The 56,683-nt window shown below is 40.7% G+C and carries 64 protein-coding genes, 2 pseudogenes and 2 other annotated features (3 of these 68 cut by a window edge); of the genes and pseudogenes, 9 read left to right on the forward strand and 57 right to left on the reverse strand.

From position 1 onward, the window contains the following. Positions 1–13, reverse strand: partial view of an ASCH domain-containing protein gene (locus KUA57_RS01120; protein WP_061864116.1) — the beginning only. Its footprint begins 428 nt before the window's first position; the window shows 13 of its 441 coding nt (coding positions 1–13); its start codon is at positions 11–13; its stop codon lies beyond the left edge, outside the window. After that, on the reverse strand, positions 1–857 hold the 5' portion of the coding sequence (locus KUA57_RS01125; protein WP_061864138.1) for a putative PEP-binding protein. 46 nt of this gene lie to the left of the window's left edge; 857 of the gene's 903 nt are visible here — the first part of the coding sequence; the start codon lies at positions 855–857; its stop codon lies beyond the left edge, outside the window. Before KUA57_RS01125 ends, KUA57_RS01120 begins: the two co-directional genes overlap by 59 nt. After that, positions 835–963 (reverse strand): annotated as a pseudogene (locus tag KUA57_RS09550) (NUDIX hydrolase); the annotation flags it as partial. The pseudogene KUA57_RS09550 and the gene KUA57_RS01125, both read right to left, overlap by 23 nt. Positions 964–982: 19 nt before the next feature. After that, on the reverse strand, positions 983–1,681 hold the full coding sequence (locus KUA57_RS01130) for a 3-oxoacyl-ACP reductase (protein WP_049551544.1): 699 nt from the start codon (positions 1,679–1,681) through the stop codon (positions 983–985). Continuing rightward, positions 1,674–1,910 carry a DUF2829 domain-containing protein gene (locus KUA57_RS01135; RefSeq protein WP_000141913.1) on the reverse strand — a complete coding sequence of 79 codons (237 nt, stop codon included), beginning with the start codon at positions 1,908–1,910 and terminating at the stop codon, positions 1,674–1,676. The genes KUA57_RS01130 and KUA57_RS01135 overlap by 8 nt, the downstream gene beginning before the upstream one ends. A gap of 159 nt (positions 1,911–2,069) precedes the next feature. Then, the gene (locus KUA57_RS01140; protein ID WP_218493508.1) at positions 2,070–3,971 is read right to left on the reverse strand and encodes a glucosaminidase domain-containing protein; all 1,902 of its coding nucleotides are present in this window, start codon (positions 3,969–3,971) and stop codon (positions 2,070–2,072) included. Positions 3,972–4,098: 127 nt separating this feature from the next. After that, a complete protein-coding gene (locus tag KUA57_RS01145) occupies positions 4,099–5,085 on the reverse strand; it encodes a dihydroorotate dehydrogenase (protein WP_275574811.1) in 987 nt (328 codons plus the stop codon). Further along, a complete protein-coding gene (locus KUA57_RS01150) occupies positions 5,048–5,848 on the reverse strand; it encodes a dihydroorotate dehydrogenase electron transfer subunit (RefSeq protein WP_004254684.1) in 801 nt (266 codons plus the stop codon). Before KUA57_RS01150 ends, KUA57_RS01145 begins: the two co-directional genes overlap by 38 nt. Before the next feature lie 248 nt (positions 5,849–6,096). Continuing rightward, positions 6,097–6,477 carry a lactoylglutathione lyase gene (gene gloA / locus KUA57_RS01155; protein ID WP_000157153.1) on the reverse strand — a complete coding sequence of 127 codons (381 nt, stop codon included), beginning with the start codon at positions 6,475–6,477 and terminating at the stop codon, positions 6,097–6,099. A gap of 58 nt (positions 6,478–6,535) precedes the next feature. Then, positions 6,536–6,895: a 50S ribosomal protein L20 gene (gene rplT, locus KUA57_RS01160; RefSeq protein ID WP_000124834.1), complete on the reverse strand. Its 360-nt coding sequence runs from the start codon at positions 6,893–6,895 to the stop codon at positions 6,536–6,538. A 51-nt stretch (positions 6,896–6,946) separates the two neighbouring features. Further along, entirely contained in the window at positions 6,947–7,147 is a 201-nt protein-coding gene (gene rpmI / locus KUA57_RS01165) for a 50S ribosomal protein L35 (RefSeq protein WP_001125943.1), read from the reverse strand. Positions 7,148–7,179: 32 nt separating this feature from the next. Further along, entirely contained in the window at positions 7,180–7,710 is a 531-nt protein-coding gene (gene infC / locus KUA57_RS01170; protein WP_000848180.1) for a translation initiation factor IF-3, read from the reverse strand. 15 nt (positions 7,711–7,725) lie between these two features. Beyond that, positions 7,726–7,857: a sequence feature (ribosomal protein L20 leader region), on the reverse strand. A 72-nt stretch (positions 7,858–7,929) separates the two neighbouring features. Beyond that, a complete protein-coding gene (locus KUA57_RS01175; protein ID WP_218493509.1) occupies positions 7,930–10,170 on the reverse strand; it encodes a DNA internalization-related competence protein ComEC/Rec2 in 2,241 nt (746 codons plus the stop codon). Continuing rightward, the gene (locus KUA57_RS01180; protein WP_218493510.1) at positions 10,154–10,804 is read right to left on the reverse strand and encodes a helix-hairpin-helix domain-containing protein; all 651 of its coding nucleotides are present in this window, start codon (positions 10,802–10,804) and stop codon (positions 10,154–10,156) included. The genes KUA57_RS01175 and KUA57_RS01180 overlap by 17 nt, the downstream gene beginning before the upstream one ends. Positions 10,805–10,870: 66 nt before the next feature. Then, positions 10,871–10,957 (reverse strand): annotated as a pseudogene (locus KUA57_RS01185) (GNAT family N-acetyltransferase); the annotation flags it as partial. A 132-nt stretch (positions 10,958–11,089) separates the two neighbouring features. Between KUA57_RS01185 and ald the strand changes: the two are divergent. Continuing rightward, the gene (gene ald / locus KUA57_RS01190; protein ID WP_061864111.1) at positions 11,090–12,202 is read left to right on the forward strand and encodes an alanine dehydrogenase; all 1,113 of its coding nucleotides are present in this window, start codon (positions 11,090–11,092) and stop codon (positions 12,200–12,202) included. A gap of 55 nt (positions 12,203–12,257) precedes the next feature. Here the strand turns inward: ald and KUA57_RS01195 are convergent, their stop codons facing one another. From KUA57_RS01195 to KUA57_RS01290, 20 genes are all read right to left on the reverse strand, one after another. Further along, positions 12,258–13,253 (reverse strand): PhoH family protein, encoded by a 996-nt coding sequence (locus tag KUA57_RS01195; RefSeq protein ID WP_000658173.1) that lies wholly within the window; start codon positions 13,251–13,253, stop codon positions 12,258–12,260. 85 nt (positions 13,254–13,338) lie between these two features. Further along, positions 13,339–13,554 carry a YozE family protein gene (locus KUA57_RS01200; protein WP_218493511.1) on the reverse strand — a complete coding sequence of 72 codons (216 nt, stop codon included), beginning with the start codon at positions 13,552–13,554 and terminating at the stop codon, positions 13,339–13,341. 8 nt (positions 13,555–13,562) lie between these two features. Beyond that, the gene (cvfB, locus tag KUA57_RS01205) at positions 13,563–14,417 is read right to left on the reverse strand and encodes an RNA-binding virulence regulatory protein CvfB (protein WP_125429909.1); all 855 of its coding nucleotides are present in this window, start codon (positions 14,415–14,417) and stop codon (positions 13,563–13,565) included. A 59-nt stretch (positions 14,418–14,476) separates the two neighbouring features. Then, positions 14,477–15,034 carry a ribosome recycling factor gene (gene frr / locus KUA57_RS01210; protein ID WP_001262225.1) on the reverse strand — a complete coding sequence of 186 codons (558 nt, stop codon included), beginning with the start codon at positions 15,032–15,034 and terminating at the stop codon, positions 14,477–14,479. Between the two features lie 8 nt (positions 15,035–15,042). After that, on the reverse strand, positions 15,043–15,780 hold the full coding sequence (gene pyrH / locus KUA57_RS01215; protein WP_000002996.1) for a UMP kinase: 738 nt from the start codon (positions 15,778–15,780) through the stop codon (positions 15,043–15,045). 83 nt (positions 15,781–15,863) lie between these two features. Then, positions 15,864–17,198 carry a methylenetetrahydrofolate--tRNA-(uracil(54)-C(5))-methyltransferase (FADH(2)-oxidizing) TrmFO gene (trmFO, locus tag KUA57_RS01220; protein ID WP_218493512.1) on the reverse strand — a complete coding sequence of 445 codons (1,335 nt, stop codon included), beginning with the start codon at positions 17,196–17,198 and terminating at the stop codon, positions 15,864–15,866. 430 nt (positions 17,199–17,628) lie between these two features. Beyond that, positions 17,629–18,507, reverse strand: coding sequence for a 16S rRNA (cytidine(1402)-2'-O)-methyltransferase (rsmI, locus tag KUA57_RS01225; protein WP_218493513.1), 879 nt, complete (start codon positions 18,505–18,507; stop codon positions 17,629–17,631). Between the two features lie 2 nt (positions 18,508–18,509). Further along, positions 18,510–18,827, reverse strand: coding sequence for a DNA replication initiation control protein YabA (yabA, locus tag KUA57_RS01230; protein WP_000358228.1), 318 nt, complete (start codon positions 18,825–18,827; stop codon positions 18,510–18,512). 39 nt (positions 18,828–18,866) lie between these two features. Then, positions 18,867–19,757: a DNA polymerase III subunit delta' gene (locus KUA57_RS01235; protein ID WP_218493514.1), complete on the reverse strand. Its 891-nt coding sequence runs from the start codon at positions 19,755–19,757 to the stop codon at positions 18,867–18,869. Beyond that, on the reverse strand, positions 19,754–20,392 hold the full coding sequence (gene tmk, locus KUA57_RS01240; RefSeq protein ID WP_218493515.1) for a dTMP kinase: 639 nt from the start codon (positions 20,390–20,392) through the stop codon (positions 19,754–19,756). Before tmk ends, KUA57_RS01235 begins: the two co-directional genes overlap by 4 nt. Before the next feature lie 112 nt (positions 20,393–20,504). Then, a complete protein-coding gene (gene proC / locus KUA57_RS01245) occupies positions 20,505–21,302 on the reverse strand; it encodes a pyrroline-5-carboxylate reductase (protein ID WP_218493516.1) in 798 nt (265 codons plus the stop codon). A gap of 3 nt (positions 21,303–21,305) precedes the next feature. After that, positions 21,306–22,568, reverse strand: a complete 1,263-nt coding sequence (locus tag KUA57_RS01250) for a glutamate-5-semialdehyde dehydrogenase (protein WP_218493517.1) — start codon at positions 22,566–22,568, stop codon at positions 21,306–21,308. A 9-nt stretch (positions 22,569–22,577) separates the two neighbouring features. After that, on the reverse strand, positions 22,578–23,687 hold the full coding sequence (gene proB / locus KUA57_RS01255) for a glutamate 5-kinase (protein WP_218493518.1): 1,110 nt from the start codon (positions 23,685–23,687) through the stop codon (positions 22,578–22,580). A 109-nt stretch (positions 23,688–23,796) separates the two neighbouring features. After that, positions 23,797–24,687, reverse strand: a complete 891-nt coding sequence (locus tag KUA57_RS01260) for an RluA family pseudouridine synthase (protein ID WP_049510250.1) — start codon at positions 24,685–24,687, stop codon at positions 23,797–23,799. Beyond that, positions 24,677–25,138: a signal peptidase II gene (gene lspA / locus KUA57_RS01265; RefSeq protein WP_020901753.1), complete on the reverse strand. Its 462-nt coding sequence runs from the start codon at positions 25,136–25,138 to the stop codon at positions 24,677–24,679. Before lspA ends, KUA57_RS01260 begins: the two co-directional genes overlap by 11 nt. Further along, on the reverse strand, positions 25,135–26,043 hold the full coding sequence (locus KUA57_RS01270; RefSeq protein ID WP_049488647.1) for a LysR family transcriptional regulator: 909 nt from the start codon (positions 26,041–26,043) through the stop codon (positions 25,135–25,137). The genes lspA and KUA57_RS01270 overlap by 4 nt, the downstream gene beginning before the upstream one ends. A 229-nt stretch (positions 26,044–26,272) precedes the next feature. Further along, positions 26,273–26,566 (reverse strand): 50S ribosomal protein L27, encoded by a 294-nt coding sequence (gene rpmA / locus KUA57_RS01275; RefSeq protein ID WP_000916509.1) that lies wholly within the window; start codon positions 26,564–26,566, stop codon positions 26,273–26,275. Positions 26,567–26,582: 16 nt separating this feature from the next. Continuing rightward, entirely contained in the window at positions 26,583–26,927 is a 345-nt protein-coding gene (locus KUA57_RS01280) for a ribosomal-processing cysteine protease Prp (RefSeq protein ID WP_000613694.1), read from the reverse strand. Positions 26,928–26,942: 15 nt separating this feature from the next. Then, a complete protein-coding gene (gene rplU / locus KUA57_RS01285) occupies positions 26,943–27,257 on the reverse strand; it encodes a 50S ribosomal protein L21 (RefSeq protein WP_000109141.1) in 315 nt (104 codons plus the stop codon). A 35-nt stretch (positions 27,258–27,292) separates the two neighbouring features. Further along, positions 27,293–27,380 (reverse strand) — a sequence feature (ribosomal protein L21 leader region). 58 nt (positions 27,381–27,438) lie between these two features. Then, entirely contained in the window at positions 27,439–28,143 is a 705-nt protein-coding gene (locus KUA57_RS01290; RefSeq protein WP_218493519.1) for a YoaK family protein, read from the reverse strand. Between the two features lie 141 nt (positions 28,144–28,284). Between KUA57_RS01290 and KUA57_RS01295 the strand changes: the two genes are divergently transcribed. Both KUA57_RS01295 and KUA57_RS01300 read left to right on the forward strand, forming a co-directional pair. Then, positions 28,285–29,262, forward strand: coding sequence for a Gfo/Idh/MocA family protein (locus KUA57_RS01295; RefSeq protein WP_218493520.1), 978 nt, complete (start codon positions 28,285–28,287; stop codon positions 29,260–29,262). After that, the gene (locus tag KUA57_RS01300; RefSeq protein ID WP_218493521.1) at positions 29,259–30,341 is read left to right on the forward strand and encodes a DEAD/DEAH box helicase; all 1,083 of its coding nucleotides are present in this window, start codon (positions 29,259–29,261) and stop codon (positions 30,339–30,341) included. Before KUA57_RS01295 ends, KUA57_RS01300 begins: the two co-directional genes overlap by 4 nt. Positions 30,342–30,514: 173 nt before the next feature. On the opposite strand, the gene KUA57_RS01305 is transcribed toward KUA57_RS01300, so the two are convergent. The 7 genes from KUA57_RS01305 to glmU form a co-directional block, all read right to left on the reverse strand. After that, positions 30,515–32,278, reverse strand: coding sequence for a glycerophosphoryl diester phosphodiesterase membrane domain-containing protein (locus KUA57_RS01305; RefSeq protein ID WP_070478827.1), 1,764 nt, complete (start codon positions 32,276–32,278; stop codon positions 30,515–30,517). Between the two features lie 8 nt (positions 32,279–32,286). Then, positions 32,287–32,877 (reverse strand): 3'-5' exonuclease, encoded by a 591-nt coding sequence (locus tag KUA57_RS01310; protein ID WP_064275899.1) that lies wholly within the window; start codon positions 32,875–32,877, stop codon positions 32,287–32,289. Positions 32,878–32,980: 103 nt separating this feature from the next. Continuing rightward, positions 32,981–33,472: a chromosome segregation protein RocS gene (gene rocS / locus KUA57_RS01315; protein ID WP_000021242.1), complete on the reverse strand. Its 492-nt coding sequence runs from the start codon at positions 33,470–33,472 to the stop codon at positions 32,981–32,983. Between the two features lie 76 nt (positions 33,473–33,548). Further along, complete coding sequence (locus tag KUA57_RS01320; protein ID WP_125447070.1) at positions 33,549–34,241, reverse strand: 5'-methylthioadenosine/adenosylhomocysteine nucleosidase; 693 nt, start codon at positions 34,239–34,241, stop codon at positions 33,549–33,551. A gap of 16 nt (positions 34,242–34,257) precedes the next feature. Further along, positions 34,258–34,569, reverse strand: coding sequence for a cell wall synthase accessory phosphoprotein MacP (gene macP / locus KUA57_RS01325; RefSeq protein ID WP_000517861.1), 312 nt, complete (start codon positions 34,567–34,569; stop codon positions 34,258–34,260). Positions 34,570–34,580: 11 nt separating this feature from the next. After that, the gene (locus KUA57_RS01330; RefSeq protein WP_125447068.1) at positions 34,581–35,126 is read right to left on the reverse strand and encodes an NUDIX hydrolase; all 546 of its coding nucleotides are present in this window, start codon (positions 35,124–35,126) and stop codon (positions 34,581–34,583) included. A gap of 9 nt (positions 35,127–35,135) precedes the next feature. After that, a complete protein-coding gene (gene glmU, locus KUA57_RS01335) occupies positions 35,136–36,515 on the reverse strand; it encodes a bifunctional UDP-N-acetylglucosamine diphosphorylase/glucosamine-1-phosphate N-acetyltransferase GlmU (protein WP_125447066.1) in 1,380 nt (459 codons plus the stop codon). 154 nt (positions 36,516–36,669) lie between these two features. Here glmU and KUA57_RS01340 point away from each other — a divergent pair, with 154 nt between their 5' ends. From KUA57_RS01340 to lysS, 5 genes are all read left to right on the forward strand, one after another. After that, positions 36,670–37,470, forward strand: a complete 801-nt coding sequence (locus KUA57_RS01340) for a glycoside hydrolase family 25 protein (RefSeq protein ID WP_120770081.1) — start codon at positions 36,670–36,672, stop codon at positions 37,468–37,470. 94 nt (positions 37,471–37,564) lie between these two features. Then, the gene (locus tag KUA57_RS01345) at positions 37,565–38,407 is read left to right on the forward strand and encodes a DUF368 domain-containing protein (RefSeq protein WP_061864093.1); all 843 of its coding nucleotides are present in this window, start codon (positions 37,565–37,567) and stop codon (positions 38,405–38,407) included. After that, positions 38,407–38,889: an aminoacyl-tRNA deacylase gene (locus KUA57_RS01350; RefSeq protein ID WP_120770080.1), complete on the forward strand. Its 483-nt coding sequence runs from the start codon at positions 38,407–38,409 to the stop codon at positions 38,887–38,889. The genes KUA57_RS01345 and KUA57_RS01350 overlap by 1 nt, the downstream gene beginning before the upstream one ends. Further along, positions 38,889–39,506, forward strand: a complete 618-nt coding sequence (locus KUA57_RS01355) for a histidine phosphatase family protein (RefSeq protein ID WP_218493522.1) — start codon at positions 38,889–38,891, stop codon at positions 39,504–39,506. Before KUA57_RS01350 ends, KUA57_RS01355 begins: the two co-directional genes overlap by 1 nt. Positions 39,507–39,643: 137 nt before the next feature. Then, positions 39,644–41,134 carry a lysine--tRNA ligase gene (gene lysS, locus KUA57_RS01360; RefSeq protein WP_042751371.1) on the forward strand — a complete coding sequence of 497 codons (1,491 nt, stop codon included), beginning with the start codon at positions 39,644–39,646 and terminating at the stop codon, positions 41,132–41,134. A gap of 61 nt (positions 41,135–41,195) precedes the next feature. Here the strand turns inward: lysS and KUA57_RS01365 are convergent, their stop codons facing one another. The 6 genes from KUA57_RS01365 to KUA57_RS01390 all read right to left on the reverse strand — a co-directional run bounded on the left by KUA57_RS01365 (position 41,196) and on the right by KUA57_RS01390 (position 46,581). Further along, the gene (locus tag KUA57_RS01365; protein WP_042751372.1) at positions 41,196–42,035 is read right to left on the reverse strand and encodes an amino acid ABC transporter substrate-binding protein; all 840 of its coding nucleotides are present in this window, start codon (positions 42,033–42,035) and stop codon (positions 41,196–41,198) included. Positions 42,036–42,044: 9 nt separating this feature from the next. Next, positions 42,045–42,674, reverse strand: coding sequence for an amino acid ABC transporter ATP-binding protein (locus KUA57_RS01370; RefSeq protein ID WP_004261430.1), 630 nt, complete (start codon positions 42,672–42,674; stop codon positions 42,045–42,047). A gap of 9 nt (positions 42,675–42,683) precedes the next feature. Beyond that, complete coding sequence (locus KUA57_RS01375) at positions 42,684–43,325, reverse strand: amino acid ABC transporter permease (protein ID WP_218493523.1); 642 nt, start codon at positions 43,323–43,325, stop codon at positions 42,684–42,686. A 156-nt stretch (positions 43,326–43,481) separates the two neighbouring features. Further along, positions 43,482–43,712 carry a hypothetical protein gene (locus tag KUA57_RS01380; RefSeq protein ID WP_061864086.1) on the reverse strand — a complete coding sequence of 77 codons (231 nt, stop codon included), beginning with the start codon at positions 43,710–43,712 and terminating at the stop codon, positions 43,482–43,484. A 1,646-nt stretch (positions 43,713–45,358) separates the two neighbouring features. After that, a complete protein-coding gene (locus KUA57_RS01385) occupies positions 45,359–45,634 on the reverse strand; it encodes an HU family DNA-binding protein (RefSeq protein ID WP_001284640.1) in 276 nt (91 codons plus the stop codon). A 107-nt stretch (positions 45,635–45,741) separates the two neighbouring features. Further along, positions 45,742–46,581, reverse strand: a complete 840-nt coding sequence (locus tag KUA57_RS01390; RefSeq protein WP_070478809.1) for a DegV family protein — start codon at positions 46,579–46,581, stop codon at positions 45,742–45,744. Positions 46,582–46,721: 140 nt separating this feature from the next. On the opposite strand from KUA57_RS01390, the gene KUA57_RS01395 reads away from it, so the two are divergent. Next, positions 46,722–47,570, forward strand: a complete 849-nt coding sequence (locus KUA57_RS01395) for a YitT family protein (RefSeq protein WP_084951222.1) — start codon at positions 46,722–46,724, stop codon at positions 47,568–47,570. Between the two features lie 30 nt (positions 47,571–47,600). Here KUA57_RS01395 and KUA57_RS01400 read toward each other — a convergent pair whose 3' ends face one another. The 9 genes from KUA57_RS01400 to KUA57_RS01440 all read right to left on the reverse strand — a co-directional run. Further along, positions 47,601–48,992, reverse strand: coding sequence for an APC family permease (locus tag KUA57_RS01400; RefSeq protein ID WP_049487108.1), 1,392 nt, complete (start codon positions 48,990–48,992; stop codon positions 47,601–47,603). A gap of 123 nt (positions 48,993–49,115) precedes the next feature. Further along, complete coding sequence (gene sufB / locus KUA57_RS01405; RefSeq protein WP_000797054.1) at positions 49,116–50,528, reverse strand: Fe-S cluster assembly protein SufB; 1,413 nt, start codon at positions 50,526–50,528, stop codon at positions 49,116–49,118. Between the two features lie 57 nt (positions 50,529–50,585). Next, positions 50,586–51,026, reverse strand: a complete 441-nt coding sequence (gene sufU / locus KUA57_RS01410) for a Fe-S cluster assembly sulfur transfer protein SufU (RefSeq protein WP_049487107.1) — start codon at positions 51,024–51,026, stop codon at positions 50,586–50,588. After that, the gene (locus KUA57_RS01415) at positions 51,013–52,239 is read right to left on the reverse strand and encodes a cysteine desulfurase (RefSeq protein ID WP_218493524.1); all 1,227 of its coding nucleotides are present in this window, start codon (positions 52,237–52,239) and stop codon (positions 51,013–51,015) included. The genes sufU and KUA57_RS01415 overlap by 14 nt, the downstream gene beginning before the upstream one ends. A 10-nt stretch (positions 52,240–52,249) precedes the next feature. Next, positions 52,250–53,512, reverse strand: a complete 1,263-nt coding sequence (sufD, locus tag KUA57_RS01420) for a Fe-S cluster assembly protein SufD (RefSeq protein ID WP_061864080.1) — start codon at positions 53,510–53,512, stop codon at positions 52,250–52,252. Positions 53,513–53,539: 27 nt separating this feature from the next. Continuing rightward, positions 53,540–54,310 carry a Fe-S cluster assembly ATPase SufC gene (sufC, locus tag KUA57_RS01425; RefSeq protein WP_000114489.1) on the reverse strand — a complete coding sequence of 257 codons (771 nt, stop codon included), beginning with the start codon at positions 54,308–54,310 and terminating at the stop codon, positions 53,540–53,542. A gap of 150 nt (positions 54,311–54,460) precedes the next feature. After that, positions 54,461–54,655: a DUF3272 domain-containing protein gene (locus KUA57_RS01430; RefSeq protein WP_001081602.1), complete on the reverse strand. Its 195-nt coding sequence runs from the start codon at positions 54,653–54,655 to the stop codon at positions 54,461–54,463. 27 nt (positions 54,656–54,682) lie between these two features. Then, a complete protein-coding gene (gene dnaX / locus KUA57_RS01435; protein ID WP_125447062.1) occupies positions 54,683–56,338 on the reverse strand; it encodes a DNA polymerase III subunit gamma/tau in 1,656 nt (551 codons plus the stop codon). Next, on the reverse strand, positions 56,338–56,683 hold the 3' portion of the coding sequence (locus KUA57_RS01440; RefSeq protein ID WP_125447060.1) for a GAF domain-containing protein. The gene runs 152 nt beyond the window's last position; 346 of the gene's 498 nt are visible here — the last part of the coding sequence; the start codon falls outside the window, past its right edge; the stop codon is at positions 56,338–56,340. Before KUA57_RS01440 ends, dnaX begins: the two co-directional genes overlap by 1 nt.

Here is a 56,683-nt window from a genome sequence, read left to right on the forward strand (position 1 = left end):
CCTGCGGTGTCATGGGTGCTCCTTTGTAATTTCTTACTTTCTTCTTTTATATGTTTGAGATGATCTAGATGGTCAATTTCTAAATCAAAAATCTCTAGAATAGAACTGTAGTGAATAATGCACTTGATACCCAACTGATTCATTTTTTGTATGAAAGAATCATTCAGATAGCCTGCTACAGCAAAGTCAATCTTTTTCATCCTTGCTTTATCCTGCATATCTCTTAGCATATCTAACATAATTGGACTTTCCATATCATGCCATTGACTGTTTCTCACAGTCGCAAAAACAAAAGAAGTCAAATCATTCATTCCAACTATAATCTTTGAAATACCCGTTTCCAGTATCCTGTCCAAGTCAAAATAAGCTGAAGGTAATTCAATCATTGTGCCGACTTTCCCAGTAAAACCATGCTGACGTAATACTGTAATAGCTTGTTTTAATTGGTCGGCATCATTGACAAAAGGAAAAATAAGAGACAGATTGGGATTTGTTTGATAAACTTCTGTAACGACATGTGCTTCAGCCTGAAATTCATCCAAACACGCCAGTAAACGCCTGGTTCCTCTATAGCCAAACAAGGGATGATTTTCGTAAAAATACTCTTTAGTCCCCTCTAAACAATTGGCTTCTGTATTCGTTAATTCAGAAAAACGGTACCATACCTCTTCATCTGAGTACAAGGAGCAAATAGTATCTAGATAATCTTTTACAAATTGCTGACAACTTGGTAACAGGATGTTTTGGTTAAGCTCCCTCAATAAGTATTCCCCACGAATCATGCCAATGTGGTGAAATAGCTGAGGATAAACTTTTTCAATAATTTTTTCACCACTAAGAGCTAGTTGGTTTCTCATCATTCACCTTCCAATTCATGTAAGAGGTTTTGTCCAGTTCTGGAAATCCTAATAATTCTGCTTTGACTTTCAATACTTCTTGCGATGCATTCTCTTCTGTGATTTTTGATTTCCATCAGATCCTCCTACTTCAAAGACCATCCACCGTCTATTGTCAATATTTGTCCTTGCATGGCACTCGCTTTCCCACTTGCTAAGAAAAGGCTGATTTCTGCTATTTCCTCTGGCTCAATCCAGCGTTTGATTGGCGTTTCACTAGCCACCCAGTCCGCTAAACCACCTGGTTCAAAGTCGGCAGCGGTCATACCCGTCTTGACTGCTCCTGGAGCGATACCAAAGACCTGAATTCCAGCTTCAGCATAGTCTAGAGCCAACTGCTTGGTAAAGCCTGCCAAGGCATGCTTAGATGAAGTATAGGCGTGACCACCTCCACCTGCTAGGCTAGAAGCAATGGAACACATATTAATGATGGTCCCCTTTTTATTTTCCAACATTTGTGTCAAATAATAGCGAGTCAACTCAACAGGAGTCATATAATTAATTTCAAAAATTTCTTGAATTTCCTGCGCTGCCTGTTCCAAAAGTGGTTTGTAATCATCCAAAACTCCAGCAGTATTGCACAAAACATCAACTTGAGGACACCAATCAAAAATAGGCTCTAAGCCCAAGGTCAAATCTCTCTGTAGAAAGTGGAAATCACCCTCTAATAGTGGATTTTCACCTTGGTCAACTCCATAAACTTGATAGCCCTTTTCTAAAAAGAGTCGAGCTTGATCCAGACCGATCCCTGAACTCACTCCCGTAATCAATACACGTCTAGTCATGCACTTCTACCCAATCCGTCGCCAAAACATCACAAGGTGTCGGACTCCACATGGAAAAACCTTCTCCTTCGCCAGAAACGTTGATTAGGAAGTAAGGCGTCACTTCAAGTGCAACCCCGTTTTGTTCAATGGTGTCAAAAAGTTGTACATAGTTTTCCGCACCTCCCCAACCAGTACGTACGTATTTTTTCTTAGCCTTTAACCCAGGTAGAATTTCTTCAAATGTCATGTTTTTCTCCTTTAATATCAATAATTCTTCCCTTCATTATAACAAAAAAACCGCTTTAAAACGGCTTTTTGACTATACTTCACTCCATTTTATCTTCTTAAATCTACGGAAAAATAAAAAAACGACAACCACTTTTCAGCAGTTATCGTTGCTTATCTTTTAATCTTTTCCACCAAGTCGACTGTTAATATTCATCATGATACTAGCTATTTTTTCACCCCAGTACGGATCTGATGCATAGCGAACATTCATTCCTGTCGCTTTATTTCCAAGGTGATCTCTTCCACGGTCAATATAGTTCTCACGAATCCACTTAGCCGCACCAAGAATTCCTTTGTCTACATCATCAAATTTCTTAGCTGAATCATAGGGACTGGTATCGTAAGCAGCTATACCGAAGAAGTTATTTTTATCATTAGCAATTTGGCTACGTCCCCAAGCACTTTCTAGCGCACTATGAGCCATTAAATAGAGAGCATTGACACCGTAACGTTTTTCAGCTTCTTTAAAAATTGCTCCTTTACCAGCAAGACGGCTATTTCGGATATTCATCATTGAATAAACTCTATTTAATTCATCCGCACTATAGTTGGTTGGTTCAGTTAAATTCTTGAAAAGGAAACGATTTTTGATAGTAAACCCATCGAAATGTTCTCCATCCTTTGAATAATACTTCTTACCAATTTTCATAGCTGAAGTATGTGGAGCTACCCGTATACTAGTGTATGGAGAAAGTTCATGGTATAGGAATCTTCCATCTGTAGTATAGTGAGGAATAAACTCACTTCCTTCATCAACTAAAGCCAAATCACTTTGATTCATATAACCGGACAAGCCTGATATTGAAACAGCTAGACGACTACTCTTGCTTTTAGAGCCATCATAGGTCACAATACTTCCCTGATTGACATAGCTCAAAATATCTCCTGATTCGCTATAAATATAGGCTGTGATTGGTTTAACCTTAAAATATTTTGGACTTTGAATCCACTTTCCGTTATCTTGGAAGAAGTACTCTTTATTTTTGATGTTAAATCCACCAGTAACATAGCTTCCATCTTCTTTCAGGTAGTACCATGCATTGTAGTTAGGATCAAAAATCCATTCATTCTTGGCCATATAACCACCAGATTTGAGGTAATAAGCACCAATCCATTCACGTGAAGCATAAGCACCACCTGATTTTAGGTAAAACCAGCTATTATAAGATTTATCAAAAATCCATTCTTTTTCAGCCATTGCTCCACTATTCTTTAGATAGTAAGCATCTTTCCACTGATTAATAGCCATCACACCATCACTGTTAAAATAGTACCATGTGCCCTTAATCTTTTCCCATTTATTACGAAGGATTTTTCCTGAATCTGTAGCATAATACCATTTATCAGTAATCTTCACCCAAGCATTTTGAGCCATTGCTCCACTACTATTAAGAAGATAATCGTTCACTAGAACATTGCTAGCCATAACTCCATCTTGCTTGAAGTAATACCAAACATTGCCAATTTTTTCCCATCTATTACGAACAATCCTTCCTGAATCTGTAGCATAATACCATTTATCAGCAATTTTCACCCAGGAATTTTCTACCATTGCTCCACTAGTACGAAAAGCATAGTCATTAACAATAGTATTGCTGGCCATGATTCCATGTTGATCAAATAAATACCAGACACCCGCAATTTTTTTCCAATTTTTTATTGGTTGATTATTCTCATAAAAAAGCCATTTCCCATGCTCTTTCTGCCAACCATTCTTATGAGCTTCTTCAACTTTTTCTTTATTTGGAATAGCCTCTTGTTTAGAATTATTTTCTTTTACAACAACTGATTCTTTCTTTTTTTCCGTCTTTTCAGCTTCATTCTTTGTATGTTCAACAACTTTTTTCTCTTCTGAAGCTGGAGTCTGATTTTTATCTTTAGACTGATTTTTGTCCACAGACTGACTCTTATTCGTCGTTTGACTTTGGTCTGTTGTTTTACTATCTTCAGCAAAGACTGATATTGTGGGCACAATTGCCAATGCAAGCACTGCCGTGCTTACAAGTAGTGTTCTCTTCATTTTACTCCCCTAAGTAGATATTCATCTACATCATTCGTAATTAACTTTATTTTAACATAGTTAAAAGATGAAAATATTACAAAATGATGAAAATTCTATATCTTATTGACAATAAGGATAGTCTAGCTTATCTAAGGCTGGCTTTTACTTCCTTGCGTAGATTTTCTAGACTGCTGATGCCGTATTTATCCATAACCTTTGGTAAATTTTCGATGATATCAGGACAGGCATATGGATTGGTAAAATTGGCTGTTCCAACTCCAATAGCCGATGCTCCAGCCAGATACATTTCTAGGGCAGCTTCAGCCGAATCTACTCCCCCCATTCCAATGATAGGTAGGTCTGTTGTTTGGGCTACTTGGCGAATAAGCTTTAGGGCTACTGGAAATACTGCTGGACCAGACATTCCACCTGTTCCATTGGCCAAGATTGGTTTTCTGGTTTTGAGGTCAAAGCGCATTCCAACTAGAGTATTGATCATGGTTAATCCACTTGCTCCCGCATCTTCTGCAGCTTTTGCGACAGTAACGATATCGGTCACACTAGGGGTTAATTTGACATAAACTGGCACATCAGAGGCTTCCACAGCTGCTTTCACCACATCATAAGCCAAATCTGGATCTTGACCAATCAAAAGTCCGTGATTGCAGTGGTCCACATTGGGGCAAGAAATATTGAGCTCGATAGCCTTTACATTAGTTGCCTTGGAAATCCCATGAGAAACAGCCGCATACTCTTGTTTTGAAAAACCAGCCACATTGGCAATAATAGGAAGATTTGGATACTCTCTTTCTAGCCAAGGCAGTTTTTCAGCTAAAACAGCTTCTAAACCTGGATTTTGCAAGCCGATTGCATTGAGCATGCCAGCAGGGGTCTCAGCTACTCTAGGAGTTGGATTACCAAAACGGGGTTCAAGTGTTGTCGCCTTGATCATAATAGAACCTAAAAGGTCTAAGTCATAGTACTTGGCATACTCTTGTCCAAAACCAAAACAGCCTGATGCTGGAATAATCGGATTTTTCAAATTCAATCCTGGTAGAGAAACTTGTAAACTATTTGTAGTCATGATTTTCTCCTTATAATACAACTGTTCCTGTGCGGAAAACAGGGCCATCTTCACAGACGCGTTGGCTGACCGTCTCGCTTTCTGGTACTTTTAGGACGCAGGCATAACAAGCCCCCATCCCACAAGCCATACGAGATTCTAGAGATAGATAGGCTCTTGGATGGTCATAAAAGGTTTGATTGATATACTTCATCATTCCTGGAGCCCCACATGAGTAAACAGCATCAAATTGATTGTCTAAATCCTTGATAACAACGGAAACATTTCCCTTGATACCATAAGAACCATCATCTGTCGTTACAAAGACTTGACCATATTGAGCTAATTCCGTCTCTAAAATAACAGCATCCTTATTAGCAAAACCAAGGACTGTCACTACTTTTACTCCACGCGCATGCAATTCCTTGGCCACCTCAAGTAAAGGAGGTACACCAATCCCCCCTCCAACTAAGAGAATCTGGCTCTGCTCATCCAGGTCAGACAAGTCAAATCCATTCCCCTGAGGTCCCATCACATCAAGAGTATCTCCCTGACTTAAGGTTGAAAAAATAGCTGTCCCAGCTCCTTCAATCCGGTAAATGAGATGACACTGCTTCTTTACCTTATCAATAGACGAAATTGAAATAGGGCGACGCAAGAGATGGGCGTCATCAGGCACACGCAGATGAAGAAATTGGCCTGCTCGCATGGCTTCAACCATTTCTCCTTCTAGAACTAATTCAAAGATTGCTGGCGCGATTTCCTCCTGTGCTACCACCTTCATGGTTTCCAAACGAATTGCACCCAAACGTTTCTTACATGTGGGATTCATGACTTTTCCTCCTTAAATTTTAAGGGGACCAGACAAAGAAAAGACCTTGCTAGTGCAAGGCCTCAGTTAAAATCGTACAACAGAAGAGAGCACACTCAAAAAGTCTCCTCTAGAAAATTGCACTATTCTTTTATCTGACACCTTGTGAGTCTCTCTGGACTCCCCTTAAAGGTTAAATTTTTATTAGTATACTCTTTCAGCTAAAAAAAGTCAAGTAGAAAACGAACATTCCACTTGACTTCACGAGATTATTTTTCACGAATGACTTCAACCTTGTAGCCATCAGGATCTTTGACAAAGTAATAGTTTGGTGCAGTTCCTGGTAGACCATTTGGCTCAGTCACTTCATAACCTTTGGCACTATGCTCTTGATGAAGCGCCTCAAGATCAGGTGTACTTAGGGCGATATGGGCAAATCCATCTCCAACCACATAAGGACCATGATCGTAGTTATAAGTCAACTCCAACTCATAGTCATCACCCTCAAGACCTAGATAGACAATCGTGAAGGCATGGTCTGGAAAATCTCTGCGACGCAATTCTTTAAATCCAAAAGCATCTTGATAAAATGCGATTGATTTTTCAAGATTTTCTACTCGCAAGCAAGTATGTAGCATTTTTGAAGCCATATTTTTCTCCTTTATTTTTAAAAAGACTGGGACAATCCTGTTCCAGTCTTATCAGTGATTATTTACCAAGTTTTGCTTTAGCTGCATCTGCAAGAGCTGTGAAAGCTGCTGCATCGTTAACAGCCAAGTCAGCAAGCATTTTACGGTTAACTTCGATCTCAGCCAATTTCAAACCATGCATCAATTGTGAGTATGAAAGTCCGTTCATACGAGCTGCCGCGTTGATACGAGTGATCCACAATTTGCGGAAGTCACGTTTTTTCTGACGACGGTCACGGTATGCATAGTAGTAAGAGTTCATTACTTGTTCTTTTGCAGTACGGAACAAGATGTGTTTAGCTCCATAGTAACCTTTTGCTAATTTAAGAATACGTTTACGACGTTTGCGTGATACAACGCCACCTTTAACACGTGCCATGTTTTATTTCCTCCAAATATTTCCTAGAATTGTTTACTTACAGTCAAGCTATTATTTCAAGCGAGTAAGCATTGCTTTGATACGTTTGTAATCTCCTGAATGCACCATAGATGCTTTACGAAGATGACGACGTTGTTTCTTAGTTTTTCCGTGGAAACGGTGAGAAGTGTAAGCACGGAAACGTTTAAGTCCACCAGAACCTGTACGTTTGAAACGTTTAGCTGATGCGCGGTGTGTTTTTTGTTTTGGCATGATTTTTTCTCCTTTATTTAACTTTCTGACAATTATTTTTTGTCAGTCGCTGGCGCCAATTGCATGAACATTTGACGTCCATCCATTTTAGCACGTTGTTCGATGATGGCAATATCTTGAGTTGCTTCAGCAAACTCGGCTAAAACTTTTGCACCAATCTCTTTATGGGTAATCATACGACCCTTAAAGCGAATAGATACCTTAACTTTATTTCCTTTTTCAAGGAATTTGCGTGCATTGCGAAGTTTTGTATCAAAGTCACCCTTGTCAATAGTTGGACTTAGACGAACTTCTTTCACAGTAACAACACTTTGTTTTTTACGTTGTTCTTTTTGCTTCTTCTGGTACTCAAATTTGAACTTACCGTAGTCCATAATTTTTGCAACAGGCGGTTTGGCTTGGGGTTGAATCAATACTAGGTCAACATTAGCGTTATCAGCCAAAGCTTGCGCTTCACTGAGTGGCTTGATGCCTAGCTGTTCTCCTTCAAGACCAATCAAGCGAACTTCACGTACACGAATCTCATCATTGATGAATAAGTCTTGCTTTGCTATGGTTTTCACCTCTTTTGTTTTATTAGAGAAAAACAATAGCGGACTCGTAAATATACAAGCCCGCACGTTATGATAGCGTTTCTTAGAAACTTTTCATCCGTAGGGCCAGGCAACTTAATGTCACAAGGCGAGAAGCTCTCACTTCTGCTTTTCTCAACTTTTATATGATACCAAGTTTTCTAGCTCTTGTCAAGATAAAAAGTTATTTTTTTGAAAAGTTTCTGCTCATTAACCAACCGTTTCTATTTTCCAACTTTTCCACCCTTTAAAGCGTATAGCTCCTTGCTGGTCAGTTCGGTAAACTTTGCTATTGATACCTTCCAGTCGGGTCAAGGTTTCCTGATGGGGGAGTTTCGTTCGATTGTTCTTTCCAACTGAAATGAGAGTCATCTCTGGTTTGAGCTGTTCTAGAAAGGCTGAACTTGATGATTTTTTAGAGCCATGTTGGCTAGCTTTCAAAACATCCACTTCTAGGTCAGGATACTGCTTCAACAAGTCCTTCTCTCCTTTCTCCTCCAAATTTCCTGTGAAGAGAAAGTACTTATCCAAAAGTTTCCCATACAGAACTAGGGAATCATCATAACCTCCGTCTCCCATTTTCCTTGGAGATAGGACTTCTAAGTGACTTCCAAAAATTGGCAATTTCTCTCCTGCTGCCACACTTCGTACCTTGGTTTGAGTCGCCTGCAGTTCTTCCACAAATTCCTTCTGTTTCAGACTGCCTTTTGATACTAAGATCTCCCCTACATGGAATGCATTGGTCACCTCCAACAAATCGCCAACATGCTCCTTGTCCGTATTTGTCAAAATTAGCTGGTCAATCTTGGCCACTCCTCGACTTTTAAGATAGGGTATCAAGGTGCGCTGGGCATTGCTGGTCGTCGCCTTTTCTTGCCATTTTTCGATTTTCTTATCAGATTCTGCCTTGCCACCTACATCTATGAGAATGGTTTTCCCAGTTACATCCCGTAGGAAAATACTTTCCCCCTGCCCAACATCCAGCATGGTGATTTCATTTTCCAGTGGATACTTGGTCAAGAAAAAGAGACCTGTAATCAAGAAGCTCAACACTGCTAGCCTTTTAATGTTTTTCCTCAAATCATAGACTAAAGCCAAGGAAATTAACAATAAAATTAAAAGCCATGCATTGGGTTGTCCAAAGACTAGAGGCCTACTTGCCACCTGCGACACCAAGCGAATAATACTTTCCAACCATTCAAAGATAAAATTCAGCTGAATGACTGGATAGAGAAAGGAAAGGGCAAATAAGATAGACAAGAGCGGTAAGAAGACCAAGTCAAATAGAAAGGAAAAGACAAAGGTCAAAAGAATGGACCAAGGTTGAAATTCTGCAAAATAGAAGGATAAAATAGGTAGTATACCCAAGGAAATAACCAGACTTTCTCTGGCAATAGCCTTAAGTCCCTCTCCTTCTTTGCTGGTCATGGTCAAGATAAAAGCATAAGCACATGACAAAACTCCTCCTGCAGTCAGGAAAAAGTTGGGCATGATAATAAAGAGTACAAGGACAGTCAAGGAAAAATTGTCCAAGCCCTTAACACCATGTTGAGCCAGTAACTTTTGCAAGATGCTGCGAATGACCGAAGCTGAAAACCCTGTCAGCCCTGCATAGATAAGGGAAAAGGGATACGTCAGCCATTTCAACTTTTCTTGGGTCAAGCCCAATCTCAAAAGTAGTTTCTTAAACCCGTCCATGAAAAAACCTACCTGCATCCCCGACAAGGCAAAGAGGTGGATAATTCCTAAACTAGAATAAAGCTCATTCATCTCCTCAAAATCTGTGTCCAGATGCCCTAACAAGAGACCTGTCATGTAATTGCGCATAGGGTCTGGAAAATGTGTCTTAATCCAAACCACAGCCTTTCGGCGTAAACTGGATAGATTTTCTCCTATATCCCAACTGCCAACCTTTTGAAGTGACTGGATTTTTTTGATATTGAGAGTCTGGTAAATTCCCTGAGTTTTCAGATAGGCTTGGTAGTCAAAACCACCAAAATTTCTCTTCCCCTCTGGCTCCGAAAGCTTCCCTTCTAATCCTATCTCATGAAGGTCAGTTAAAGCTTGAAAGGCTTCTTTCTCCTCTTCGGACTGGAGTTTATAATAGACTTGAAAAATGCGTCCATCAGACTTACCACGAAAGGATAGACTGTCACCATTGACCTTAATAGTGTCAGGCAAAATCCGTACCCTTTCAACAGAATCCTCTAGGTTTTGACCAGCTTGACTCTGTTGCCAATTTTGAAACAGAAACCAGCAGGCAAAGATTCCGCAAATCACTAGAACTTTGCCTGCTGGTTTCCAAGGAAATTGGAAAAAAAGACAGACTAGCAGAAAAACGAAGCCCAACAAAGCAAGATAGGATGCTGAGAAAATAGCGTAATAAAGCCAAAGTAACAGAAAACTCAGGTAAATTAGGGGAATGGGGAAATTCTTAGTCCACTGTAACATAATCTTTTAGCTTTTCTATGGTCTTGGCACCAATGCCAGAGACTTTCTTGAGTTCATCAACCGACTTGAATTTCCCATTTGCCTCACGATGGTCGATAATATCCTGAGCTCGTTTGCCACCCAGTCCTTTGACCTGCTTGAGTTCTTCCAGACTGGCCTTATTGAGATTGACCTTCTTTTCCTTGCTCGTTGAGGAAGCCGTCCCAAGACCTGCCTGCTGACTAGCTGCTTCTTCTCCCTTAGTTGGGACGTAAACCAGAGCCTCGTCACTAACTTTCTGAGCTAGATTGAGCGACTTGCTATCTGCTTGTTCTGTCAACCCACCAGCCTTCTGAACAGCATCATTGACTCGACTACCTACAGGCAAATCATAAATCCCTGGTGATTTCACAGCCCCCTTCACATCTACTGTGATTAAATCTTGTTCAAGTGGCTCTGCCTTTTCTTCCTTCTTCACTTCCTTTTCGGTCGATGAATCCTTGGAAACAGCTGCAACTTCTGCCTGCAAATTCGTTTCATTATCAGGTGTTTGTGGAGCCGGCTTTAGCAGGAAAAATCCACCAACAAGCAAGCCTAGACTAGTACAGATGACGATGATTTTATACTCTTTTATTTTCTCGATAATTGCTTCCATATTTTCTCCTCTCTTAGATTATTCGTAAGAGAAAGAAAAAACAGTCGAAAATTTCTTCTCAACTGCTTATTTATTTGCAAAATAGTCTTCCTTGGTCAAGACATAATGAACTCTTGTAACGATTCGTTCTGGTTCTTTTTTGTCCAATCTGGCCTTATAGATAGTTTACAACAAGTTTTCCTTGCTTTTTAAAGCGGTTTCATATAGAATAAAATCATCACCTTATTTTATAGATAATTGTGATAAATCATTTACAACCCGTCAATAGAAAGGGAGTTTTTCTCTATGTTAATCGGAATTCCAAAAGAAATTAAGAATAATGAAAACCGTGTTGCCCTCACACCTGCTGGTGTCCACAGCTTAGTCGGTCGTGGTCATCGCGTCCTTATCGAAACAAATGCTGGTCTAGGTTCAGGATTTACTGATGCTGACTATCAAAAGCAAGGAGCTGAGATTGTCGCTACTGCTGGTGAAGCCTGGGCTGCAGAGTTAGTCGTGAAAGTAAAAGAACCATTAACTTCTGAATATGAGTACTTGCGTGAAGACCTGCTTCTCTTCACCTACTTACACATGGCCGCAGCGCCTAAATTAGCAGATGCTATGCTAGTAGCGAAAACAACGGGGATTGCCTATGAAACCGTCAGTGATTCCCAAGGTCAGTTACCACTCCTCGTTCCTATGAGTGAGGTTGCAGGCCGTATGGCAGTCCAAATCGGTGCTCATTTCCTAACTAAGCAAGCAGGAGGTTCTGGTGTCCTACTTGGTGGTGTACCGGGTGTACCTAAAGGGAAAGTAACCATCATCGGTGGTGGTGTCGTAGGGACCCATGCTGCTCGAATTGCGCTTGGTCTTGGTGCTCAAGTAACCATCCTTGATATCAGTGCTAAACGTCTCTCCGTTTTAGAGGAGGTCTTTGGTCACCAAATTCAAACTCTCATGTCCAATTCATTCAACATCGAAGCCAGTGTGAGAGATGCGGATGTGGTGATCGGAGCGGTTCTCATCCCAGGTGCCAAAGCACCGAAATTGGTGACAGATGAGATGGTCAAACAAATGCGTCCAGGATCTGTCATTGTTGACGTTGCCGTTGACCAAGGCGGCGTTATCGAGACAGCTGACCGTGTGACAACGCACGATGAACCCGTCTATGAAAAACACGGTGTGCTCCACTATGCCGTTGCCAACATCCCCGGTGCTGTAGCCCGTACTTCAACTATCGCCCTAACCAATGTCACTCTTCCTTATATCGAAGCTTTGGCTGGTAAAGGTTTTGTACAAGCAATCTCTGAAGATGAGGGCTTGCGTCAAGGTGTGACCACTTATCAAGGTTACTTAACCAGTCTTCCAGTAGCCCAAGGCCTCGATAAAAAACATACTCCAATTGATGAACTAGTATAAAAATCTAATTATCCGATAAAAGAAAGAGCAATTCCACCTGAACTGCTCTTTTTTGCTATTCTGTTTCTTCTTGGACTTCTTCACGCTCTTCATTTTTAACTGGAGCTGGTTCATAAGCTCGGATAATCTGAGCGACAACTGGATGGCGAACCACATCCTTAGCTGAAAAATGAACAAAGTCAATCTGGTGAATGTTCTTGAGTTTCTCTTGGGCATCAATCAAACCGGACTTGACGTTACGCGGAAGGTCAATCTGACTGATATCTCCATTGACAATCATCTTAGAATTAAATCCTAAACGAGTCAAAAACATCTTCATCTGCATGATAGTCGTATTTTGCGCCTCATCGAGAATGACAAAGGCATCATCCAAGGTTCGTCCACGCATATAGGCAAGGGGCGCAATCTCGATAATTTCACGCTCCATGAGTCGAGTTGTTTGGTCTTTTCCCAGAATCTGATACAAGGCATCATAAACAGGTCGAAGGTAAGGATCTACCTTCTCTTTAAGATCACCCGGAAGAAAACCTAGACTCTCGCCAGCTTCCACTGCCGGGCGTGTTAGGATAATCCGCTTAACCTGACCACGTTTAAGAGCTGTCACAGCCAAGGTCACTGCAAGGAAGGTCTTCCCTGTACCTGCTGGCCCAATTCCAAAGGTCACATCATGCTGTTTAACACTGTCCACATAAAGTTTTTGACCCAAGGTTTTGACACGGATAGGCTTCCCAGTATTATCCTTGATGATTTCTTCTTCGTAAAGGGCGACAAACTTGTCGATTTCATCGTTTTTGACCATGCTAATCGCAGTCACCACATCTGGCGTACCGACAGTCATCCCACGATTCACCAAGACCATCAAAGCCTGAATAACCTGACGGGCTTCCTCACAGGCAGCCTCTTCTCCCAAAACCTGGACAATCTCCGTACGGGCATGAATCACCACATCAAGCTCTTCTTCCATCAAACGAAGATGGCGTTCATTGGAACCAAAAAGATGAAACAGGTCATCTGGATGACTCAGTTGAATGTCTATTGAATGTTCCTTCAAATAAAGAACCTCTCTAATCCTTTTATTTCTTTTTATTATAGCAAAGGGGTGGAGAAATTACTAGCCCAAACCCAATGAATAAATGCTAGTGTTCTAAGTATTCCTGCCAGATAATGTCAAAATCTCCTAGGTTAAAAGAGAAACTGGCATGTTCTTCCAAAAAGCGACTGACCTCATCAAAATCATCTGTGTGTTTTGGGAAGGCTGACTCTTCAAATGCTAGATCTGCCAAGATGGCTTTAGGACTGTTACTTTTAGGATTGCGCTCGGTCATGAGCCAAGTGTAAAATGATTTTCTCATAAGCTACCCTAAATCAACTCTGTCCCAAACTGGTCTTGCTTGATTTTACCAGCCTTCATCAAGCCACCAAGTGCTTTCTTGAACTGACCTTTAGAAATTCCAAAGGTTGCCTTGATGTCCTCAGGAGATGACTTATCATTCAAGGTCATAAAACCGCCATTGCTTTCCAAGTAGGTCAAAATCATCTGAGCATCATTTTCCAACATCTCAAAAGAACGTGGTTTGAGAGAAAGGTTCAAGGTACGGTCCACTTCACGGAAACCAATAACACGCGCATCTAAAACTTGACCCAAACGTGGCTCTGCATAGCGCTCGCTAGGATGGATAAAGCCAAGCATGTTATTTTCTGGCAGGTAAACAAAAGTTCCTGACAGCTTGAGGCGGTAAACAATGGCTGGCCAGTTTTGGTTCTGCATGTTGTTGTAGGCAGGACGAGCCAAACGTTGGAAGTCTTCTTGATAAGCCAAGAGACCCCAGATACGGTCTTTCTTATCCACTTCAAGACGGATGTAGAGTTGGTCGCCCTTCTTAGGCCAAAGTTCCTTGAGCTCAGGGAGAATATCAAGTGACACAACGATTTCCTTGTCAGGAAGGCCTGTATCTACAAAGACACCCAAGTCCTTACGAACCTCTGTAACACGGCCCCAACCAAATTGGTCCTGAGTGGCAGTCACTTCTAGAGTGGTCAAGCGGAGTTTTTGCTTCATATCCGTGTAGGCAAAACCTTTAACCGTATCCCCTACTGTATGTTGACCTTCTTCCTTAGCAAGAGCATAGGTCTGGCCATCCTTTTGCACAAAGTAGAAACGGTCATTTTCATCGATGATGAGTCCAACGATAAAACTTGCAAGATTTTTATTCATATTTCCTTCTTTCGAATAAAACTCAGCCAGCAATGCCAACTGAGTTTTTCTGTTTATTTTTAGACTTCCAAAAGTTCTTTTTCTTTATTAGCAGTCATGTCATCGATGTGTTTGACAGCATCGTCTGTTACTTTTTGAATGTCTTTTTCAAGAGTCTTCAATTCGTCTTCAGTGATTTCTTTTGCTTTTTCTTGTTTCTTAGCTTCGTCCATAGCATCGCGACGGATATTGCGGACAGCCACTTTAGCATTTTCTCCGACCTTCTTCACTTCTTTAGCAAGGTCACGACGAGTTTCTTCTGTAAGAGCAGGGATAACCAAACGAATCACAGAACCGTCGTTAGCTGGTGTGATACCAAGATCAGAAGCGTTCAAGGCACGTTCGATGTCTTTCAACGAAGACTTGTCAAATGGTGTGACCAACAAAACACGCGCTTCTGGAATCGTAATTGAAGCGATTTGGTTAAGAGGAGTTTCAACTCCATAGTATTCTACATGTACACGGTCAAGCAAGCTTGCATTGGCACGGCCAGCACGGATACCACCAAATTCACGAGCAAGTGATTGGTGAGACTGGGTCATTCTCTCTTTAGCTTTTTCAATAATTGCGTTAGCCATAATCTTTCTTATTCCTTTTCTTCGATATTATTTGAAACTGTTGTTCCTATATTTTCACCAAATACGACACGTTTGATGTTGCCTGGTTGGTTCATGTTAAAGACAACCAAGTCAATATCGTTGTCCATTGAGAGGGTTGAAGCTGTTGAGTCCATGATACGAAGACCTTTGTTAATGACATCACGGTGGGTCAATTCTTCAAATTTAACGGCCGTCTTGTCCTTCTTAGGATCGGCATTGTAAACACCGTCTACACCATTTTTAGCCATAAGGATAGCATCCGCTTCGATTTCAGCTGCACGAAGAGCCGCTGTTGTATCTGTTGAGAAGTATGGTGAACCAATTCCAGCACCAAAGATAACGATACGGCCTTTTTCAAGGTGACGAAGGGCACGTCCACGTACATAAGGCTCTGCCACTTGTTGCATAGCAATCGCTGTTTGCACACGTGTATCAACCCCAACTTGTTGCAATGAATCTGCCATCACAAGAGCATTCATAACAGTCCCAAGCATTCCTGTGTAATCTGCCTGAACGCGGTCCATTCCTGCTTCTGCAGCAGGTTCTCCACGCCAGAGATTTCCTCCACCAATAACAAGGGCAATTTCGATACCTAAGCTATGAACTTCTTGAATCTCTTTTGCGATTGTTTGAACTGTTTGGATATCAATCCCTACGCCACGTTCTCCGGCAAGGGCTTCACCTGATAACTTGATTAAAATACGTTTATACTTGGGATTCGCCATTTTCACTCTCCTTTTTTTATCCTACCTATTTTATCACAATTTCTAAGATTTTTATAGTATCATGAGCAATTCTTTCAAAAAAATTAGACTGTTAAAAATTCCTCTAAGTCAGAAAGAGCACGCTCTGCAATTTTTTCATAACGAGCCTTCTTATCACGGATACGTTCGCCTTCCAACTCCTTGATAATCCCAAAGTTGACATTCATTGGTTGGAAATGCTTGCTGTCAGCATGGGTGATGTAATGAGCTAAGCTTCCAATCGCCGTCGTCTCTGGGAAAATCGCCTCGCTTTCTCTCTTAAAAAGACGAGCCGCGTTAATTCCCGCAACTAATCCTGACGCAGCTGACTCTACATAGCCTTCCACACCCGTCATTTGACCAGCAAAGAAGAGATTTGGCTGTTTCTTGGAACGATAGGTTTGCTCAAGAAGATCTGGTGAGTCCATATAAGAATTGCGGTGCATGACACCATAACGAACAAACTCCGCATTTTCAAGACCTGGAATCATTTGGAAGACACGCTTTTGTTCTCCCCATTTGAGGTGGGTCTGGAAACCGACGATATTATAGAGGCTACCAGCTGCATTGTCCTGACGAAGCTGAACCACCGCATAAGGTGTTTTAAATTCTCCATCACGAGGTCCTGTGTAGTCGTCCGGATACTCCAGACCGACTGGTTTCATAGGACCATAAAGCATTGTTTTAATACCACGTTTAGCCATGACTTCGATAGGCATACAGCCTTCAAAATACTTTTCTTTTTCGAAAGAATTAAGCGGAGCTTCTTCCGCATTGACCAAGGCTTCATGGAAATCCATAAACTCTTGCTTGGTCATTGGAGCATTGAGATAAGCAGCTTCTCCCTTGTCATACCGAGACTTGAGATAGACCTTGCTCATATCGATGGTGTTGACATCAATAATCGGCGCTGCCGCATCGTAGAAATAGAAACCATCGCCGTCATTGAGAGCATGAATCTTTTCAGCCAAGGCATCGCTAGTCAAGGGACCAGTAGCGACAACTGTGATTACATCAGTCGGTAATTCTGTAATTTCATCACGAACCACTTCAATCAAGGGATGGTTGGCAACTTTTTCGGTCACCATTTGGGAGAAACCATTACGGTCCACCGCAAGCGCACCACCTGCAGGAACACGTGTAGCCTCAGCAGATTCCAAAATAACAGAACCCAAGCGACGCATTTCTTCCTTGAGAAGACCAACTGCATTTGTCAGAGCATCTCCACGAAGAGAATTGGAGCAAACTAACTCTGCAAAATTGTCTGTTTTGTGCTGGGGTGTTGACTTGACACCACGCATTTCATAGAGTTTAACTGGAATACCACGTTCTGCGATTTGGTAGGCTGCTTCAGAACCTGCCAAACCAGCACCGATAACATTGATATAAGATTGAGACACGACACTAATACCTCTTTGGGAGTGTGAAGACAAGATTCACATTGAAAAAGCCAACCGAACTTACTCGCTTTCGAGTTTCTTGGCTCAGACTGAAAGAGTCCACAGGACTTACTCGCTTTCGAGTTTCTTGGCTCAGACTGAAAGAGTCCACAGGACTTACTTCGCTTTCGAGTTTCTTGGCTCAGGCTGAAAAAGTCCACAGGACTATCCTCGCTCTCGAATTTCTTGGCTCAGGCTGAAAAAGTCCACAGGACTTTCCTCGCTCTCGAATTTCCTGGCTCAGGCTGAAAAAGTCCACAGGACTTTCCTCGCTCTCGAATTTCTTGGCTCAGGCTGAAAAAGTCCCCCGGACTTTTTCACTCCCACAAATCTTTCTATTTTTTTCTTCTACTAGTATAACAAAAAAAGGGAAGAAGGCAAACTTCCCTGTTTAGTCATTTTCTTGATTTTCTTCCCATTCGTGGTAGGCAGCATAAAGCTGGCTTTTATTCCACTGGTAAATCTTAGCGACTTCCTTGATAGCTTGGTTTTTCTTCATGCCTTGCTGGATGCGGACTTGGATTTCTAAGAACAAGTCCTCCTTGTCTTTTTCCTCCACATCCTGACTGGCACCTTCAACAATGAGAAGGCATTCTCCCTTAAGTGGCGTTTCAGAGATGCTTTCCAGCAATTCAGAAATTGTACCTCTTTGGTATTCTTCATAGATTTTGGTCAATTCTCTGACCAAGACGACCGAGCGGTTGCCATAAACTGCTAGCATATTTTCCAACGTATCTGCTACACGATGAGGGGATTCATAGAAAATTTGTGTTTCAGGATAGTCTTTTTTCGAGTCGAAAAATTGCTTTTGCTGGCCTGACTTTCTCGGTAAAAAGCCGTAAAAGATATGTGGCTGTGGCGCTAAACCACTAGCGATCAAGGCAGAAATTCCTGCAGAGGCACCTGGAACTGTGACAACAGCAATATCTTCCTCAATGGCTGCCTTAACCAAATCATGACCAGGGTCTGAGATGCTAGGCAGACCCGCATCAGAAACCTGAGCAATACTTTGTCCTGCTTTCAGGAAACTAATCAAATCAGGAATCTTTTCCTTGGCATTGTGCTCATGAAAACTAATCTGCTTAGTAGAAATATCAAAATGCTTGAGCAAAAGCCCAGTATTGCGCGTGTCCTCAGCAGCAATCCAGTCCACCTCTTTCAAGGTCTGGATAGCTCGAAAGGTTATATCGTCTAGATTGCCAATCGGCGTTGCCACTAGATACAGCTTGCCATAGGGAGACTGCCCCTTAAAACTTTTTTGAATCTGCATGCCTACTCCCTGTATAACAACTCGTCACAGAACATACATTCCTCGTCCTGCTCTCGACGTTGTCCATAAAAATCATTACATACGTGAAATCCATCCCGGTAAATACGACGGACACTTTCACGAACATGCTTAGCCTTGACAGGAGCATCTGCTTCCACCTCACCCAAGCGTTCGCGCAACTTACTATTTTCCAAGCGAAGAGCTGTATTTTCCTCTACCAGGCTCTTGAGATTTTTCTTGATTGCTTCCACATCGGCCAAGGTTACCAATAACTGTTGGGAAAAATCGTCCAGCGCGTCAAATAATTCTTTTTTGTCCATAAAACAGCTCTTTCCTTTCTTTATCATTCATTTTTGAGTTTATATTTCTTTCAAGACCAGGTATTCCATGGCATTTTGAAAGCTGACATTAGCTTGCCACATTCTTCTAGCTTCTAGCAAATCTTGTAGAATCACTCTAACTCTTGCTTGCAGGAGGTCCTGCCCACAGAGGACTTCAAGAATCCGTAAAACCTGATCTTGTTTTTCCTTATCATCTGCCAAGTTGGCTAATTTAGCAACCTGCAGATAACTTTCTTTTTTCTTAGCCACTAACCAAGTCAGCAGGCGTTCACTTTCATCGACCAAGGTCCAAAAGCCTGCCTGATTAGCCAACTTTTCTGCTTCAGCTCGCGATTGACTAAACTGAGCTAAGAGAGTTGCTTTTTTCTTAACCAGCCCCATTTGTTCTAAGAGCAAGATGAGCTTCTCTTCTTGCTTTTTAAAGTGGAAAATCTGGGTCCGACTTCGGATTGTCGGTAAGATCTTTTCCTCATCGCTAGTTAAGAAGAAAATGTAAACCTCACTCTGGGGTTCTTCGATGACCTTGAGCAAAGAATTGGCTGCATTAGGGTGCATTTTCTCAGCTTGATCGATAATAAAGACCTGCTGCTGGCTTTCAATCCCTGCTTGAGAAAACTGCCCCACCAATTCTCGAATGCGTTCTGTCTTAATGACCTGATTAACTGGTTTAATCAAAGTGACATCGGGAAATTCTCCCTGTTCAATCAGTTTACAATTCCGGCATTTCTCACATGGTAAAACACCTACTTTATCTGTACAAAAGAGGCTCTTAGCCAAAAATTGCGACATTTCCAAGCTTCCAAAGAATCCTGAAAAAAGATAGGCGTGATTGAGCTGGTCTTGTTCTAGAATACGGACAAAACGGTCAAACTGATCTGGTTGCCAAGCCTTTAGTTGATCTTGTTTCATTTAGCCAATCCCATTCTCTCAAACAAAACTGCCTTGGTAGTTTCCACAACTTGCTCCAAAGGAAAACTAGCATCAACCTTGACAATACGACTTCCTTCTTTGTCCAGAAGAGAAAGGTAACCTTGACGGACTTTTTTATGCAAGTCCAACCCTTCCAAGTCCAAACGATTGACCTCGCGGTCACTATTAGCAGCAATGCGAGCCAGTCCTTCTTCCACCTCGATGTCAAAATAGAGGGTCAAATCGGGTTTAAGGCCATCTGTCGCAAACTGATTAAGCCAGTCAATGGCTTCAATGTCCAAACCACGACCAAATCCCTGATAGGCAAGAGAACTATCGATGAAGCGGTCCATAATGACCACCTTGCCAGCTGCAAGGGCAGGGAGAACTTTTTCCACCAAGTGCTGTCTGCGACTGGCGATATAGAGAAGGAGTTCCGTTTTAGGATCCATCTGAGTATGACTTGGGTCCAAAATCACTTCCCGAATCTTCTCCCCAATCAAGACTCCGCCAGGTTCACGGGTCGTCAGCACCTCTACCCCTTTTTCCTCTAAAATTGGTAGCAGAGCCTCTAAAACACTGGTCTTTCCTGCTCCCTCTGGTCCCTCAAGAGAGACTAAAAATCCTTTTGACATGTCTAACTCATTTCTTTTTTACTACTTCTATTCTATCAAAAAAATGGGGGTTTGTGACAATCTTTTTTCTTCTCATTTCAACCACCATAAAAGAGGCAGATAAAACTACCTCTTATTTACCTAATTCTTGTGTTCGTTTGTAGGCTTGACCAACTGCATCCATGACTGTTCCTCGGAAAGCATGCGCTTCTAGACTTGCTACGCCAGCGATAGTCGAACCACCTGGGCTACAAACTTTATCTTTTAAGACCCCAGGATGTTGCTGGCTTTCTAGGACCAATTGTCCAGCGCCGACAACTGTTTGAGCTGCCATTTTCAATGCCGTTTCTCTTGGCAATCCTGTCTGAACACCTGCATCTGCCAAGGCCTCAATAAAAAGATAGACAAAGGCCGGCCCACAACCTGCAAGACCTGTCGCTGCATCAATTAAGCTTTCCCCAAGTTCAATCAAGAGACCAGCCTTGGCTAAAAGCTGACAAAAAAGTTCACTGTCCTCAGCACGACATTTTGCTGATATGGCATAACTAATCACTCCTTGCCCGATAGAAGCAGGGGTATTTGGCATCATACGAATAATTCGGTGCTGACTTGGAAGAAGACTAGCCAGTTTTTCCAAGGTCAATCCAGCTGCCATGGAAATCAAAAGAAGACTTTCTCTTTTTTCAAGGATGGTCTGGTATTGAGAAAGCAAGTCTGAGAACTGAGCTGGCTTAACACCTAGAAAAATCACATCTGCTTCTGCAAAAATTTCTTCATTGCTGGAAGCCTGACCACCAAAGTTGGCGATGAAAGCATCCACCTTGGCTTGACTACGATTGGCAAGAAGAATGTCATCACCCGTCTTGGCCTGCAAAACAGCCTTGGCCAAACTAGCTCCCATATTCCCCAAGCCGATAAATCCAATCTTCATCTCTTACTCCCTTATCTGCCCGTCACCAGTAACCACATACTTGTAGCTAGTCAACTCTTTCAAGCCCATGGGACCACGCGCGTGCAATTTCTGAGTTGAAATCCCCATTTCACAACCAAGACCAAATTGGCCACCATCTGTGAAACGAGTTGAGGCATTGACATAGACAGCTGCAGAGTCCACTTGATCTGTAAAGTAAGCCGCAGCTTCAGCATTTTCCGTCACAATGGCATCCGAATGATGGGTACTGTGGGTTTCAATATGGGCAACCGCTTCTTCTAAACTGCTCACAACCTTAACAGCTAGGACATAGTCTAAAAACTCGGTGTCAAAGTCTTGTGCTTCAGCTGCTTGACCTGAAACAAACTGACTTGCTTTCTCATCCAAGCGGAATTGAATTGGCTCCAACCCAGCTTCTTTTCGATCTTCAACCAGTACCTTCTCCAAGCGAGGAAAGAAGCTTGCTGCCTTGTCCTCATGAACAATTAGAACCTCCATGGCATTGCAGACAGAAGGACGACTGGTTTTAGCATTATTGATGATAGACAGAGCCTTGTCGTCATCTGCATCCTTATCGACATAAACATGAACAATCCCAGTTCCTGTCTCGATAACAGGTACGATAGCATTCTCAACCACTGCATTGATCAAGCCAGCCCCTCCACGAGGAATAAGAAGGTCTAGATAGCCCTTGGCCTTCATCATAGCATAGCTACTTTCTCGGCTAGTATCTTCCACCAGTTGAATCACATCTGGATGAATGGTAGTCGTCTCCAAGCCCTTCTTCAAGGCTGTGACAATAGCATGAGCTGTTTGGTAGGCATCCTTACCACTACGAAGAACAACCGCATTCCCACTCTTGAGAGCCAGAGCAGCCGCGTCAGACGTCACATTTGGACGACTTTCATAGATAATACCGATAACGCCCATAGCCACACGTTTTTTGGTGATCACTAAGCCATTTTCAAGATGATTGGTCTCTAAAACTTCACCGATTGGATCTGGTAAAGCAACCACTTCACGAATCCCAGTTGCCATCGCTTCTATACGACCTGCATCCAAATAAAGACGATCCAGCATCACATCTGAGATTTTACCCTTAGCCGCTTCCATATCGAGGGCATTGGCCGCTAAAATTTCCTCAGTAGCTACTAATAAGTGATCAGCCATGGCTAGCAAGGCTTGATTTTTCACTGCTTCACTAGCTGTGTTGATCGATTTTTTTACAGCCTGTACCTGTTCAAATTGTTCTTGTGTACTTACCATAGTTTACCTCTAAAATTCTGTAAAGAGTAGTTGGATTTCAGGAGTAATGGAAATCCAGTCGTCACGGTGAATCAAGACACCCTTGGCTTTTTGAGAACGCAACATATCCTCCAAAGCAGATGCCCCAAATTGCACGCGTCCTTTTCCAAGTGATTTTCCACTTTCCTTGTCAAATACTGTCACGATATCACCATAAGAAAAAGCTCCTTCTGCGTCAACAATACCAGATAAAAGAAGACTCTTGCCATGTTGAGAGAGAGCTTCTGCAGCCCCTTTATCAACCCAAATAGAACCTTGACTCTGAGCATAAAAAGCCAGCCATTGTTTCTGGGTACGAAGTCCCTTCTCTTGCGCAACAAAGTAGGAACCATCCTTGGTCTCCTCAGCTGCCTCAATCATGGCATCTGACTTTAAGGATGAGCAGATATAAACAGGAACTCCTGATTCCGTCGCGATAGTTGCAGCTTTGATTTTTGTTAGCATGCCCCCAGTTCCGTTTGAAGAGCCAGCTCCACCAGCCATATCAATAATCTCACGATTGATGGTCTCAATTTTCTCCAAGCGTTTGGCTCTTGAATCTGAATTAGGATTTCCAGTATAAAGACCGTCTACGTCTGTCAAGAGGACCAAAAGGTCAGCTTGGACCATGGCCGCTACCTGCGCACTCAGAGTGTCATTGTCCCCAACCTTGAGCTCATCAATAACGACACTGTCATTCTCATTGATAATAGGAATCGCCCCACGGCTAAGTAAAACTGACAAAGCCTGATGGGCATTTTTATAACGGCGCTTATCCACAAAATCATCCTGAGTCAGCAAAATTTGTGCAGAAACGATTTGGCGCAAGAGAAGATTGGTCGTGTATTCTTCCAACAAAAGCCCTTGTCCTACCGCTGCTGAAGCCTGTTTATCAGCAATCTTAGTCGGACGCTTTTTAAATCCTAAAGCCCCAAAACCAGCCGCAATGGCACCTGACGACACCAAAATCAATTCATGACCAGCCTCGTGCAGCATAGCCAACTGCTGGGTAATAGCTTTTACCTTACTACGTGATAAACTTCCATCCTCATTCGTCAGAGAAGAAGTCCCCACCTTAAAGACAATCCGTTTGAATTTCATAGTCTCACTCCGATTCTTCATATTTATCCATTATAACATGAATGGCAGGAAATAGAAAAGAGTTGATAGGAAAAAGGTCGAGACAAGCCATCTCAACCTTTTATCAAATCTAATTCTTTCTCAATCTCTCCAAGGTTTCCTTAAAAATCTCTGGGATATCTGCTGTAAATTCCAAGATCTCACCTGTTCGTGGATGCGTAAATCCTAGAGTCTTGGCATGAAGAAATTGTCCATGTCCTTTCAAAGTCTTGCGAGGACCATAGACTTCATCACCAGCGACTGGATGACCAATATAAGCCATGTGAACACGGATTTGATGGGTGCGGCCTGTTTCCAACTGCAGCTCCACTAAACTATAATCACCAAAGCGTTCCAAAACGTGGAAACGTGTCACTGCAGGCTTCCCTTTAGCAGTCACAGCCTGTTTCTTACGGTCTTTTTCACTACGGCCAATCGGAGCTTCAATGACACCACGATCATTAGGCAGATTTCCATGAACAATCGCCCAATATTTGCGAAGAGACTTTTTATCCTTGAGTTCTTGAGCAAGTGCTAGATGCGCCTCATCGTTTTTAGCAATCATGAGAAGGCCTGACGTATCCTTATCAATACGATGAACAATTCCTGGACGCAGAACCCCATTGATACCCGATAAATCCTTAATATGGTACATAAGGGCATTTACCAGAGTTCCACTAGTATGACCAGCACTCGGATGCACAACCATTCCTTGAGGCTTGTTAACGACGGCCACATCCTCATCTTGGTAGATGATATCTAGCGGAAGATTCTCAGGCACATACTCTAAAACCTCTGGTTCTGGCACATGGTAAGTGACGATATCGCCCTCTTGGACAGTGTATTTAGCTTTCTTGACTTGGCCATTGACCAAGACCTGACCTGATTTGATTTGTTCATTCGCGAGACTGCGTGATAATTCTGTCAAATCCGACAAAGCCTTATCCAAACGCAGGCCACCAGTTTCAATTTTAATTTCCATTTATTTCCTCTTTTAACATCGCAATCAATAAAATAATCACTCCAACAGTCAGATAGCTATCTGCCACATTGAAAATTGCAAAATTGATAAAGTCCACATGAAACATATCCACAACAAAGCCCTGACTGATCCTGTCAATAAAGTTTCCAAGACCACCTGCAATAATCAAGGTCAAACCCAAGACCATCCAGAGTGAGTCCTCCATATGTTTATGTAAATACCAAATGGCACCAACCACGACAACCAGAGTAATGACAGCGAATAACAACTGCTGATCTTGTAAGATAGAAAAGGCTGCCCCTCGATTTTGCAGGTAGGTCAAGCTAACGAAATTGGGAATCCAAGATCGTACTTCACCCAATGGAATTTGCTGGACGATATAGGATTTTACCAACTGATCAAGCCCAATCAAAAGCAGTACAATGACTGCCACTATTCCTCTTTTTTTCATGATTTCCTCTTCTGATTAAAATATTCTTGCATGACTTCTACAAAGAGAGTCCCAGCTTGACTGAGCTCCACTTCCTCACGTTTAACGTAGACCATGCGATTATCTAGATTATCCTTGAGACGAATAACTGTGATGCCATTAACACTATCACTATCTAAAAATCCAGAACCTGTCGCATAGGCGTCCGTCCGCTCTAAAATACCATTCAAGGTAGCACGGTCTGTCACATTAAACATCTGTGAACTAGCACTGGTATCGACAAAATTCTCTGAATAATAAAGGTACTCGTCTTTCTCTTGAGTAAAACGAACCGTTGGTAAATCAGCTAAATCCTCCATGACCAATTCCTCTTTCTGGGCTAAAGGATGCCCTTCACGAAGATAAATATGGGTATGAAAGGGAATCAATTCAATGACCTCCAGACCTAGCTTTTCAATCCGTTGCATGATCCCTTTTTTATTTTGATTGTTGAGGTAGATAATCCCAATCTCACTGTGCCCTTGCGCTACTTCGTCTAAGATTTGAACAGTAGTTGATTCAAAAATACGAAAGTTCTTATAGTCAGGATAGCGCTCTGAAAAGGCCGTAATGGTTGGTGGCAAGAAGTCATAGTGCTGACTGGCAATGGAAAATTCATCTTTTTCTTCTTCAGGATTAGCATACTGATTTTGAAAAATATCAAATCCTTTAACCAATTCTTGCGCTTTTTCATAGAATTCCATACCACGACGAGTCAAGAAAGTCCCTGAGCTGGTCCGACGGAAAATCTTAAAACCCAACTCTTTTTCCAAATCACGAACAGAAATGGACAGACTCGGCTGACTAACATACATCTTTTCAGCAGCTTCACGGAAAGTACCACTATTGGCAATGGCAACAACATAGCGTAATTGTTGAATGTTCATCTTCTACCCCCAACTTCTTTATCTTTTCATTATACCATATTTTAGAAGTTTTCCATCGAAGAAAAATAATCTCAATCATAAAATGCATCTACTCTAAGAACGAACAAATCATGGGTATCAAAACAAAAAATAGGCTCTCCGAAAACTCGGAAAGCCTTATTTAATGCTACTTCTAGCTTCCTCGCCTTTACATTTCAAGGCTCGGGATAAAAAGGTTCACTGGACCTTTTTATTTAGCGATTGGGTAAACAGAAACTTGTTTTTTATCGCGTCCTTTACGTTCAAAGCGTACTACGCCTTCAACTTTAGCGAACAAAGTATCGTCTCCACCACGTCCAACGTTTACACCTGGATAGATGTGTGTACCACGTTGACGGTAAAGGATTGATCCACCTGTTACAGTTTGTCCGTCAGCTGCTTTAGCTCCAAGACGTTTCGCTTGTGAATCACGTCCGTTTGATGTAGAACCTCCACCTTTTTTGTGGGCGAAAAGTTGCAAGTTGTTAAGAGTCATTTTTAACATAATGTTTTCCTCCGTGTTAGTTTTCTGTGATAACTCTGGTTTGGACGAACTCAGAAGAGTTCTCCGATAAGTTTGCCATACCTAAGAAAAATGATTCAAAGAATAACTGGGTCATTTCTCTCTGGTGTGAAGGAAGATCTTTTGGTATTTCAACCATCAGATAGCCACCTTCATCTTCGTTTAATTCTAGGATTGGTTCATAGCCTGCAAATTTCTCAATAGAATTGATAAAGTTAATGGCAAGCGTAGAAACCGATGCACACACGACATCAAAGCCGTATTCGCCACTCTCGGCGTGTCCAGTAATTTCCGCACTCCTCAGCTCGCCATCTTCGGCTCTCTCAAAGACTGCTTGTATCATGTGTTCTCCTTAAAATTAAGCGTTAATTGCGTTGATGACAACTTTTGTATATGGTTGACGGTGACCTTGTTTACGGTGGCTACCTTTTTTAGGTTTGTACTTGTAAGTAACAACTTTCTTTTGTTTTCCTTGTTTTTCAACAGTTCCAACTACAGTAGCTCCAGCAACAAGTGGAGTTCCGACAACAGTGTTTTCACCACCAACAAGAACAACTTCGTTAAAAGTAACTTCTTGACCAGCTTCAACGTTCAATTTTTCAACGTAAACTGCTTGACCAACTTCAACTTTAACTTGTTTTCCGCCAGTTTTGATAATTGCGTATGTGCTCATTATGCACCTCCTATGATTTTTATGGGTTTCCCCGATTTTTTGTGAAGACTCGCCTAGCATCGTGGGACAAACCACTTAAACTTGAATAATCAAGCAACGATGTTCGTGCGGTTGCACAGGATCGTGCATAGTCAACTCTTCAAGTATAGCATATCTCCTATTTTCTTACAAGCAATAACACCTAAAATGAAGCTTTTTCTTTTACTTTTTTCCGCCACTTGGCAAAAAGCATGCTAATGTAAAAAATGCTCATCATAATAGGAACACCAAGAATGGTCTTTTCATGATAGAAAATCGTCAAATAAGCTGAAAAGACAACGCCAAGGACAAAACTACTAAGTAAGCTAACAAATATGAACCCTTCACGTAAAAAAGGAGTGTGCTTGGTTCGGAAATAATCTCCAAAAGCCAGCATAGTCCGTTTGATATTCCCTGTCATAAAAGCGTTATTATAGGCAATACCCGACACTTCACCAAAAGCAGTTGTCACCAGTCCCATACAGAAAGCCAAGGGCGGTACTAGATAGATATTATCTACAGTTTGTGGCACAAAACCAATAATGATTGATAAGATTGCCAAAGGAATCAATGACAGAATGGGCTTTTTCACAATTCTCAATTTTTCCTTATAAATCGTTAGTAAAAAGACCCCCATCATAAAAGCTAGCAAGGTCATTACTTTGGCACTAGCATCTGAAACATTGTGTTGAATGAGCCCCACGGATAGAAAGACTACATTCCCAGTTTGTCCAGCTACAAGAGTGTTCCCTCGCACAATAAACGTATAGGCATCTACATAACCTGCACAAAAAGTCAAAAAAAGCGCTAGCCTCTTAGACTGACGTGATATTTTTCTTATAGGTAATAACCTCATTTTCCCTCCCATTTCATTTACTCATCTCATTATTGTACCACTTTCTTTGAAAAAGGCCTAGTAGCTTATTTGAAATTTTTTACCCTCTGTTGGATAGTCCCGTCTATCTATGTTATAATGAAAGAAGGATTTGAAATCGGAAAAGGAGTAACTATGCTTAAATTAGGTGTCATCGGAACAGGGGCTATCAGTCACCACTTCATAGAAGCAGCCCATATCAGTGGAGAATACCAGCTGGTCGCAGTCTATTCTAGAAAACTAGAAACTGCGGCAACCTTTGCTTCTCGCTATCAAGATATCCAACTCTTTGATCAATTAGAGGACTTCTTCAAGAGCTCCTTTGATGTTGTCTATATTGCTAGTCCAAACTCCTTGCATTTTGCTCAGGCAAAAGTTGCATTATCTGCTGGAAAACACGTCATTCTTGAAAAGCCAGCTGTCACTCAACCACAAGAATGGCTGGATTTGGTTCAAACAGCTGAGAAAAATCACTGTTTTATCTTCGAAGCAGCTCGTAATTACCACGAAGAAGCTTTTACTACTATCAAAAACTTTTTAGCAGACAAGCAAATTTTAGGGGCAGATTTCAACTATGCCAAGTATTCTTCCAAAATGCCTAACTTGTTGACTGGGGAGACACCAAATGTCTTCTCAGACCGTTTTGCTGGTGGAGCTCTTATGGATTTGGGGATTTATCCCCTCTACGCTACCGTTCGTCTCTTTGGAAATGCTCAAGACGCGACCTATCAGGCTCAACAACTTGACAATAGCATGGACCTGAATGGAGACGGAATCCTCTTATACCCTGACTTTCAAATTCATATAAAAGCTGGGAAAAATATCACTTCCAATCTTCCTTGCGAAATTTATACGACAGATGGAACCTTGACCCTCAACACCATCGAGCATATCCGCTCAGCTATTTTTACAGACCACCAAGGAAATCAAGTCCAGCTCCCTATCCAACAGGCTCCTCATACGATGACTGAGGAAGTCGCTGCATTTGCACACATGATCCAGCAACCAGATCTGAATCTCTACCAAACTTGGCTGGCAGATGCAAGTTCAGTTCATAAGCTACTATATACTATGCGCCAGACTGCTGGCATTAGATTTGAGGCAGAAAAATGAAAACCAAACTACCGACTGAATGGCAAGAACTGAGTGACCAACTCGGTTTCCAAGAATTCACCCCCATTCAAACTCAACTATTTGAGCCCCTTCTTGCTGGAGAAAACCTCCTAGGAGTGAGCCCAACAGGAACTGGTAAGACCCTAGCTTACCTTCTACCAAGTCTTCTCAGACTACAAAAGAAAAAAGCGCAGCAACTCTTGATTCTAGCACCAAATACGGAGCTTGCTGGACAGATTTTTGACGTATGTAAAACGTGGTCAGAAGCTATCGGCTTGACTGCCCAACTCTTCTTATCAGGTTCGAGTCAGAAACGCCAGATTGAACGTCTAAAAAAAGGACCAGAAATTCTGATTGGAACTCCTGGCCGTATCTTTGAACTCATTAAATTAAAAAAAATCAAGATGATGAATGTGGAAACCATCATTCTAGATGAATTTGACCAATTGCTCGATGATTCTCAGATACACTTTGTCGAGAAAATTACTCACTACGCACCTCGTGACCACCAACTTGTCTATATGAGTGCGACGACCAAGTTTAACCAAGAAAAGATTGCATCTAACACGCGAACCATTGATCTATCTGACCAAAAGCTGAACAATATCCAGCACTTCTACATGCAGGTAGACCAACGTCACAGAGTGGATATGCTACGAAAACTGGCTCATGTGGAGGATTTCCGCGGTCTGGTCTTCTTTAACAGCCTATCAGACCTTGGAAGCGCAGAGGAAAAATTACAGTATCGGGATATCTTGGCTGTTTCCCTCGCTAGTGATGTCAATGTTAAATTTAGAAAAGTTATCTTAGAAAAGTTTAAAGACAAGCAACTAACCCTACTTCTCGCAACAGACCTTTTGGCTCGTGGAATTGATATCGATAGTCTAGAATGCGTCGTAAACTTTGATGTTCCTAGAGATAGTGAAACCTACACTCACCGTGCTGGCCGTACTGGTCGTATGGGCAAGGAAGGTTATGTTATCACTCTCGTCACTCATCCAGAAGAAATCAAAAAACTCAAAAAGTTTACAAGTGTACGAGAAATTGTCCTAAAAAATCAAGAACTCTATATCAAATAAGGTTGGCTCTTGCCAACCTCTGATTTAAGATAAGATCCTCAGAATACGAGTTTCTATGGACCTTATCTCAAGACTGAGCCTAGGACAATAGTCCCTTATCTCCAAAAAAGCAACGTATTTGCCGTTGCTTTTTTGTGGTTGAGAACTATTTTGTCTCAGGCTCTTTTTGCTTACTAAAAATTAAAGAATTCCATAGCCTGTTTGAAAAGCAAATCAGTATACTCTGGGTCTTCTTGGGCAATAGTAACCTGATCTTGAATCATTTCCAAGTCATCTGTTATCATTCCATCTGCTCCCAAATGAACTGATTTATCAAAGGACTCTGAACTATTGATGGTCCAAACGTACAATTTCTGATCCGTATTCCAAAGCTTGTTGACAAAATTTTCATCTAAAGTTGAATACTCCATAGTATAACCTGTAGCCTTGGTTCTTGGAAAAATACTATTATAAGGTAGGATAAAATAGATTGGAATTTGAGAATCGTAGGCTAAAACCTGATCAATCACATGGTAGTCCAAGGATTGCATTTGGTGACCATTCTGCTTAAGAACCGTTCCATATTTTTCCATAAAGCGTTTCATCATATCTGGGCTATCTTTTCGACTGGTCTTAATCTCAATAAGGAGTTTTTGGTGCAATTCATTGGCTTTATTGAGGTAGTCATCAAAACTGGACACCTTGCTATGATAACCATTCTCTGAAATATCGAGTTTGGTTAATTCTTTCAAAGTTAGATCCTGTGGATTGGCATTAACACCTGTCAGATTCTTGATATTGGCATCATGCATCATGACAAACTGGCCATCTTTGGTTTCCTGAACATCTGTCTCAACAAAGTCTGGACTTAGTTGGGCTGTCTTTTCTAAAGATTGAACTGTATTCTGCACACCATTCTTATTGGATACTCCCCTGTGAGAGATAATTAAAGGTTTATTGGCAACTGGAGCTTCCAAATAAACATAACCCTCAAGAGCGAAAAAGATACAAGCACAGCCCATCACTCCCCATCTCATCCAGTGATCTTTCTTTCTCCTTGGTGTGATCTCTAGTTCTTCTCCTGTTAGGAAGGAAACAAACTTAATGAGAAAATAAGTCAAGGCTATGTAGTGGAAATTCTTAATCAAGACAAAGTTGATAATTCCCAGTACAAGAGATTCCTTATGGGTCAGACCATCCATCAGCACTTGACTTGCTAGGATTGGAATCAACAGAAGAATGAAAAATAGGTAGGTTTTGACGACAATCCAAAGCAAGTTCCAAGTATAAAACCAGGAGTGCTTTCTTGTCTTCTCTAGACTGTATCTGACAGCTTCTTTGACTGTTTTCTTTTCAAATAAAAGCTGAGGTAGGGCAAACATGAAACGCACTGAAATGTAAAATAGCAGTAAAGCCAGAATAGTAACCACTATACCTACTAGCCAATACTTGTCTTCCACATAATCAACGATAAAGTCCGGAATGACAATTTTATTGAGGTAATAAATCTTTAAAATCTTTCGAATCAATGGAAAGAGCATCATGACATAAAAGAAGATAAAGGCTATCTTTGCAAGCGTGACTTGCTTCATAAACAAGAAACTTTGGTGAAAGACCTTGCGACTGTACTCTAGCAAGGTTCTCTTTTCATGACATAATAAATGCCGAGCACCAATAAAGAGAAGTCCTATCTGGTAATAGGCGACCAATAAATTAACAATTACCAGAACAAATAAAGCAAGACTAATAAAGGGTGAACCCGTTATAATTGCAAAAATATTATTGTAAGAAAGAAAGAGATAGCCTGTCTGACGGAGCAAAAGTCCAGCAATCCAAGAATTTGATGGTAACCAGACAAACTCAATCATCATGAAAGTCAAGAAAAAGAGAAAGAGAATTTTATCTAGATTAAAGTATATCTGCTTAAAACCTAGATTTTTAGGTTTTTCAGGTTTCATAGGCACTCCTAGTCAAATAATTGAGACAAGTCCAAGCCTCCAAAAGGATTGTTTGATAGGCTACTTTCTGTCTCTAACAATTCTCTAGCTTGATCCGACTCTAGAAAGGACTCGTAAACACGCGCCGTCATCCGTGCATCCTCTAGACTATTATGAGACTGACCTTGAAATCCAAGAAATGAGGCAACAGTTTGCAATTTGAGATTGGCAATACCATGTAAATCCGAACTCCGACGTTCAAAAGCTTCATCATACAAATCCACCTTATACTGCTGGCTATAATCTAAACCATGATCCGCTAGAATAGGCAAATCACTTTTAGCAGCATTGTAGCCAACCATGGGTAAAGAACCCACAAACTCTTGGAAATCTTTTATAACTTTCTCCACTGGGGGAGCATCTTTTAGAGTCTCAGCTGTAATCCCAGTCAAACCATTGATAAAACTTTTTAAGGGAACACTGGTATGAACATAGGAATCATAGGCATCGATTTCCTGACCATCTCTAAAACGCACTGCCGATACTTGAATTAAGTGTGTTTGTCCTTCGTGCTGATTAAATTCTAAGTCAAAAGCAATGTAATCTTCTAATCGTTCCATTCTATACCTCTCCTCTACTGTTATTTTACTTGAGCAACTATACTATTTAGATTAGAAATAAAAGAAGCCATCAGGTTAGCATTTAACCTAAACAGCTCCTTGATTATCCTCCAAATAAACGAGCAAAAAAGCCTTTCTTAGTTGATTGGACTTCTTCTTTTGCTTGGTCCAGCTCTAGCTTAAGATTTTCTTGATCCTTCATGGCTTGAAGAGTCAATTGTTGCTGCTGATCGAGTTGTTTGTCTTTCTCAGCAATCTGACGGTCTTTGATACGCATCTGCTCGTCTTTTTCTGATAACTGACGATCCTTGGCTTTTAATTGTTCATAGAGACGAAGAATTTCAGCATTCTTCTCATCAACCAGAATCTCCATCAGTTCACGTTGCTTGACATCTTCACTGACAGGCTCATCTTCAAAAATCGTTTTTTTATAGATTTCTTCTAGCTTAATCAAGCCACTTCTGGTAACGACTGTTACCCCTTTGTCATTTTTATCTGTGTCTTCTTCTGGTAATTCTTTGACACGGTTATTGATTGCTTGGCGAGATAATCCTAAGACCTCTGCAATCTCACTGACGGTCATTTCAATACTCATAATATCCTCTGAAACGTTTTCTAGCTTTTCTTTACTTAAATCTTATCATAAGCTAGAAAAACTGTCAAATTTTCGCTTAATTTAAGGCCTTCAAAAAGGCTAATAAGACTTGGGCAGAGCGACGTCCAGCTTCGATAATAAACTCATCAAAAGAGATGTTCGCTTCATGGTTGGCATTGTCACTCATAGCTCGGATGACTAGTACTGGAAGATCAAGAGCATGCGCTGCTTGAGCAATAGCTGCCCCCTCCATCTCAACGGCTAATACTTCTGGGAAATGGGACTTAATCGCTTCTATCTTGTCATTTCCTGCCACAAAACTATCTCCTGTAGCAATCAAACCAAGATGCCAGTTTTGGTCCAATTGAGATAAACTCTCTTGGATGTTGGCAATAAAGTTTCTGTTTGATTCGAAATAAAGCGGTTGTTGCGCCATTTGTCCATAAGCATAGCCAAAAGCTGTGACATCCACGTCATGATAGGCTAATTTGTCAGCAATCACAACATCCCCAACAGCAATACCTTCTGCCACTGCCCCAGCAGATCCTGTATTAATCAAAGCGTCCACCTGGAAATGATCAGCTAAAATCGCCACACTCATAGCAGACATCACTTTACCAATTCCACTCTCTACGAGAACAACTTCATGAGAGGCAATGCTTCCTGTATGATAGGTATTCCCCAAAACAACTTGCTCTTGGGCATTTTCTAAATGCTGGACCAGATAAGCCAGTTCTTCTGGCATAGCAGCAATAATTCCTATTTTCATTTCAATTCCTTTTCCATTACAAAAGTTTCATTGCTAAGACAAGCAAAATCAAGAGAAAGATGACTGCAAATAAGATTTTATTCAGTTTAGAATTGAAGACATTTCTCTTGGTATTTTCAATGCGACGGCTTTTATGAATAGACGGTTCGACCTGAATCTTCAAGGTTTCCTGGCTAAAACCATGATCCTTAGGATTGGCATAACCAAAACGGGAAGAAGAGGTTGGTAAAATCTTGGTTTCCTCGTCATCAAGCAAAGGGGGACCCGAAATTTTTTCGCCTCTATTAGCTCTTTCAATCATTTCATCCGTTAATAAAGGTTTACCCATACTGACCTCCTCTATTTTTTGTGCAATTCCCAATACTGAACAGCCATAATTGTCTTGGCATCACAAATATGACCGGATTGGATTAATTCCTTAGCTTCTTCTAGACTCACTTCAAGGACTTCCAAGGTCTCATCGTCATCCTGCGGACGCGGATTTTCCACTTTCGTCAAATCGCTTGCTAGATATAGTTTTAACTTTTCATTACAAAAGCCAATGGCTGAATAAAAGTCATACAAGAGTTCTAACTTCCCTATATAAGCCGTTTCTTCCTCTAATTCACGAAGGGCTGCTGCGACAGGGTCTGTGTTTTCTCCTACTTCCAGTTTTCCAGCTGGAATTTCGTAAGAGACAGCCTCGATAGCCTTACGGTACTGCTTGACCAAGATGAGTTTTTGTTCATCCGTTACAGCTAAAACACAGACAGCTCCATTGTGGAAAATCAAATCACGTTGGGCAGTTCCCTTGCCTTCTGGTAACTCAACCTGATCTTGGACCAGTTTAAAAATTGGTCCTTGATAGATTTCTTTTCGGCTAAGTGTTTTTTCTTCAAATTCCATGATAGGCTCCTACTGATTATTAGGATGATGAGGAAGGCGAGTTGCATATTCATCTTTGTTGACCTGACGACCACGACCAATAGCAATCGCATCCGCTGGTACATCTTTGGTGATAGTTGAACCAGCACCAACAAGAGAATTGTCACCTAACTCAACTGGCGCAATAATGGTTGAATTTGAACCAACAAAGACATTGTTACCAATGACTGTCTTATATTTGTTTTTACCATCGTAGTTAACTGTAATAGTCCCTGCACCGAAATTAACGTGGCTACCCACTTCACAGTTTCCGATATAAGTCAAATGACCAGCCTTGGTATTCTCACCGATTGAAGAACCTTTAACCTCAACAAAGTTTCCAATATGGACTTGGGCAGCTAGACTTGAACCTGGACGAATGTGGGCATAAGGACCGACTGTCACTCCGTCTGCAACACTACTCTCTTCAATCATAGAGTTAGTAATGACAGCTCCTGCTCCGATAGTGCTATCCACTACATAAGTTCCATTTGTCAAAACAGTCTCAGCACCAATTTTCGTGTGCCCTTTTAAGGTAACATTGGCTTCGATTTGAACTTCCGGAGCAATCTCAACATCAATATCGATATAAGTTGATTCTGGATTAACAAAGCTAACCCCATTGACCATGTGCTGATGATTGATGCGACGACGCATAACCGACTCAGCTGTCGCAAGTGCCACACGGTCATTTACCCCAAGACTCTCATCAAAATCTTTCAAAGTATAAGCACCAACTTTTTCACCAGCTTCACGGAAAATGCCAATGACGTCTGTAATATAGTATTCACCTTGAGCATTGTTGGTATTGATATTTTTCAAAGCCTCAAACAAACGCTCGTTATCAAAAACATATGTTCCAGTGTTGATTTCCTTGATTTGTTTTTCAAAATCTGTAGCATCCTTTTGCTCAACAATACGAAGAACCTCAGCATTGTCATTACGTACAATTCGTCCATATCCAAAAGGATTATCCGTTTCAGCAGTCAAGATAGTGGCCACATTTTTATGATTGATGTGGAAATCAATCAAGTTTTTCAAGCTTTCACCAGTGATTAAAGGAGTATCTCCTGCAATAACCAAGGTGTGACCTGACAAACCTTCTAAGATAGGCTCTGTCATCATAACTGCATGACCGGTACCTAACTGTTCAGATTGAGTTACAAATTCTGTCTGTCCAGCCAAGACTTCCTCAACCAATTCCGCCTTGTGTCCGACCACTGTGACTGTCTTTTCAGGTTGGATAGCTCCCACACTACGGAAAACATGTTCCAGCATAGAAATACCCGCAACCTTGTGCAACACTTTTGGCAAATCAGATTTCATGCGAGTCCCTTTACCCGCTGCTAAAATAATGGCATAATTTGACATAATCTTCTCTTTTCTCTAGAAATTCCCTTTTATTATACCATATTTCAAATCATTCCGCGCTCTTGAATGAAAAAATGCTCTAAAGTCTTTTCTTAACCCATTTTTTGAGTATTTTTTTTGATTTTTTTTCATTTTTAAGGTAAAATTATAAGGTATGAGAAAGAAAATTAATCCGCTTATTTTATTTGGTTTTTTTGGAATTATGATTTTCATTTTAATCCTAAATCGCCCTCGTTTTGAGGACCATCCTGTAAAAACAAAGTCAAATATCGCGCAAGTAGAAACACAAGCACTACATAATATAGATAAACCAGTAATTGATGTTTCTGGTTGGCAACGACCTGAAGAAATTAATTACGATACTCTTTCCCAAAACATTTCTGGAGCCATCGTTCGTGTTCATAGTGGTGCTCAAACGTCCAAAGAAAATGATGCTTCTTTTGTTAATGGGGTAGATAAAGCCTTTAAAAACCATATTACCGAGTTTCAAAAACGAAATGTCCCAGTAGGTGTCTACGCTTATGTGGCAGGTAAAAGTATCCAAGAAATGGAAAAAGCTGCTGAAAGTTTTTATAATTCCGCATCGCCATACAGCCCTAGCTACTATTGGCTAGATGTGGAAGAAAAAACCATGTCCAATATGAACGAAGGTGTTGAAGCCTTTCGTGCAAAACTAGAATCACTAGGTGCTAAAAATATCGGAATCTACGTCGGAGTCTACTTCATGGAAGAACACAGTATTGATACTGACAAGTTTACGTCTGTTTGGATTCCTTCCTATGGTTCTGACTCAGGATTTTACGAGGCAACTCCTAAGACTGACTTAGATTACGATATTCACCAATACACTTCTAAAGGGAAAATTGCTGGCTTTGACCACGATTTGGATATCAACGTCATCTCTTCCTTAAAAAATAAAGAAGAAACCTTTAGAAAACTCTTTTTAAAACCTTAAAAGCATTTGTTTATCATTTGCTTTTTCTTTTTGTGTTTGATTGTGATACAATATAGTAAGGATTTTTTGAAATAGAAATAGTTGGAGGAACAATATGCTCTCATGGTTAGCACGTGTTATTAAAGGGATTGTCATTGCTCTTGGATTTATTCTACCGGGAATTTCCGGAGGGGTTCTAGCAGCAATCTTAGGAATCTATGAACGAATGATTGGCTTTCTGGCCCATCCCTTTAAAGACTTTAAAGAAAATGTTTTGTACTTTATTCCCGTTGCCATCGGTATGCTTCTGGGAATCGGCTTATTTTCCTACCCGATTGAATACCTGCTTGACAATTATCAGGTCTTTGTCTTATGGAGCTTTGCGGGTGCCATCATTGGTACAGTTCCTAGCCTCCTCAAGGAATCAACTCGAGAATCTGACCGAGACAAGATTGATTTAGCTTGGTTCTGGACAACCTTTATCATTTCTGGATTAGGACTCTATGCCTTAAATTTTGTTGTTGGAACCTTAAGTGCCAGCTTTCTTAATTTCGTCCTAGCTGGTGCACTACTGGCTCTTGGCGTATTAGTTCCTGGCCTCAGTCCATCAAATCTACTTTTGATTTTGGGTCTCTATGCTCCTATGTTGACTGGTTTTAAAACCTTTGACCTCTTGGGAACCTTCTTCCCGATTGGAATCGGGGCAGGTGCAACTCTCATCATTTTTTCAAAATTGATGGATTATGCCTTAAACAACTACCACTCACGCGTCTATCATTTCATCATCGGTATCGTCTTATCAAGTACCCTTTTGATTTTGATTCCAAATGCAGGAAACGCTGAAAGTATCCAATACACTGGTCTTTCACTTGTCGGCTATGTCATCATCGCCTTCTTCTTTGCACTGGGAATCTGGCTTGGTATTTGGATGAGCCAATTGGAGGATAAATATAAATAATGGCAAAAAAAGTTAAAATCAAAAAAACATTGGTGGAACAAATCCTGTCTAAAGCAGGTATCCCACATCAAGGGATTCAAATCAATGCCCTGGAAGGAGATTTTCCTCAAGGTTATGAACGAGATCAGATTTTCAAAACCTTGGCGCTTTTGGGAGATAAAACCGGACCAATTATCGGAATTGTCCCTATCACTCAACACTTGTCGGAAAAGAAACTAGCCAAAATTTCTGGCAATAAAAAAGTGAGCATGATTCCACAAAAAGACTTGGAAAAAACAACAGGTTATATTCATGGAGCCAATAATCCTGTCGGAATTCGTCAGAAACACAATTACCCCATTTTTATCGATAAGATTGCTCTAGACTTGGATCAAATGATTGTCTCTGCTGGAGAAGTTGGTCACAGCATTATCGTCGCGCCACAAGACTTGGCTAGTTTTGTAAAGGCTGACTTTGCAGATATCTTGGAGGACAGCAAGTAATGAAACTCTACTTTGTCCGCCACGGTCGTACAGTCTGGAACCAAGAAGGGCGCTTTCAAGGTGCCAGTGGAGATTCTCCCCTTCTTCCTGAATCCATTGACACCCTAAAACAACTTGGCCACTATCTCAAGGAAATTCCTTTTGATCAGATTTATTCAAGTGATTTACCTCGAGCGGTCAAATCTGCTGAGATTATCCAAAGTCAACTCCAGACTCCCTGTCCTTTAAAAAGTGTTCCTAATCTCCGTGAATGGCAACTGGGGAAGTTGGAAGGTTTAAAAATTGCAACCTTGGAATCTATTTATCCACAACAAATCAAAGCTTTCCGTTCTAATCTGGCTCAATTTGACACTCAAATGTTTGGAGCTGAATCCCTCTATAATACCACGCAACGGACCATCCAATTTATCAAATCATTAAATGATAGTCCTGCTGAGCGTATTCTAATTGTTGGTCACGGCGCCAACCTAACTGCTAGTCTTCGTACTCTTCTAGGTTATAAAGAACCTCTTCTTCGTAAAGATGGCGGTCTAGCAAATGCTAGCCTGACCATTCTAGAAACCCATGATTTTGAAACATTTACTCTCGATACTTGGAATGATACTTCCTATCAATAACAGAACTTGATTTCAGCGTCAAGTTCTTTTTAGTTTTGAAAGATTATCCGTGAATTTCTTGCTTATTTATGATAAAATGGGAGTATCGCAAAAAATGACTCATCGTATTCAATTTTGAGTAAAACTAGGAGGATCCCATGTCAACAGAACATATGGAAGAACTAAATGACCAGCAGATCGTTCGCCGTGAAAAAATGGCTGCGCTCCGTGAACAAGGAATCGATCCCTTCGGAAAACGTTTTGAACGTACTGCAAATTCACAAGAATTAAAAGATAAATATGCTGACCTCGATAAAGAACAATTACACGATAAAAATGAAACAGCTACTATCGCAGGACGCTTGGTAACTAAACGTGGTAAAGGTAAAGTTGGTTTTGCCCACCTTCAAGACCGCGAAGGTCAAATACAGATCTACGTTCGTAAGGATGCTGTCGGTGAAGAAAACTACGAAATCTTCAAAAAAGCAGACCTTGGTGACTTCCTTGGTGTAGAAGGCGAAGTCATGCGTACAGATATGGGAGAACTCTCTATCAAGGCAACCCACATTACACACTTGTCTAAGGCTCTTCGTCCTCTTCCAGAGAAATTCCACGGTTTGACAGACGTTGAAACAATTTACCGTAAACGTTACCTTGACTTGATTTCTAACCGTGAAAGCTTTGAGCGCTTTGTCACTCGTTCAAAAATCATCTCTGAAATCCGTCGTTACCTTGACCAAAAAGGTTTCCTTGAAGTGGAAACACCTGTTCTTCACAACGAAGCTGGTGGTGCGGCAGCCCGTCCATTTATCACCCACCACAATGCCCAAAACATTGACATGGTGCTTCGTATCGCGACTGAGCTTCACTTGAAACGCCTTATCGTCGGTGGTATGGAACGCGTCTATGAAATCGGCCGTATCTTCCGTAACGAGGGAATGGATGCCACTCATAACCCTGAATTTACTTCTATCGAAGTTTACCAAGCTTATGCAGATTTCCAAGACATCATGGACTTGACTGAAGGTATTATCCAACATGCTGCTAAATCAGTTAAGGGCGATGGCCCAGTTAACTACCAAGGTACTGAAATCAAAATCAATGAACCATTTAAACGTGTTCACATGGTGGATGCTATCAAAGAAATTACTGGTGTCGATTTCTGGCAAAACATGACTTTGGAAGAAGCCAAAGCTATTGCTGCTGAGAAGAAAGTTCCTGTTGAGAAACACTACACTGAAGTTGGCCACATCATCAATGCCTTCTTTGAAGAGTTTGTTGAAGAAACCTTGATCCAACCGACCTTTGTCTATGGACATCCAGTAGCTGTATCTCCACTAGCTAAGAAGAATCCTGAAGACGAACGCTTTACTGACCGTTTCGAACTCTTCATCATGACCAAAGAGTACGGAAATGCCTTTACTGAATTGAATGATCCAATCGACCAACTTAGCCGTTTTGAAGCCCAAGCTAAAGCTAAAGAACTTGGTGACGATGAGGCAACAGGTATCGACTACGATTACATTGAAGCTCTTGAATATGGTATGCCACCAACAGGTGGTTTGGGAATCGGTATCGACCGTCTCTGCATGCTCCTAACTGATACAACCACTATCCGTGATGTATTGCTCTTCCCAACAATGAAATAAACTCTTATCCTCTGGTACTTGCCAGAGGATTTTTTGATGCAAAAAGAGACTGAGGAAAAACTCAATCTCTACTTTTCACTTCTTTTGTTGCTACATCTTCTCCAAACCATTTCTGGCTGATTTCCTGGAACTTTCCTTCTTGATATAGTTCAATAAAGGATTGGTTTAATGCTGTTAATAATCTTTTATCAGCTGGTCTAACTCCAACAGCAAAAGATTCACTTTCAAATCCAGCTGAAAAGACATTGTAATCATTTAATATCCCCTCAGACTGGAGGTAATAATTAGCATACACTCGGTCAATCAACAAAGCATCAATCCGAACATTTTTCAAATCAATTAAGGCTTCATTGAAACTCTGGTATTGATTAGCCTTCTGGTCTTTAACACGATTTTTCAGTAAGTCTGGCTGAGCTTCAAAGTCTAAATAACCAGAGGAACCTGCTTGAGCTCCCAAGGTCTTATCCTTCATATCCTCTACTGAACGAATTTGCTTGCTTTTCTTCGTAACTAGTACTTGCTGATTTTCCATATAAGGAATACTAAAGGCAACTTTTTCTCGGCGTTCATCAGTCGCAGAATAGCCATTCCAAATGGCATCTATGGTTCCATTTTGCAGTTCCGTCTCCTTCATATCCCAGTCGATTGGCTGGAATTGCACCTTGACACCTAATTTTTCAGAAACTGCTTGCGCCAAATCAATATCAAAGCCTGTATATTGGCCATTCTTTTCTTCAAATCCCATGGGTACAAAGGTATTGTCAAAACCAATGGTTATACTCCCCTGCTCTTGATACTTATCCCAGTTATCCTGCTTTGGATCACTAGCCTTCTGAGTACAGGCTGTTAAGAAGAGAGTCAGGAACGAAACCAACACCAAGACAATTTTCTTATTAGTCATCGGCACCTCCTACTTGGGCTCAACCTTGAGAATCTGATCTGCAATATTTTCAGCGAATTGTAAATCGTGGGTAACCACAATCTGGGTCATGCCAAGTTCCCTATTTTGCAAGATCAGTTTTTCCACTTCCAAGCGTAATTCAGGATCTAGGGCAGAAGTTGGTTCATCGTAACCTATGATTTCTGGGTCAATCATCATAGCACGCGCCAAGGCCACCCTTTGCTTTTGCCCACCTGATAGTGAGAAGGGATAAGCATCTGCATGTCCTGCCAGTCCTAATTGTTCCAAAAGACCTCGCGCCTTCTGCTCAGCCTCATCCTGCTTCATTCCCATGGTTTTTACGGGCGATAAGGTCAAATTGTCTAGAACTGATAAATGAGGGAACAGTTGAAAATCTTGGAATACAAATCCCAGTAGATTGCGCTTCTCCAGTTCATCCAATTCTAAAGGTTCTCCATTATAAAATATTTGCCCTGAATCAATGGTTTCAAGACCCGCAAGCATGCGTAAGAGAGTCGTCTTACCTCCACCCGAAGGCCCAACGATAGCTAGGATTTGCTTTTCAGGAATTTTTAGACTGAAATTAGACAAAATTTGCTTTTCACCAAACCCTTTATTGATATTTCGTAATTCTAACATGGCAGCCTCCTATCTATAGTAACTGTATTTCTTCTCAACTTTTTTGGCAAGAATGGTCACAATCCCAATCAAAATCAAGTAAATGGCTCCTGCCAAGAACATAGGAACCAGGCTAGCATCACGGTTTGCAGCTGTTCGACTAGCCAAGATAAGATCTGAAATTCCTAGAGCATAGACCAGAGAGGTATCCTTGACCAAACTCATGACTTCGTTAAATACGCTAGGAAGAACAATCTTGGTCACCTGAGGCAAGATAATATAGCGTACTGTGGCAAAAGTACTGAACTTCAAGACCTTAGCAGCCTCATATTGACCTTTAGGAATGGTATCAATCCCACCACGGAAGATTTCAGCAAAGTAAGCTGCATAATTGAGAACAAAGGCAATAATGGCCGCAGGAAGGCGATCCAAACGAATCCCAATACTTGGGAGCACATAATAGATAAAGATCAATTGCAAGAGCAAGGGTGTCCCCCGCATAATCCAGATATAAATGTTAATCAGATGATGGAGGGGCTTCCAATGGACTTGCAAGGCAAAGGCAATCAAAACGCCCAAGGGAATAGAAAAAATCAAGACCAGTGCAAAAACCTGCAAAGTCATGCTTGCACCGCTCAATAAACTCGGTAATATCTCAAACAAATAAGACATACTGCACCTCCTAAAAATAATTGTTCCTATTATAGCATAAATAAACAAAATAACCAAGAATTTTTGTAAAAAAATTCTCTTTAAAAAAGAAAAACTATATCTATCAAAAAAAGAAAGGACGAAATGTGTCCTTTCTCTATATTAGCTTTCCTTTAACTAAAGAGACATAAAATCATCCATTGCCAGTCTCATAAAAAACCAGATAAACAAACCAAGAATTAGATAGGCGTAGAGTGGCAGGGAAGCAAAGATAAAAGGTGATAGTAAAATCATACCTAAGGTATCTCCAAAATTCGTACAAATACAATACAATCCAAAAGCAAGATAAAGGATAAAGATGATAAACCAAAACCAAAATCGCTTGCGTGCTTTTTCTTTTCGAAACATTTCTTCCACCTCCCCTTCTATAGCTCTATTATATTACTAAGACTTTTATTTGTAAAAGTACTATCAAAAAGAAGGAACTTTTTAATTTTTTATATCGTTGCAAATTACGATAAGCTAATTCTACGCAAACCAATAAAGATAATCTCTCAACTGATATCAAAAATAACAGAAAGAATAGTGAATAAATTACCAACATAATAAAAGTTGCAAAAATTTCTTCCATATCATGATTAAAAATATAAATAATCGTTTAGGTATAGAGTGCTAAGGCAGAAATAGCCACACCTAATCAAATATGTGCCCAAATCAATCCTTTTCCAGTCATCTTTCTCCCCAGATCACTATAGAGCCTCTCTAGTCCTTTACCAATCGTTTCTGATTGTCCTTATTGTAGCTTTATTGATACAAAATCGAGTTTATTTAAAATTCTCTCATCAACTCTCACTGGTATAACAAATTGCTTATCCATATAGCCCCCATATTTTTAACATTACTATACTTTCTTATAGCTACATTGACAAGTTAAAGTTCAAAACCAGCTAGATCGATTAGTTCTTCTTTATCACTCTTTCCCATCATTACCAGGCCTCAATTATCGCCTTTCATGAACTCACGAATACTCACACCAGAAGCCCCTCTTTAACTTTCCTGATAAAACTATAAAAACGTTTGAAGGTTTGATCAAGTGCCATCACTTCCTCTTTGGCTCTACATCACCTACTCAGTGAGCATGAAATTCTGTAAAGCTAGACATAATTTTTGCGAAATCTGTTTATTTCAGTAAATCATTAATAGTTACATCATCTCAGAGATTAGCAATAAATTCCAACTGCTTTTCAATTTTTTTACTTCTACAATTTCGTTTTCTACTGTATCCATTAAAATTAAGGAATCACGATAATATAAAGATAAAAGGATATCTGGCTCTCTCTTCTTATCCTATATCTGTCTTATTCAGTCGACATTTAAATTTCTTCAACTTTTCAGCATTATATCCATATACAATAGTAGCATAATGACCATTTGTTGCAGTATCTAAGCTATATATTAAAGTAAATTTCACTTTTTTAGAAGAGTGGTGGACTTTTTACCAAAAAAAATCTAAGGGAGCTATATCAGCTCTCTTAATAGTAGCATGAATGATTTTAAATAGGCATTTTAGATTTATATCGATATAAAATACATTCAACGCTTTCTAATCAAACTTGATCTTTCAAAGTCACAATCAGAGTGATCTAAATTAATCTTAAACCTGCCTCTTGATTACACAGTGAACCTTGAGTATATCGAATATAATTCTGCATGACGAGCGGAACTGCCAAAAATCGTAAAAACTATTGAAGATTTAAATCTGAAAACAAATACACAACTTGAAGAATCCATTGATAGGCACCTCACCTACCACATCTTTAGGCATACTCTCGTAAGCAGAATAGCGTAACTCTAAAAGCAATTATGGCAAGAGTAGGACGTTATGATTCTAGAACAATAGACAAAATCTACACACACGTTACAAAGAAGATGGATGATAATATCCTCGACCTACTAGATAATTTATAGTTTTGCCCCAAAAATGCCCCAAAACAAAAATAAAAGCCTACTGCTCAAGCTAGAAAGCTTGATACAATAGGCTTTTTATAGATTGATTATTTAACAGCGTCTTTAAGAGCTTTACCAGCTTTGAATGCTGGAACTTTAGAAGCTGCAATTTTGATTTCTTTACCAGTTTGTGGGTTGCGACCTTTACGTGCAGCACGCTCACGAACTTCAAAGTTACCAAAACCGATCAATTGAACTTTTTCACCAGCTGCAAGGTACTCAGTTACTGCTGCGAATACAGCTTCAACTGCTGCTGCTGAGTCTTTCTTAGTCAATTCTGTAGCTTCTGCTACTTTAGCGATCAAATCTTGTTTGTTTGCCATGTTAATGATTCCTCCAATTTAATTTCTAATTAACAAATATAATCATATCCTAAAATCCCTTTTAGGTCAAGTTAAAAACGCTATTTCTTCCCATTTTATTTATTTTTTTAGGAGTGGTAACGTACTAAAACAGCCCAAGCATTCTCACCCGTGTGAGTTTGAATAATAGAGCCCGTTTCCAAAACTGAAATAGGCTTTTCAACATAAGCTTGTAAGCTTTCTTTCATCTCTTTTGCCCAATCAGCACTACCAGAATATGAAATTCCAATCTCTGCTACAGAACGTTCAGTTAGCGAACTTGTCAGCTCATCCAACCATTTTTTAAAAGTTTTAGCTCCACGACCTTTAACGATTGGCTGCAATTCATGGTCTTTCATCTGCATGACAACACGTATATTGAGAAGTGAGCTCAACAATCCAGTTACACGGCCAATTCGTCCACCTTTTACTAAATTTTCCAAAGTTGAAACGCCAATATAGAGTTCTGTGTGGTTTTTAACCTCTTCTACATGAGATAAGATTTCCTCCAACTCTTTGCCTTCTTGTGCTAACTTCGCAGCCTCAACAACTTGGAATTTCAAGGCTTGATCAGTGAATGAACTATCAATAACTGTCACATCGGCAGTAGATAAGCTAGCACCTTGACGTGCCGCTTCTACAGTACCAGAAAGAGCATGAGACATATGAATAGCAAGAATCTGGCTACCATCTTTGCATAGGTCTTCAAAAACTTCAGCAAAGACACCTACAGGGGGCTGGCTTGTTTTTGGAAGATTCTTACTTGCTTGCATCAACTGAAGAAATTTACCTTCTTCTTTCAAATCCGCATCAGAATAAACAACATTATCGATCATTACAGATAATGGAACAATAGTGATACCTAATTGATTTACGAGTTCTGGTTCAATAGTAACAGATGAATCGGTTACAATCTTAATTTTTGTCATAGTATCAATCTTTCTATTTTAGGATTCAGATTGGTTTTCTTACTTTTAATTATATCAAAAAAAGATTAAAAATCCTAATGGAGTCATTCAAATTTTCCTTAAAAATTTGATATAATCTACTTATAAGAAAAGAGGTCCCTATGATTAAAAAAATTTATCCCATTTTAACCATTTTACTAGGTGCTGCTATCTATGCTTTTGGTCTAACTTATTTTGTAGTTCCTCATCATCTCTTTGAGGGAGGGGCGACAGGTATTACCCTCATCACCTTTTATCTTTTTAAAATCCCTGTTTCTCTCATGAACCTGCTGATTAATATTCCCCTTTTCATCCTAGCTTGGAAGATTTTTGGAGCAAAGTCCCTCTATTCTAGTTTACTAGGAACCTTAGCCTTGTCCGCCTGGTTGGCCTTTTTTGAACGTATTCCCCTTCATATTGATCTTCAAGGTGATTTACTAATCACTGCCCTTATAGCTGGGATTCTATTGGGAATTGGTCTTGGAATTATCTTTAATGCTGGAGGTACAACTGGTGGTACTGATATTGTAGCTCGTATTCTCAACAAGTACACTCATATATCAATGGGAAAACTGCTCTTTATCTTAGATTTTTGTATTCTCATGCTCATTCTCCTAATCTTCAAGGACTTGAGATTGGTTTCCTACACGCTCTTATTTGATTTTATCGTTTCGCGTGTCATTGATTTGATTGGCGAAGGTGGCTACGCAGGTAAAGGATTTATGATTATTACCAAACGTCCTGACCAACTTGCTAAGGCGATTAATGATGACCTAGGTAGAGGCGTTACTTTCATCTCAGGTCAAGGTTATTATAGTCAAGAAGATTTGAAGATTATCTACTGTATTGTCGGAAGAAATGAAATTGTGAAAATGAAGGAAATGATTCATCGAATTGATCCTCAAGCCTTTATAACTATTACAGAAGCCCATGAAATCCTAGGAGAAGGCTTCACATATATAAAAGAGTAAGCAAAAAGCTGGGAAGTTCCAGCTTTTTCTTTATTCAGAAAGTGTAGAATGACGATAGCCATAAGTAAAGTAAATCACAAGTCCAACTACAAGAGCAATTCCAAACGCAATCCATGTTTCTACACTATATTGAAGCATAAAGGAAAGACAGATTAGAATCGAGAGAATCGGCAACAAGGGAACTAGGGGAGTTTTGAATTCTCCTTCTTTAGGCATTCCCTTATCCTTTCTAAGTTTTATAATTCCATAAGCCAATAGGATAAGATAAGCAAGCGTACAAATATTTAGAAAGGCTGCAATACTAGCCAGTGGAAACACTCCTGCTGCAATTGCAGAAGCAACTCCAGTTAAGATGGTCGCATTTTTAGGAACACGACTTGTTTTGCTTAATTGCTTAAAACTTCGAGGTAAAAGACCATCACGTGCTAAACTGTAAATCATACGCGATAAGGCATAAGTCATAGAAATACATACTGTTATTAGGGTCAAAATGGCCACTAATGACACATAATTAGCTGCCCAACCAATTCCTATACTTCGCAATGAAAATGCTACAGCATCATCCACATTGAGTTGGCTGTAGTGAACAATCCCTGTCAATACTAATGTAACCAGAGCATAGAGAATCGTTACGATTGTCAAAGACAAAACAATACCTCGTGGGACATTCTTTTGTGGATTTTGAATTTCATCAACAGCCATCGAAATAGATTCAAATCCTAGGAAACCAAAGAACATCAAAGATGCTCCTGCCATTATTCCAGTACTTCCACCATAAATTTGACCAAAACCAAAGGGAGCAAAGTTGGACCAATTTTCTGGTTTAATATACCAGATACCAACTAGAATAAACAAAGCGAGAGCAGAGAATTTCAAGATGACTAGAAGCGAATTAAAACGCAATGCTGCCTTGGAATTTAATAAAACTAAACCGGTTACCAGTGTCAGTACCAAAATAGGTAAAAGGTCTATATAGGTACCCTGCTCAGGGTTAAAGGTCCCATTCAAGGCTTGAGGCATTGAAATACTATAGTTACTGAGCAAGCCTTTAAAATAAGCTGCCCAGCCAGAGGCCACACCAGAAACTGCTGTCATGAACTCCATGATGGTCAACCAACCAGCAATCCAAGCTGGTAATTCACCCAAAATTGCATACAAATAACTATAAGCACCACCAGTTGCAGGAACACGAGAGGCAAACTCTGCGAAAAAGAGGGCGGATAAAGAAACACACAGGGCAGAAATCACTATAGATACAACCAGTGACGGACCAGCAAGCGTTGCTGCTGCGGTTCCTGTAATGGTAAAAATCCCAGTTCCTACCATGGCACCGATTCCTAATAAAATCAAATCCCATACTTTTAAATGACGGTGCATTTCAGTACGTCCCAAGCTAACATCTTTTGTTCTAAAAATATTCATACTTCATCTCCATTAAATATGATTGTTTTATTTTATCATATAAAAGAGATTTTGTGAATATTTATAAGATAATTTTTCAAAAAAATCCGAACAGAATAAATCCTGCTCAGATTCTACATATTCTTAGCCAACTGATCCTTCCATTTCATAGCTAATCAAACGGTTCAGCTCAACTGCATATTCCATTGGAAGTTCTTTTGTAAAGGGTTCTACAAATCCCATTACAATCATCTCAGTTGCCTCAGATTCTGACAATCCACGGCTCATGAGGTAATAGAGTTGTTCTTCAGAAATCTTAGATACCTTAGCTTCGTGTTCCAAAGCGACTTGTGAGTTGTGAATTTCGTTAAACGGAATGGTATCTGATGCTGACAAGTCATCCATAATAATGGTATCACACTCGATGTGAGATACAGATTTCTTAGAGTTTTTATTAAAGGTTACTTGTCCACGATAGTCAACCTTTCCTCCACCTTTAGCGATGGATTTAGACACGATAGACGAGCTTGTATGTGGAGCGTTGTGGATCATCTTAGCTCCAGTATCCTGATGTTGCCCTGCATTAGCAAAGGCAATAGAAAGCATAGTACCACGCGCCCCTTCTCCATCAAGGTAAACAGATGGGTATTTCATGGTTGTTTTGGCACCCAAGTTACCATCAATCCACTCAACAGTGGCATCCTTTTGAGCCTTAGCACGTTTCGTTACCAAGTTATAGACGTTATCAGACCAGTTCTGGATGGTTGTATAACGCATATAAGCACCATCTAAGGCAAAGATTTCTACGATGGCAGCATGCAAGCTGTTACTTGAATAAGTTGGCGCTGTACATCCTTCTACATAATGAACACTTGCTCCCTCATCAACGATAATCAAGGTACGTTCAAACTGACCAGTATTTTCGTTGTTGATACGGAAGTAAGTTTGAAGTGGAATATCTACCTTAACACCTTTTGGTACGTAGATAAAGGTTCCACCTGACCATACTGCCGAGTTGAGGGCCGCCAACTTGTTATCAGTCGGTGGTACCAACTTCGCAAAGTATTGTTTAAACAAGTCTGGGTATTCCTTGAGGGCAGAATCCGTATCTGTAAAGATAATCCCCAATTTTTGGAACTCTTCCTTCATGTTGTGGTAAACCACTTCTGATTCATACTGGGCAGAGGCACCAGCTAGATATGCACGCTCAGCTTCAGGAATCCCGATACGTTCAAAGGTTTCTTTAATCTTTTCAGGAACCTCATCCCACGAACGAGCTGGTTTATCAGATGGTTTTTGGTAGTAGATCAAGTCATCAAAATCAATCTCTGACAAGTCTGCTCCCCAAGTTTGCATGGGCATTTTTTTGAAGGTTTCATAAGACTTCAAACGGAATTCTAACATCCACTCAGGTTCTCCCTTAGCAGCTGATAGTTCACGAATGACATCTTCGTTCAATCCTTTTCCTGTCGATAGGACAGGCTCTACATCATCATGGAAACCAAATTTATATTCACCAAGATCAATTGGTTTTGGTTCTACTCTTTCTTCAGCCATAATATCCTTTCTTTCATTCTTCATTTCTACTGATTCATAAGACAAAAGAATCTTGCCTTACTGATTTTTTTGATTTTCAATTGTTTTCTTCAGGGCGTTCCAAGCTAGGGTTGCACACTTGATTCGTTGAGGAAATTTGGCAACACCTGACAAGAAAGCTGCATCGCCTAGTTGGTCTTGGCGTTCATCTTTTTGCCCTTGAACCATTTCAGAAAAAATAGTCGCAAGTTCTAAAATTTCTTGTTTAGTTTTTCCTAAAACTGCGTCCGTCATCATACTAGCAGATGCTGTAGAGATGGTGCAACCTGAGTTTATAAAAGCGATATCCTCCAAACGATCCTCTGCATCAAACTTGACAGAGAGATTGATAACATCCCCACAAGTCGGATTGTTGAGACTGATTTGTTCAGCGTCTTCCAACTTTCCTTGGTGATGTGGATTTTTCGAATGGTCCGCTACCACTGCCATATAAAGGCTATCTAGTTTAGAAAGTGCCATTGAAAAACTCCTTTGTCTTTTGTAAGGCATCTACTAGCTTGTCGCAATCTGCCTTGGTATTGTAGATATAAAAACTTGCGCGAGCTGTTGCTGGGACATCCAAATACTGAAGCAAGGGTTGCGCACAGTGGTGACCTGCACGAACAGCTACTCCTTCATAATCCAAAGCTGTCGCAAGGTCGTGAGGATGGAGATCGCCTAGATTAAAGGCAATCACACCTGAACGTTGGGCCAAGTCCTGTGAACCGTAAATAGTCAATCCTTCAATCGCCTGAAGTTTTGGATAGACGTATTCAATCAGTTCCTGTTCATGGGCTTCAATGGCATCCATACCAATCTTTTCAAGATAATCTACTGCCGCAGCAAGTCCAATTGCACCTGCCATATTTGGTGTTCCAGCCTCAAATTTCCAAGGCAATTCTTTCCAACTGGCAGATTGCTCATAGACGAAATCAATCATTTCGCCTCCAAATTCTACTGGTGACATTTGCTCTAGGTACTTTTCTTTACCATAAAGGACACCAATACCAGTTGGACCAGCCATCTTGTGACCTGAAAAGGCAAAGAAGTCCACATCCAAGTCCTGAACATCAATCTTCATATGAGGCGTAGATTGAGCACCATCCACCACCATGATAGCTCCAACTTGATGGGTCAATTGAGTGATTTCTTTGATTGGATTGACCACACCAAGAACATTTGAGGCGTGAGCAAGGGAGACAAACTTAACTTTATCAGTCAATTTAGCTCGCAAATCCTCCATATCCAGAGCTCCATTCTTAAGATAGACATAGACAAGCTCTGCCCCAGTCTTGCGGCAGGCTTCCTGCCAAGGAATGATATTAGAATGGTGTTCCATGACGGAAATCAAGACCTGGTCTCCCTCAGTCAAGACTTCCTCAGCATAACGCGCTACCCAGTTAAGACTAGTTGTCGTTCCTCTTGTAAAGAGAACTTCCTTTGTAGACCCTGCATTGATAAACTTACGAATGGTTTCACGAGCCGCCTCATAAGAAGCTGTCGCCCTTTCAGCCAAGGTATGAACGCCACGATGAACATTGGCATTATCCTGTTCATAGTAGCGGTTAATCGTCTCCAGAACTGCTAGTGGTTTTTGTGTCGTCGCAGCATTGTCCAAATAAATCAATGGTTCATCATTAACAATCTGGTCTAAAATTGGAAAATCCTTGCGAATCGCTTCTACATCTAACATAGGCTACCCCTTAGCGTTTTGACAATTTTTCTTCGATGGTTGCAATCATTTCATCACGAACTTCCTTGACTGGAATCTCAACGATAACAGAGCCAAGGAAACCACGGACAACCAAACGTTCTGCAGTTGCCTTATCCAAGCCACGGCTCATGAGGTAATACATGTCTTCTGGATCTACCTGACCGATAGAAGCCGCGTGTCCTGCAGTTACATCATTTTCATCAATCAAAAGAATTGGATTGGCATCCGAACGCGCTTGGTCTGAAAGCATAAGAACACGGCTCTCTTGTTGGGCATCTGCTCCCTTGGCACCCTTGATGATGTGGCCGATACCATTGAAGGTTAAGGTTGCTTTTTCAAGAATAACCCCATGTTGTAGGATATTTCCGATTGAGTTGCAACCATAGTTAGTCACTCGAGTATCAATCCCTTGTACCTGACGACCACTTGAAAGAGCTACAACCTTGAGATCTGCATGACTACCATTTCCAATCAAGTCGCTATCAAAGTCCGCAACGACGTTCCCTTCGTTCATAACACCAATCGCCCAGTCAATGCTTGCATCGTTTCCTAATTTACCTCGACGGCTAATGTAGGCAGTGACGTTTTCTCCTAAACGGTCGATCGCAGCAAACTTCACTTGAGCACCAGAACGAGCAATGACTTCTACTGTGATATTGGCAGTTGCTTTGACACTTCCTTCACCGCGTGACTCTAAACGTTCCAGATAACTAATCTTAGAATTTTTACCAGCGATAATCATAATATGCTTGTTAAACGGCACATCGCTATCGCTGTCTTGATAGAAAATTCCTTCGATTGGTTCAGCAATTTCCACGTTATCAGGAATGTAGAGAACAGCGCCACTGTTGAAATAAGCTGTGTGGTAGGCTGCCAACTTGTCATCGTCATACTTAACAGATGACATGAAAAATTCTTCGATCAGCTCTGGAATTTCTTCTAAAGCTGAGTGGAAGTCTGTAAAGACAACACCCTGTTCAGCCAACTCAACTGGAGTTTGCTCAAAAACGGTTTGAGTTCCTACTTGAACCAATTTCAAGTGATTATCTAGAGCTGTGAAATCTGGAACATTTGCTGATGGCTCATTTTCTGTAATCGTTCCATCACCCAGATTCCAACGGTGGAATTTGACACGCTCAATAACTGGTAATTCCAAAGTCTCAATCTTATCAAAAGCTTTTTGACGGAGGTCAGCCAACCAGCTTGGTTCAGCGTGCATTTCTGAAAAAAGTTTAATATTTTCTTTAGTCATTTACTTCTCCTAAAAGATACGAGGGAATTACAATTCTTCCTTGTAGTCGTAGCCAAGTTCTTCAGCTAGTTTTGCGTATCCTTCACGTTCCAAACGCGCAGCCAATTCGGGACCACCAGAAAGGACAACACGACCTTCCATCATGACGTGTACCACATCTGGTGTGATGTAGTTCAAAAGACGTTGGTAGTGAGTGATAATCATAGCACCAAATCCTTCACCACGCATGGCATTCACACCTTTAGAAACAACTTTAAGAGCGTCAATATCAAGACCAGAATCAATCTCATCCAAAAGAGCAAAAGTTGGTTCCAACATCAAGAGTTGAAGAATTTCATTACGTTTTTTCTCACCACCAGAGAAACCTTCGTTGAGGTAACGCTCAGCCATTTCTTCTTTCATGTTGAGCAATTCCATTTTTTCATCTAGCTTAGTGATAAACTCGCGAACTGAAATCTTCTCATCGTCTTCTTTACCAGCATTCATGGCTGCACGAAGAAACTCAGCATTGGTAATACCAGGAATTTCTGATGGGTATTGCATAGCAAGGAAAAGTCCCATACGCGCACGCTCGTCCACTTCTAACTCAAGAATGTTTACGCCATCAAACAAGACTTCACCTTTGGTAACTTCATAGTTTGGATTTCCCATGATAGCGGCAGAAAGAGTCGATTTACCAGTACCATTTGGCCCCATGATAGCGGCGATTTCTCCTGTTTTCAGGGTCAAGTTAACCCCTTTTAAAATTTCTTTTCCTTCAATCTCAACGTGAAGATCTTTGATCTCTAATACTGACATGATAGTTCCTTTCTTTTTCAAGACCTTTACAGTTCTTACGGGAAACATACTTGATTTCCCTAGAAAATACGGTAAAAGGTCAATAAATATACTTTTATAGTATAACAAAAAAAAGCCTAAAAGGCTTTGATTTTGTCTAGAAGCTGAGAACTAGTCTTTTCCTTTCAAGTGCTGGTCAATGACATCTACAATCTTGCCCATCAAGTAACTGACTCGGAAATTTCTAAAAAGCAAAATGGCCCAAAAGGCTGCCATAATATAGCGACCAGTCATCCAGGCTTCATTGAAAAAATAGGTCTCAGCAGCTGTAAACAGCGCGATAATAATAAATTGTTGTCTATTCATAAACTTATTGTATCATGAAATCTTTCTTTAGTCTTCCTCTACCTTCACTTTATCAGCCAAAAATTCAAATCCTTCTGGAATCAGGCTTTCTTCTGCTTCTTTTTCAGTTTGAGAAGATTTGGCTTTGGCTGAAAAGGCTGCGCGAACTTCTTTCCATTCCTCCATGGAAATAGCTAAAATCTCAGGTGAAAAACCTGCTGCCTGACTGAGGATATTACCAAACATAGTGTTGAGATTGTCTCGTTTCATGGTTTGACCAGCATTGAAGTTAGACTCAAAAGCAAGAATAGCATGGTGTTCATTGGCTGCAACCGGTTGAGAACCAACTAGCAGAGCCTTATCAGGACCTCCAAGACTTTCAATCACCTCTCCCCAAGCATTCTGCAAGCGAATCAGATTTTGACGTGCTAAATCAGGATTTTCAACGGCCTCTTGTAGGATAGATTGAACTTTATTGCGATCCACACGATAGACGGTCTTGCTCGCTGCTGGACGGGTAGGTACTGGACTGGTTGACTTAGCTACAGTTCCTACATTTGCGAGTTCTTGTTTGAGACGGGCAACTTCCTGTCTCAATGCAGAAATTTCATGTTCAACTGCCCCAGAAAGAGCTGGTTCAGGCTTAATCTCTGCTAAACGGATAGTCATCATCTCAGCATAAATCTTAGGCTGCAAACTAGACTTAATATCTGCTAAACTGACTGTCGCTAAGCGAATCATTTCAAACAGATTTTCTTGAGGAAGTGCCAAATTTTCTACAAAGACTGGACTATGATGAGTGTTATCTCCACCTGTTTGAACAATTAACAAGTCTCTTAAATAGTGTAAAAGGTCGGTCACAAAACGAGTCATGCTCTTACCATTGTCAAATAGAAGATTTAAGCATGCTAGGGCCTTTGGAACATCCTGTTGAGACAAGGCAGCCACATAATCATCCAAGGCTGATAGACTAATGGTACCAGTAATTTCTTCAGAAATGGCAGTCGTCAGCTCATTTCCCTGGGTCAAACTCAGGGCTTGATCCAAAATAGACAAGGCGTCCCGCATCCCACCTTCAGCCCGTCTGGCAATGATTTCCACAGCCTCTGGTTCAGAACTGATATTTTCTTTTTCTAAGATATAGTGGATATGTTCCTTAATATCCTGTGTTTTAATTGATTTAAATTCAAAACGTTGCACACGGGATAAAATAGTGGCAGGAATCTTGTGCAATTCAGTAGTAGCCAAAATAAAGACCACATTCTGTGTTGGCTCTTCCAGCGTCTTTAAGAGGGCATTAAAAGCCCCTGTAGACAGCATGTGAACCTCATCTATGATATAAACCTTATAACGAGCAAGACTAGGGGCGTAGGTAGATTTATCACGAATTTCACGGATTTCATCCACCCCATTATTAGAGGCTGCATCCATTTCAATGACATCTTCTAAACTACCGTCCGTCACTGCTTGACAAATATAGCAGTTATTACAAGGTTCACCACCCACTTGATTTGGACAGTTCATAGCTTTGGCAAAAATCTTGGCTACACTGGTTTTTCCCGTTCCACGAGGACCAGAAAAAAGATAGGCATGACTTATTTTCTCTTGCTCCACTGCTTGTTTAAGAGTCTTAGCCACAACTTCCTGTCCAACCAACTGGGAGAAGTTTTGACTTCTATATTTTCGATAAAGTGCTTGATACATTAGGCTTTCTCCCCAAACATTGTAAAGTCCCATTCTGTCTTTTCAAGCAAAATAGCGACAAATTGTTCCAAATAATCTCGATCCATAGCATCATAATCATCAATCTCTGAAGAATCCAGATCTAAAACTCCAAGTAATTGACCATTCTTCATCATTGGCACAACAATTTCACTTTTAGCACTACTATCACAAGAAATATAGTTGGGATAAGTTGTTACATCACCAACCAGAACAGTTTCCTGAAAATGGGCTGCCTCACCACAAACACCCTTGCCTAGCGCAATACGGATGCAGGAAACACCTCCTTGGAAAGGACCTAAAACCAATTCCTTTCCATCGAACAGA

This window comes from Streptococcus vulneris (assembly GCF_019218685.1).
GTDB classification, from domain to species: Bacteria; Bacillota; Bacilli; order Lactobacillales; family Streptococcaceae; genus Streptococcus; species Streptococcus vulneris.

Bases quoted from the DNA above. Each gene is read 5' to 3' on its own strand.
- KUA57_RS01235 (WP_218493514.1), bottom strand. From the start codon at position 19,757: ATGAAACAAGATCAACTAAAGGCTTGGCAACCAGATCAGTTTGACCGT.
- lspA (WP_020901753.1), bottom strand. From the start codon at position 25,138: ATGAAAAAAAGAGGAATAGTGGCAGTCATTGTACTGCTTTTGATTGGG.
- KUA57_RS01395 (WP_084951222.1), top strand. From the start codon at position 46,722: ATGATTAAAAAAATTTATCCCATTTTAACCATTTTACTAGGTGCTGCT.
- KUA57_RS01270 (WP_049488647.1), bottom strand. From the start codon at position 26,043: ATGAACATTCAACAATTACGCTATGTTGTTGCCATTGCCAATAGTGGT.
- proB (WP_218493518.1), bottom strand. From the start codon at position 23,687: ATGAAATTCAAACGGATTGTCTTTAAGGTGGGGACTTCTTCTCTGACG.
- pyrH (WP_000002996.1), bottom strand. From the start codon at position 15,780: ATGGCGAATCCCAAGTATAAACGTATTTTAATCAAGTTATCAGGTGAA.
- KUA57_RS01305 (WP_070478827.1), bottom strand. From the start codon at position 32,278: ATGAAACCTGAAAAACCTAAAAATCTAGGTTTTAAGCAGATATACTTT.
- proC (WP_218493516.1), bottom strand. From the start codon at position 21,302: ATGAAGATTGGATTTATCGGCTTGGGGAATATGGGAGCTAGTTTGGCC.
- KUA57_RS01150 (WP_004254684.1), bottom strand. From the start codon at position 5,848: ATGAATCCCACATGTAAGAAACGTTTGGGTGCAATTCGTTTGGAAACC.
- sufU (WP_049487107.1), bottom strand. From the start codon at position 51,026: ATGGCACTTTCTAAACTAGATAGCCTTTATATGGCAGTGGTAGCGGAC.
- KUA57_RS01365 (WP_042751372.1), bottom strand. From the start codon at position 42,035: ATGACTAATAAGAAAATTGTCTTGGTGTTGGTTTCGTTCCTGACTCTC.
- tmk (WP_218493515.1), bottom strand. From the start codon at position 20,392: ATGTCAAAAGGATTTTTAGTCTCTCTTGAGGGACCAGAGGGAGCAGGA.
- rsmI (WP_218493513.1), bottom strand. From the start codon at position 18,507: ATGCAGATTCAAAAAAGTTTTAAGGGGCAGTCTCCCTATGGCAAGCTG.
- KUA57_RS01140 (WP_218493508.1), bottom strand. From the start codon at position 3,971: ATGAAGAGAACACTACTTGTAAGCACGGCAGTGCTTGCATTGGCAATT.
- KUA57_RS01430 (WP_001081602.1), bottom strand. From the start codon at position 54,655: ATGAATAGACAACAATTTATTATTATCGCGCTGTTTACAGCTGCTGAG.
- KUA57_RS01250 (WP_218493517.1), bottom strand. From the start codon at position 22,568: ATGGTAAGTACACAAGAACAATTTGAACAGGTACAGGCTGTAAAAAAA.
- KUA57_RS01375 (WP_218493523.1), bottom strand. From the start codon at position 43,325: ATGTCTTATTTGTTTGAGATATTACCGAGTTTATTGAGCGGTGCAAGC.
- KUA57_RS01260 (WP_049510250.1), bottom strand. From the start codon at position 24,687: ATGGAAATTAAAATTGAAACTGGTGGCCTGCGTTTGGATAAGGCTTTG.
- KUA57_RS01145 (WP_275574811.1), bottom strand. From the start codon at position 5,085: ATGGCCCTGTTTTCCGCACAGGAACAGTTGTATTATAAGGAGAAAATC.
- sufD (WP_061864080.1), bottom strand. From the start codon at position 53,512: ATGACTAAAGAAAATATTAAACTTTTTTCAGAAATGCACGCTGAACCA.
- KUA57_RS01135 (WP_000141913.1), bottom strand. From the start codon at position 1,910: ATGACATTTGAAGAAATTCTACCTGGGTTAAAGGCTAAGAAAAAATAC.
- KUA57_RS01290 (WP_218493519.1), bottom strand. From the start codon at position 28,143: ATGGGAGGGAAAATGAGGTTATTACCTATAAGAAAAATATCACGTCAG.
- rpmA (WP_000916509.1), bottom strand. From the start codon at position 26,566: ATGTTAAAAATGACTCTTAACAACTTGCAACTTTTCGCCCACAAAAAA.
- KUA57_RS01415 (WP_218493524.1), bottom strand. From the start codon at position 52,239: ATGTTAGATGTAGAAGCGATTCGCAAGGATTTTCCAATTTTAGACCAG.
- KUA57_RS01400 (WP_049487108.1), bottom strand. From the start codon at position 48,992: ATGAATATTTTTAGAACAAAAGATGTTAGCTTGGGACGTACTGAAATG.
- KUA57_RS01310 (WP_064275899.1), bottom strand. From the start codon at position 32,877: ATGGAACGATTAGAAGATTACATTGCTTTTGACTTAGAATTTAATCAG.
- cvfB (WP_125429909.1), bottom strand. From the start codon at position 14,417: ATGAATAAAAATCTTGCAAGTTTTATCGTTGGACTCATCATCGATGAA.
- KUA57_RS01175 (WP_218493509.1), bottom strand. From the start codon at position 10,170: ATGTTACAGTGGACTAAGAATTTCCCCATTCCCCTAATTTACCTGAGT.
- KUA57_RS01380 (WP_061864086.1), bottom strand. From the start codon at position 43,712: ATGTTTCGAAAAGAAAAAGCACGCAAGCGATTTTGGTTTTGGTTTATC.
- KUA57_RS01330 (WP_125447068.1), bottom strand. From the start codon at position 35,126: ATGGAATTTGAAGAAAAAACACTTAGCCGAAAAGAAATCTATCAAGGA.
- sufB (WP_000797054.1), bottom strand. From the start codon at position 50,528: ATGGCTGAAGAAAGAGTAGAACCAAAACCAATTGATCTTGGTGAATAT.
- rpmI (WP_001125943.1), bottom strand. From the start codon at position 7,147: ATGCCAAAACAAAAAACACACCGCGCATCAGCTAAACGTTTCAAACGT.
- gloA (WP_000157153.1), bottom strand. From the start codon at position 6,477: ATGGCTTCAAAAATGCTACATACTTGCTTGCGAGTAGAAAATCTTGAA.
- yabA (WP_000358228.1), bottom strand. From the start codon at position 18,827: ATGGACAAAAAAGAATTATTTGACGCGCTGGACGATTTTTCCCAACAG.
- macP (WP_000517861.1), bottom strand. From the start codon at position 34,569: ATGGGTAAACCTTTATTAACGGATGAAATGATTGAAAGAGCTAATAGA.
- sufC (WP_000114489.1), bottom strand. From the start codon at position 54,310: ATGTCAGTATTAGAGATCAAAGATCTTCACGTTGAGATTGAAGGAAAA.
- rocS (WP_000021242.1), bottom strand. From the start codon at position 33,472: ATGAGTATTGAAATGACCGTCAGTGAGATTGCAGAGGTCTTAGGATTA.
- dnaX (WP_125447062.1), bottom strand. From the start codon at position 56,338: ATGTATCAAGCACTTTATCGAAAATATAGAAGTCAAAACTTCTCCCAG.
- glmU (WP_125447066.1), bottom strand. From the start codon at position 36,515: ATGTCAAATTATGCCATTATTTTAGCAGCGGGTAAAGGGACTCGCATG.
- KUA57_RS01295 (WP_218493520.1), top strand. From the start codon at position 28,285: ATGCTTAAATTAGGTGTCATCGGAACAGGGGCTATCAGTCACCACTTC.
- rplU (WP_000109141.1), bottom strand. From the start codon at position 27,257: ATGAGCACATACGCAATTATCAAAACTGGCGGAAAACAAGTTAAAGTT.
- KUA57_RS01300 (WP_218493521.1), top strand. From the start codon at position 29,259: ATGAAAACCAAACTACCGACTGAATGGCAAGAACTGAGTGACCAACTC.
- KUA57_RS01350 (WP_120770080.1), top strand. From the start codon at position 38,407: ATGGCAAAAAAAGTTAAAATCAAAAAAACATTGGTGGAACAAATCCTG.
- lysS (WP_042751371.1), top strand. From the start codon at position 39,644: ATGTCAACAGAACATATGGAAGAACTAAATGACCAGCAGATCGTTCGC.
- KUA57_RS01345 (WP_061864093.1), top strand. From the start codon at position 37,565: ATGCTCTCATGGTTAGCACGTGTTATTAAAGGGATTGTCATTGCTCTT.
- KUA57_RS01370 (WP_004261430.1), bottom strand. From the start codon at position 42,674: ATGTTAGAATTACGAAATATCAATAAAGGGTTTGGTGAAAAGCAAATT.
- KUA57_RS01340 (WP_120770081.1), top strand. From the start codon at position 36,670: ATGAGAAAGAAAATTAATCCGCTTATTTTATTTGGTTTTTTTGGAATT.
- KUA57_RS01355 (WP_218493522.1), top strand. From the start codon at position 38,889: ATGAAACTCTACTTTGTCCGCCACGGTCGTACAGTCTGGAACCAAGAA.
- frr (WP_001262225.1), bottom strand. From the start codon at position 15,034: ATGGCTAACGCAATTATTGAAAAAGCTAAAGAGAGAATGACCCAGTCT.
- KUA57_RS01320 (WP_125447070.1), bottom strand. From the start codon at position 34,241: ATGAAAATAGGAATTATTGCTGCTATGCCAGAAGAACTGGCTTATCTG.
- KUA57_RS01280 (WP_000613694.1), bottom strand. From the start codon at position 26,927: ATGATACAAGCAGTCTTTGAGAGAGCCGAAGATGGCGAGCTGAGGAGT.
- KUA57_RS01200 (WP_218493511.1), bottom strand. From the start codon at position 13,554: ATGAGAAAATCATTTTACACTTGGCTCATGACCGAGCGCAATCCTAAA.
- KUA57_RS01390 (WP_070478809.1), bottom strand. From the start codon at position 46,581: ATGACAAAAATTAAGATTGTAACCGATTCATCTGTTACTATTGAACCA.
- KUA57_RS01385 (WP_001284640.1), bottom strand. From the start codon at position 45,634: ATGGCAAACAAACAAGATTTGATCGCTAAAGTAGCAGAAGCTACAGAA.
- KUA57_RS01180 (WP_218493510.1), bottom strand. From the start codon at position 10,804: ATGGAAGCAATTATCGAGAAAATAAAAGAGTATAAAATCATCGTCATC.
- KUA57_RS01130 (WP_049551544.1), bottom strand. From the start codon at position 1,681: ATGACTAGACGTGTATTGATTACGGGAGTGAGTTCAGGGATCGGTCTG.
- ald (WP_061864111.1), top strand. From the start codon at position 11,090: ATGTTAATCGGAATTCCAAAAGAAATTAAGAATAATGAAAACCGTGTT.
- rplT (WP_000124834.1), bottom strand. From the start codon at position 6,895: ATGGCACGTGTTAAAGGTGGCGTTGTATCACGCAAACGTCGTAAACGT.